This window comes from Streptomyces sp. NPDC003379 (genome assembly GCF_053589195.1).
This window is the reverse complement of the sequence record NZ_JBSFRK010000008.1, coordinates 189,265-239,980: the sequence shown is the minus strand read 5'-3', so window position 1 is coordinate 239,980 and position 50,716 is coordinate 189,265. Positions and strand designations below refer to the sequence as shown.

The following is a 50,716-nucleotide window of genomic DNA, read 5'->3' as shown; positions in this document are numbered from 1 at the left end:
GCCGGTTTGGTAACCGGCGATCGTCGCGACCATTGCAGCTCACCCCGCGCCCAAGCTTGCCGCGGAAGACATGGGAAGCGCAGCCTTCTTGCGGCCCCGAAGCCAGGGCGAGCTACCGGCAGTGACTACCGCTCCGAGCCTGGCGGGCGATCCTGCTCATGATCAAACCAACACGCGCGCTGCTCACCAGACACGGATTCCGGTGTTTCGCAGGAGCCAATGCTCATGAGTGCGCGCTCCCTACAGCCAGGTGCTAGAGGGTGCCGGAGGCGGAGATGGCGATCTCGGCCTTGGTGGCGCCCGACTGCGAGCCGAAGCTCTCGATCTTCCTGACGAGGGCCATGCTTTCGTCGTCCGCGACCTCACCGAAGACGACGTGCTTGCCGTCGAGCCAGCCCGTGACGATCGTGGTGATGAAGAACTGCGAGCCGTTCGAGTCGGGGCCGGCGTTGGCCATCGAGAGCAGGCCCGGCTTGGTGTGCTTGAGCTGGAAGTTCTCGTCGGGGAACTTCGTGCCGTAGATGCTCTTGCCGCCGGTGCCGTTGCCGGCGGTGAAGTCGCCGCCCTGGAGCATGAAGTCCGGGATGACGCGGTGGAACTTCGAACCGGCGTAACCGAAGCCCTTCTCGCCGGTGGCGAGCGCGCGGAAGTTCTCCACGGTCTTCGGCACGACGTCGTCGAAGAGGTTGAACGTGATGCGGCCTTCGGGCTTGCCGCCGATGGTGATGTCGAAATAAGCCTGGATTGTCATGGCCCTCATCCTGTCATGCCTCCCACCCGCAGACCGAACACCCCGCAGAGCCTGCCGTGACCCCATCTGACCAGGAAAGATGCCCAATGCACTCAACTCACGGAATCACCTGCTTCCACGGCTGCTGCTCCGTCGGCGACTAGATGTGGGGGGTCGACCGGCGCCGCAAAGGCATCGACCACACCTGGGCCGCCTTGAAGACGATCCGGGCAGCCCGCCCGGACGGCGCTCCGACCTACGCGTCCTGGGCCAACCCCATCGAGGCGCACTTCGGACCGCTACGGCAGTTCACGGGCCGACTCGAACCACCCCGACCACCCCGACCACACCGTCCAGACACGGGCCCTGCATGCCTACCTGCGCCGGCGGAACCAGAACGCCCGATCACCCCGACGTCCTCGCGGCCCGACGACGCGAATGCGCCCGCATCCGCAGCGAAAGAGGCGTCCGCTGGGGCGGCAGGCTAACGTGACGGAGCCCGGGAGCATGTCCAGCTCCCGGGCTCCAGCTTGCCACCCATTTGCGCACACCGGCGGCGTTTAAGAACCGCGGGTCATGTTGAGATCGACGTGTTCTGCCTTTGAACTACAGCGCCACGAGAGAGGCGCCGAGGGGACTTGAACCCCCATCCGTCGATGTTCGCCCACGCTCGGTCGATCCGGTGTTCGGCGGCGAATACTGAGACTGGAGCGAGAATCTGAGTTTCACGGGGCCGCCTCTGCCAGGCTTGGGCCACCCCCGCACGTGGTGCGGGGAGAGGGATTCGAACCCCCAACTGACACCCCTTCATCAGCTTCAACATCAGTTTCAGCTTGCGCTCATCGCGCACCCTCCGCTCGCGACGGAGGGCGTATATGGAGGCTACCGGAACAGGTAGCCGAATACCGCGTCGCCGACCCGCTGGTCGGTGACCTCGGTGTTGTTCGCCTCCTCGCGGGCGAACTTGACGGACTGCTGGAGCTTCTCGACGCGGTCGAGGAGCTCGTTGACCCGCCGGGCGGGCAGCGCGCCGGAGAACTTCACCGTGGTCCAGTAACCGACCGGGACGTCCTCGTAGTACACCTCTACCTGCGCCGGGTGCTTCTCCGTGGCCTCGGCCTTCACGTGGTTGCGCGGAACCTTCTTCGTGCGGATGGTCCGCACCGGGTCCGTCTTCCACGAGTCCGTCGAGGGGTCCAGGTTCCAGGACTCGGAGGCGTCGAGCACTGGCAACTTGCGCACGAAGGTGTGCAGGTCGGTGAGTTGCTTCTCCAGGAACAACAGGTACGGGACGGGCACCTGGGGCAACAGCACCGTACCGTCGACCACCACGTCCGCGACCGCGGACCGGTTCGCCCAGTCCTTCGTCGCGGTCACGTCGAAGAGCCGCGTCAGCGTCCCGGCGGTCGCCCGCAGCGCATCTTCGGCCTTGATCTGCACCCGCGTGGACTCGGGCGGCAGCTGCTCGCCCTCCTCGTCCTTGGGCTGGTAGGTCCGGGAGATGCCGGCCAGCAGGGCGGGCTTCTGCACGTCCTGGTGAGCCTGGGAGAGCTCCTGGAGGGCCTTGGACTTGACGCCCTTTTCGACTGCGATGATCTGATTCAGCTTCGCCACACGGCGAACCTAACAACCCCGCGCCGCACGCACACCCGATTAAACGCCTGCCCCGTCCCTTCCGCCCGAGAGGGCGGGGCGGCGGGTGTGAGACCGGACCGGGGCGCGAAGGTCACCAACCGTAAGGAGGCCGCCCGGTCGGCGGCCGTGAACATTCCCGGTCACAGCACTAGAGAGGGTGCAGGAGGCTCTGTCGCGGTCGGCGACCACGCGGGAGACCGTCGCGCAGGTGCTGGCGGAGCTGTCGGCCGCGGAGGTGGAGCGGAACGAATTGGCGCGAGCTGACCTGAACCCTGACCGCGGGCGCCGACTGCCCCACCGGCTCCCCGGGCAACCGTCCGTCACGGCGGTACCATTGGTGCCCGTAGCGCCAAAGCAGTTGAGACCGTAACGCCGCTGGGACTTGTCGGCCTTCAGGAGGCGTCGTCTGCGCCAGGCACCCTCGGCCCGCCCGACACGGACGACCGATACGCCTGTTGCCGCCACAGCCACGTACTCGTGGCTGATGACCAACAGCCCCTCGTCCGGGGCCGTCAGCGGCTCGAAGTGCAGACCGCTGTGGTGCGTCCCACCTGACGTGCGTGCCTGGCCGACGGCGTCGTCCTGCCGCGTCGCGGGGTCGGCGGACGCACTCTGTCGTGGCACGAACTGGTCGAAGCGCTGTTCTCGTTCGAGGGCTTCCGGTTCCGGCTGATCGACGACTGCCCCTTCACCGCCGAGCGTTCAGAGGCCGCCAAGACGGCGCTGGGCGTGCACGACACTTCGAGCTGAACGTGGACGCCCAGCCGTGTTGAATGGAACCCGGAGCGTATGCACAGGCGGAGGCCGCGATGTCCGAGTACCAGCACTATCAGTTCCTCGCCGTCGACCGGCCCTTGACCGACGAGCAGGTGGCTGAGGTCCGCAAGTTGACCTCCCGCGCCGCTCTCACCCGCACCACGTTTGTGAACAGCTATCAGTGGGGTGACTTCAAGGGCAGCTGTGACCGGCTCATGGAGAAGTACTACGACGCTCACCTCTATTTCGCGAACTGGGGCTACCGCAAGGTCATTTTGCGATGGCCCGCCGAGCAGCTCCCCTTGCATATCGCCGAGCGGTACTGCACCGGCGCATCAGCTGACGCCCGCCGGCACGGCGAACACGTTCTCATCACGCTGGTCTCCGATGACGAGGACGGGGAGTTCGACGACTTCAACGACCTCTTTGACTTCAACGACCTCTTCGACTTCGACGACTACGGAGACACCGGCCGCGAAGAGCAATGGCTTCCCCTGATCGCAGAAGCGCGCCTCGACGTCGCGGGCGGGGACATGCGTCTGCTCTACCTGGTCTGGCTGCTCTGCCTCAACAACAACGACCTGGACGACGACGATGTCGAGCCCGCGCTTCCCACCGGCCTCGCCGCCCTTCCCGACTCCCTCACCGGCCTGGCCGGCTTCCTGCGCATCGACCCCGACCTGATCACCGCGGCGTCCTCACCCCTCCCGCACGCCGACCCCGGCCCCACCCGCACCATGTACGAGTCTTGGGTCAGCACGCTGCCGCGGACGGAAAGGGACGCCGCTCTGGTGCGCCTCCTCCACGACGACGATCCCCATTCCATGGCTGACCTGCGCCGACGGTTCCGCCTGGCCCACCCGGGCACGACGCCTCCCGAGCCCGGCCGTACCGTTGCCCAACTACGGGCCGCCGTGCCCGCGGCTGCCGCTGAGCGCCTCACCCGCGAAGCGCGGGAGGAAGCCGAACGCGAGAAAGCCGAACGTCGACAGGCGCGTGCTGCCCAGCAATGCCGGCTGGCCGCCATCCAGGACGATCCCGAGGCCGCGTGGAGCCGCGTCAACGAGATGATCTCGTACCAGAAGGGCCGCAACTACCCTGCTGCTGTGAAGCTACTGGGGGACCTGTCCGTGTTCGCGGACCGCGACGGTACCAGCGAGGCCTTCGCCGAGCGTCTCCGTGCGCTGCGCGGTCGGCACCACACCAAGAAGGCCCTGCAGCGCCTGCTGGACGCCGCCGGCTTGTGAGCCACCCACCGCGGTCCTCTTTGTGGGCGCTGTCGGGCAACGCACGTGCGGCAGTTCTGTGCAGTACCTGGTCAGCTGCATGCCACGCACGCGATGTTTACAGCGCCGATTGGAACAGCCTCACCAGAGCTCTCGAACTGCAACGCTGCACGCCGGCGACCCCGGACGCCGAGGTAGCTGACCGGCCCATCACCTGAGGCCGCCGCGTATCCACGGCTGCCCGTAACGAGCCGGAGACCGGGAAGAACGTGGTGACCGATCCGGGCGTCTGCCGGATCCGGTGGGGCCATGTCGAACTCATGCTCCGCCGAGGTACCGATGCAGTTGGCTGGGGGCCACGCCGATTGTCCTCCGGAGGCGAACAGGCCGACGACGCTGGCGCCACTCAGGACACGAACGGCGCGGCCGAACGCCGCAAGCAGGAAGACCAGTGAACGATAGCCGCGCGGCAACGAAGTCCACGTATGGGGCCCGGCACCACCGGGGCGACCGGCATTGTGGCGGCCCTACCCGAAGCGCAGACACCCTGCGCGCCCCTAGCTTCCACACAACCGTGTGATGGGCGTCATCACAGAGTCAAACATGGAGGTCCCCCCATGCTCCCTCCCTTGCCCGCCGCCTGCCGCCGACCAACCGCAACGTTCGCTGCGGCACTGGCTGTCCTCCTGCTCGCCGCACTGTCCGTTGTGTCCTTGTCCAGCCCGGCTCGCGCGGTGGCCACCCCACACGAAGTGACGGGTTTCGGGTCCAACCCGGGGAACCTGCGCATGTTCCGTTACGTGCCCCCGGGGCTGTCCGACGGACGCCCCGTCGTAGTCGCCCTTCACGGCTGCACCCAGAACGCCTCGGCCTATGCGGCCAACACCGGTTGGATGGAGCTGGCCGACACGTACAAGTTCGCCGTGGTCTTGCCGCAGCAGCGGACGGCGAACAACGCGAACTCGTGCTTCAACTGGTTCGAGCCCGGTGACACCCGACGGAACTCCGGAGAGGCACTGTCGATCAAGCAGATGGTCGACCGTACGAAACGGGACAACGGCTCGACGAGCGCCTACGTCAGCGGCCTCTCGGCGGGCGGAGGGATGACCTCCGTCATGCTGGCCGCCTACCCCGACATCTTCTCGGGCGGGGGAATAATCGCCGGGCTGCCCTACGGCTGCGCCAACTCGGTGTCCTCCGCCTTCACCTGCATGAGTCCCGGCATCGGCAAGAGCCCCAAGGAGTGGGGCGACAAGGCCAGGGCGGCCTACTCACACTCCGGTCCGCGCCCCAAGGTCTCGATCTGGCAAGGCACCAGGGACTGGACTGTGAAACCCATGAACGCCACCGAGCTCATGGAGCAGTTCACCAACGTCAACGGCACAGACCAGACGCCGGACACCACGGACACGGTCGCTGGCTATCCGCACCGGGTGTACGGCGGCACAGTGGAGACCTATGAGATCACCGGGATGGGGCACGGGCAGCCCGTCGACCCGGGGGCCGGGCCGGCCCAATGCGGCACCTCCGGCGCCTACATCCTGGACGTGAACATCTGCTCCGCCTACCACCTCGTCCGCTTCTGGGGCATCGACGACAGCACCTCGCCCACACTGCTCACCCATCCGACCCGCGCGGGCGGAAGGTGGTGACAGGTCGTGTTGGCCGGGAGGGAAGCTTCGCGGGTGGCCTGTGAAGCTGCTGTATGGGGAACCGATAGCGGCGCTTCTGGAAGGCGAGCCCGGCAGTTTCGTAGTCCTGGAGAGTGCGGCCAGCTGACCAGCCTTGAGACTCGGCCCTGGAGACGTCGAGGACGACGGAGTGGGCGAGTTGGTCGACGGCGTAGCGGGTGAGCGGCGGCTCGGCATGCGGGCGCAGCCGCGCCAGTCCCTGGGCAGCGTCCGCCACGGCCCGGGCCACTGGCAGCGGGATGTGACCGATGCGTGCCCGTACGCCGTGGGCGCGCAGGACCGTGCGGATCGCCTCGTCCCGGTCGTAGGGCACCGGGTCGGCGATGTTGTACGCGCCCGGCGGCCAGCCGGCCGCCACCAGGCAGGCATGGGTGAGGTTCTCGACGGCGGTCAGGCTGAGGCGGACGCTGGGCCCCGGGAGCATGAGCCGACCACGGCGGACGCGGGACAGCAGCCGGGGCACCAGATGGGGGTCCGTGGCGCCGTAGACCGCCCGGGGCCGCAGCACCACGGCGCCCGCGGCGAGCGCCAGCGCCTCGCCGGCGGCTTTCGTGCGGCCGTAGGCGTTCAGGTGCCCGCGCACCGGGTGGTCCTCGGTGATGCGGGCACGCCCGGGGCCGGGCGCGTACACGCTGGCACTGCTCACCCACACCACCGGCCGGCCGGCGGCCGCCTGAAGCAGCCGCGCCGTGCCGTCGACGTTGACGGCGTGCAGGACGGCCTCGGCCGGGGAGCCGGGAACCGGGTCGCCGACGGCCGCCGCGCAGTGCACGACGAGGTCGGCGCCGGACAGGTCCGGCACCTCGCGCGCGGCATCCCAGGGGGTGTGCCGGCCGACCGGGCCGGGGCGTCGTCCGACACACAGGACATCGGCGCCGCGGGCGGCGGCCGCGGCGGCGACATGTGAGCCGCAGAAGCCGCTCGCGCCGGTCACAGCGATCGTGGTCATCGATGGAGCTCCGGGGATCGGCGGATGTCGGCTGCCCGGACGGTGAGGGAGCGCCAGCTGGGCAGGGCCGCGCCCCGGTCCACGCGGGCGCGCAGCACGGTGGGGCGGTGGGAGGCGAGCGCGGCGAGTGTGTCGTCGAGCTGCGCGCGGGCCAGGCGCGCGCCGGGACAGGCGTGGGCGCCGGTGCCGAAGACGAGCCGGGCCACGGCGGGCGGAGCCGGATGACGGGCGTCCGGCGGCTGTTCGTGGGCCCGCGCGGCGTGCCGTGCGACCAGGATCAGCCGGTCCCCGGACCGTACCGGGCAGCCGTCCAGGTCGGCGTCGGCCGCCGCCACGCGGGGCAGCAGCGGGGAGGGGGCGGTCACCCGCAGCAGTTCGCCCACCAAGGCCGGGCGCAGCCGCTCGTCGGCGGCCTGCGCCCAGAGCCCCGCGTCGGCGCACCATGCGGCGGCGCGGGGCAGGGCCGCGACGGTGGTGTTGACGGCGGCGACCGCGAGCATGGCCCTCAGGGCCGCGTCCCCTGCCTCGCCGCGCCCGTCGGCCGTCGCGAGCAGCGCCTCCAGTCGAGCCGTCGCCGCAGCGGCCGCGCGTGCGGTGCCCGGTCGGCGGAGGCCGGGCAGATGGTCGCGCACGGCGGCGGCAGCTGCCTCGGCCGCCGCCGCGGCGATGCCTTCCGGGTCGCCGCTCGTGCCCAGCAGCGCGCGGACGGTGGCGCCGGCCAGTTCACGGGCCATCGGTACGAGGTCGACGTCGCGGCCCGCGCCGAGCGGGGCGAGGCGGCGGTGCAGCACCTCCTGCCACACCGGGCGCAGCCGCTCCACTCCGGCCGCGCCGAGGTCCTCGGCGATCGCGCGACGGGTGGCGCGGTGCCCGGCGCCCTCCTCGTCGAAGAGGGCGTTGCCCGCGGACAGTTCGCGGGCGACGCCGCCCGTGGTTCCGTCGGCGGTGCGGTCCAGCGGGATCCTGGTGAGGGCCTGCCGGTAGGGCGCGGTGCCGTGCACCAGCACCGCGCCGCCGATGCGGGTCACCGGCCGGCGGCGGGCGGCGGCGAGGATGGCGAACAGCACAGGGTGGGAGCGGGTGTACACGCGCCGGTCGCGGCGCCGGGCGGCGCGGAGCGCGGACGCGGCGCGGGCCGCGGGAGTCGTGGTCATCGGACGTGCACCTGCTTCGGGTCGGCGGGGCGGTATCGGCGGTCCCAGCACCACAGCAGGGTGCGGCGCGCTCCCCAGGCCCGCAGGCGGCGCAGGCTGGTGTGCACCACCATCCGCTCGGCCCGCGTGACCCGGTCGCTGTGCTCGCGCGCCCGGTTCAGAAGGACGACGTCCTCGGGCGGCCCCTCCAGCGGAGTGCGGGGCGTGCCGCCGCAGCTGAGGTACAGCGCGGCCGTGATGGCGACGTTGTGCCCGTGGCACAGCACATACGGCGCGCGGTAGCGCGGATGCCGGTGCTCCGTGCGATAGCGCCCGTACAGCGCGGTCGCCCTGACAAGCGCCGGGAGCAGGTACCGCTCGGCCAGGGAGGGCGACTCGTCGCGGCGCGGAAGGCTGCGGCCACAGGCCATCTCCGTCCCGCGCGCGAACTGCGCGCGCCGCGGCGATCCAGTCGGGAGCGGGCAGACAGTCGGCGTCCGTGCGCACCAGCAGTTCGGCGCCGTGCGCGATGGCGTACCGGAAGCCGGTGTCGGCGGCGGCACCGGTGCCCCGCTCCTCCTCCCGTACGAGGTGTACGGGGAACGGCGCGCCGGCGGCGAAGCGGCGGATGATGGCGGCGGTCGCGTCGGTGGAGGCGTTGTCGACGACGGTGAGGGTGAAGCCGGTGTCGCTCTGGGCGGCGAGCGCGGCGAGGGTCGCCGCGATCCCGGCCTGTTCGTTGTGGGCGGGCACCACGGCCCACAGCGGCAGCGCGCTGCCGGACGCGGTCATATGTGGCTCCGTGCGCCCGAATGCCGGGCGGCGAGGCGCGCGGTGGCGGCGCGGTCGGGCTTCAGGGAACGGCCGGACAGCGGGATGTCGGCGAGGAGTACGGCGTCCGCCCGGGCGGCACCCATGCGCTCCAGCGGTCCCTCCAGGGCCGACCGCAACGCGTCGCGGCCCACCCCGGGCCCCGGCTGGACGACGGCGACCAAACGCTCGTCGTCGCCGGACGGTACGCCCACGAGCAGCGCGAGTTCGACGCCGGGTATGTGCAACGCCGGTTCGTACAGCCCCGGGTAGATGTTCTCCGCGTGCCGCAGGATCATGTCTTTGCGCCGCCCCTCCAGCACGATCCGGCCGCCGTCCAGGCGTGCCCGGTCGCCGGTGGCGACCCACGGGTCCGGGTCCTCGCCGAGGTAGCGGTGGCGGGCGGCGGGGCCGGACAGCAGCAGCTCGCCGGAGGCGTCGGTCTTGGCCGACACCCCGGGCAGGGGCGCGCCGGCCAGGTCCCCGTCACCGGTGAAGGCGGCCTTGTCGGCCTGCTCGACCGCCGCGGCGGGGAACATCTCGGTCAGCGCGTAGACGCCCCACGCCTCCTCGGCGCCCGCGCGTTTGACGCGAGTGAGCAACTCGGCGCTCGCGGGAGCCGATCCGGCCCACACGCGGCCGCAGAAGCGGGCGTCCTCCGCCAGCAGCCGCCGGAGCTGAGGCGGCGTCAGGTACGTGGCCTGTGGGGCCAGACGGCGCAGTTGGCGGCGCAGCACAGGCGTGGAGCGGGCGGGCAGCGCGACCGGCGCCCCGCTCGCCAGCGACGGCAGAAGGACGAAGAACGTGCCACCGAGGACGGGCCGCCCGGCCTGGGGCCGTACCAGCTCGGCCACCGTGGCCATGCCGGCGGCGAGCGAAGAGCGGCTGTGCACCACCGCGCGGGGCCGCGAGGTGGTGCCGGAGGTGAACAGGATGACCGCGTCGCCGTCCCCGTCCACCGGACGCGGCAGTGGCACGGCCCGGACATCGGCGTCCAGGGCGGGGGCGCAGCCGGGCAGCCGTGGCCCGAGCGTGGCCACCGGTCCCAGCTCCGCGAGGTCGGGCAGAGCCAGTCGGGCCCGGCGGGCGAGCGGCCGGGCCCACCCGGCGACCGCCTGGGCGGTGGCGTCGGCGAGCACGATGTCGGGCCGGGCCAGGGCGAGCCGGGCGCGCAGCACGTCCGGCCCGGCGCCCGGATCGAGCACCGCGGCCCGGACACCGAGCCGGTGCGCGGCGAGCATCACGGCCAGGGCCCGGGGCCCTGGCCGTACGGCCACGCCGACGGTGCCGCCGCGTGCGACGCCTCGCGCGTGGAGGGCGGTGGTGTAGCGGTCGGTGAGGGCGGCGAGGTCCCCGTAGGTTGCTTTGACGCGGACGGCCCCGGTGCGGGTGGTGCCGAGGACGGCGGGCCGGTCGGGGTGGCGGCGCAGGGCGTGGGTGAGGGTGTCGAGCATCAGCGTGGGTCCTCCCCGTGACGGCCCGGGCCCCTGTCGAGGTACCAGCGGGCGGTGCCGACGATTCCGTAGGCGGACAGCCGCCGGGTGGAGTTGTCCACGACCATGTCGCGGGCGTGGACGATGGCGGTGGTGCGGCGGCGTACCCGGTTCAAGAAGAGCCGGTCGGTGGGGGAGGGGCGGCGCGGCATCCCGCCGACGGCTTCGTAGAGCGCCGCGGTGATGGCCATGTTGTTGCCGGCGTGCATCCGGTAAGGGGTGAGGTAGCCGTGGCGGCGGTGGTGGGCGGGGCGTAACCGGCCGAAGAACGCGGCGATGCGGACCAGCGCGCGGAAGGCGGCCCTCCCGAGCGGCCCGTGCTCGTCACGGCGTGCGTCGACGCGCCCGCACACCAGGCCCGCGCCACGCCGCAGGGCGCCGCGGGCACCGGCGGTCCAGCCGGGGCGCGGCAGGCAGTCGGCGTCGGTGCGGGCCAGCAGCGTCGCGCCGTGCTCGATCGCGTACCGGAAGCCGGTGTCCACCGCGCAGCCCACGCCCTTCTCCGGCTCGTCGAGTACGTGGACCGGGAAGGGCGCCCACCGGGCGAAACCGCGCGCGATGGCCGCGGTGCCGTCGGTGGAGGCGTTGTCCACGACGACGAGGGTGAAGCCACGGTCGCGCTGGGCCGCGAGCGCGTCCAGTGTGGCGCCGATGCGCGCGGCCTCCTGGTGCGCGGGCACCACCACCCACAGGCACGTCATGCCTTCTCCCAGACCATTGTCATGATGCTCACACCGCCACCCAGGCCCACGAACAGGACCCGGTCCCCGGGGCGCAGCCGCTCGTGGACGCGGTCGAGCTGCACGCCCAGGGTGGCGCTGGCCATGTTTCCGAGCTCGGGGACCGTGACGACGAGCCGGTCTTGGGGGACGCCGGTAAGCTCCACGAACCGCTCCAGGTACGGCACGGTGACCTGGTGCACCAGGACGTACCGGAAGTCCTCCCACGTCAGTCCGGTGCGCTGCCGCATCCGGTCGAGCACCGACGTACCGACCTTCTCGAACACCTCACGCAATTCGCTGCCGTCACCGTGGAAGTAGGTGTGCTCGTCCCCGCGAGGATGGCGCGAACCGCCGCCGAAGATGCCTCCGACCGACCAGTGCTCGGAGTGCGTCTCGGTGTCCACGTCGACGATGCCGCCCCGGTCCACGGGTTCCAGGACGACCGCGGCTCCCGCGTCGCCGAAGGTGTAGCCCGCGAAGCCGTCCCGGAGTTGGCCGGGGCCGGCCGGGGCGTGCCGCACCGCGCGGCTGGGGGTCTCCCCGGTGACGACCAGGGCCCGGCGGGCACGGCCGGTGAAGATCATCGCCCGTGCCGTGTCGATGCCGTTGACGAAGCTGTTGCACGCGTTGGTCACGTCCAGCGCGTGCGCCCGGGAGCCGAGTTCGGCCTGGACGATGTGCGCGGTCGCCGGTTCGACGACGTCCCGCGAAGCGGAGGCGAACACCAGCAGGTCCACGTCGTACGGGGTGAGCCCGGCCCTGTCCAGCGCGGTGCGGGCCGCCCGCACCGCGAGCGTCGAGGCGTACTCGCCCTCCACCACTGCCCGTCGCGAGGCGATGCCAGTGGCTCGTTCCAGCATCCGCGGCGGCAAGGACAGCCCGGAGGCCGCGGCGATCCGCTCCTCCAACTGCCGGGACGTCACTTCACGCTCCGGCAGGCAGGAGGCCACTGCGGTGATGCCCACCCGGCACACCGGGGCGGAAGCAACGTGGTCTATGTGCATGGGCTGAACGCTACGAGCGAATCAGAACAGCCCGCCTGAGCCCTGGTACTCAAACGGCAATAGGTGATTGGCCGCACGCCTGCCGTTCGGGCCCAGCACTGATGACGCAGACGGCGTGGTTCAGTTTCAGGCCGACGTCGAAGACGACGAGCACGGAGTAATCGGCGACCCAGCATCGGGCGCGCGGTATCGCTTCGCGAAATGCCTACGAATCTCTCGTCCCGGTGCTGGTGGCGGTCTGGAACACCCCGTGTTGTCCGGGATCGGCGCTGGCGGGCTTCTCGGGTATCGGGTCCGGTGCGCCGCCGGTGGCCCTGGAACCGCGAGGGCGGGTGTGCTGACGTGCAGGCGCACGCCAATTGGCCGGATCTGTGCGTTGAGAGAGAGGGGGGTGGTGTTCCGTCCGGTCCTGGAGTGGGCGAGCGATGCGGCGGTGGCGTGTAACCGACCGGAACGCGTCGTCCGTGGGCCGGATACGCGCACGGCGTGTTGAGCCACCGTCCCGTCGGCGGGGCCCGGGATTGTCCGCTGGCCAAATCATCACCCCAGATCGGGGGAGATCTCGGCCGATATGCCGACGGCGTGGTGGAGCGTCCATCCGGTCCGGTCGGCAGCGTTCGGCGTGCCCGTACGCGTACTGGCCGCGTTCTTTTGCGCACAGTCCGGTTTGCGGATGAGTTGCCGGGGCACACGCGGCGGTGCGGCATTTGGCGGTCGGCCGTGACGCGCGGTCGGCCGGACGAATGGCCGAGCGGTGACGCAAAAGCACCGGTGGAGCACTCTCCGTTCAACCTCTGGGGGTTGCTTGCACGTGACTCGCCATGAAGACTGTGGCCGAGTTCTATCGAAACGAAGGTGTTCCGAGGGGGGCGCATCATGCCAATCGTGGCACGGCACACGCTGCGATTGCGTGCTCTCACACACTCGTTTCGAACGGCCGGGACTGGAGGTTCGCTGTCCGTCCAGGAGCCGGGAGGGGCCCGCGCGTATCCGGTGCGCGGGAGGTATCGCCGAGGGGGATGGTTATGTCGGGTTGGCGCGCCGCACGACTGGGCCGACTGCGGGATCGTGGTCGGCCGTGCAGCCGCGGCGGCATCCTGCACCGCATGTGCTGAGGCCCGGGAGTCCGTTCTGGTGTCGGACTGACGCCGATTGAGCGTCCCGCGGTACGAGGACCCCGCAGGGCACGTGCCGTTCTTGTTCATGTCCAGGCGACAGTGACACAGCTGTGCCCAGGGCTGTGCCGCCCTGGCCGACCCTGTCCATCACATCCCTGTGCGCGTGACCCCACCGTGCCCGCACGCGCCAGCCGCTAGCAAGGGAGACAAGGTGATCAGCAAGCAACCGACGGGCGAGCGACCCCTCTTGGAGGAGTTACCCGACCGCTGGCAGGGCTTACGCGACACCGGGCCGGTGCGGTACGACGAGACGCAGCGCGTCTGGCAGGTGCTCGACCACGAGACCGTCTCCGCCGTGCTCGCCGACCCGGCGACGTACTCCTCGGAGCTCTCCACTCTCGCACCCACCCAGTCCGACTTCGAGACCTTCACCCAGGGCAACTTCGTCGGCATGGACCCACCGGAGCACCGGAAGCTCCGCACCCTGGTGAGCCAGGCGTTCACGCCGCGTGTCATACAGGGCCTCGAACCTCGCATCGAGGCCGTCTGCGCCCGTCTCCTCGACGCCGTGGCCGACCACGACCGGTTCGACCTGGTCGACGCGCTGGCCTATCCGCTGCCGATCATCGTCATCGCCGAACTCCTTGGCATCCCGGCGGAGGAACACCGGCTCTTCCAGGAGTGGGCGAGTGTCCTGTTCGGCGGTGACCAGCTCGGCGAGGCGCCCGACATGGCCGACCTGGAGCGGGCGCTGGAAGCCATCGCCCCCACTGTGCGCGAGATGAACGGCTACATGCTGGAGCACATCCGCGCTCGCCGCGCCGACCCCGGTGACGACCTCACCAGCAGCCTCATAGCCGCCGAGGTGGACGGTGTGCGCCTCGCCGACCAGGAGATGGTCGGCTTCGTTGCCCTGCTGCTGGTGGCCGGGCACATCACCACGACCGCGCTGTTGGGCAACGCGGTCGTCACCTTCGAACGGCGCCCCGACACGGATGCCGCGCTGCGCGCCGACCCCACGCGCGTCCCGGCCGCCGTCGAGGAGGTCCTGCGCTGGCTGCCGCCCTTCCCCGAGCTGGGCCGCAGGGTCACCCGGCCCGTGGTCCTCGGCGGTCACGAGATCCCGGCCGACACGATGCTGATGGCCCATCTCGGCGCCGCCAACCGGGATCCCGCCCGGTTCACCGCCCCCGACGTCTTCGACGTGACCCGAAGCCCCAACCCCCACTTGACCTTCGGGCACGGCATCCACTTCTGTTTCGGCGCGCCGCTGGCCCGGCTGGAAGCGCGGATCGCTCTTCACATGTTGCATGAACGATTCCGCAAACTGGTGATCCCCTCCTACGAGGACATCGTCTACCAGAACCCGGCCGTCCTCATCGGCGTACGACATCTGCCTGTAGAGGTCGGCAGACCGTAGTCCCCGGCGCACCCAGCGTCCCCTCCGGCCGGCCCGCACCGCTCGTTCCCGGGCCGGATCGGCACACCCGCACATGAGACCCACCCAACGGGAGTCCCCTTCTCATGCCGTACACCATCCCCCCCGCCCCGGTCGCCTTACGGGCGCCGTCCCTATTACGCCGTGAACTGCAAGAGCGTCTCGATGACCTGGCCCGGACCCACCGGGTGCCCGGCGCCCAACTGGCCCTGGACACCGGCAGTGACGTCGTCGCCGTGCACACCGGCACCGCCGCCGTCACCACCGGCAGCCCCTTCACCGCGGACACCGCGGTTCCGCTGGGATCGCTGACCAAGCCCTTCACCGCCGCGCTCGTCATGCTCCTGGCCGACGACGGCGACCTCGACCTGGACGAGCCGGCCGCCGAACACCTGGTCGAACTGGCCGGCACCCCCGAAGTGACGGTCCGCCAACTCCTTTCGCACACCGGCGGCTTGCCCACAGGGCCCGACTCCGACACCGCCGCCGCGACCACCCCCGCGCGCTATTTGACGGCCGTCTGCACCGCCCGCGATCTGCTGTTCACGCCCGGGACCGACTTCTCCTACTCCAACGCCGGCTACGTCGCCGCCGGACGGCTGGTGGAGACGGTCACCGGCATGCCGTGGCCCGAGGCCGTGCGGGCGTTGCTTCTCGAACCCCTCGGTATCCTGCCCGCGTTCGTCGGCGACGCAGCGCCCGTACGTCCGCTGGCCGCGGGGCACGCCGTCAACACCGTCACCGGGCAGGCCGTCGCCGCCCGGCAGAACCTGGCATCGCTGGAGGCACCGGCCGGCGCGCTGCTCGCGAGCGCCCTGGACCTGGCCGCGTTCGGCAACGCGCTGACCGGCCGCTCGGATCTGCTGCCGCCCGCCGTCGCCAAGGAGATGCGCCGGGCCGAGACCGCCGCCGATCCGGGGACGCTCGCCGACGGCTGGGGTGCCGGACTCGCCCTGTACCAGCGGGACGGCCGGATGTGGTGCGGCCACGACGGCAACGCCCAGGGCACGTCCTGCCACCTGCGGGCCGACCCGGAGAGCGGAGTCGTGGTGGCCTTCACGGGCAACGCCGGGGGCGCCACCGCTCTCTGGCACGACCTCGCCGAGTATCTGGCCCAGCTCACCGGCATCCGGGTGCCCGCTGAGGCGCTCACCACGGACCGCGGCCGTCCCGTCGGCCTGCCCGACTGTGCGGGCACCTACCGCAACGGCACCATGACCTACCGCGTCGCGCCCGGACCGGACGGTACGCCGGCCCTGTCCGTCGACGGGGACCTGCCCCTTCCGCTGATCTGCTACGCCGACCTGTCCTGCGATCTGCGAGATCCGGCCACCGGGCGTGTCGAACCCGGTGGCCGGTTCCACCGCGATCCGGCCACCGGCACGATCGACCGGGTGCAGATATCCGGGCGCACCGCGCGCCGCGCCGACGACGGCTGAGCACGACCGGCGCCGCCATGGGCTCCGACGGGCACGGCTTCCGGTCGGGGGACGGGTTGCCGACCGACGTCGGCGCCAGTCCGGTTCGGTTCGGGCCGGTTCGGTTCGGACCGGTTCGGTCGAGGGCTGACGGCGCGTCGGTTCCGGTTTCCTCGGGGGTCGGTCGCGGGCCCAGCACCCGTCGCCTGGGGGCTGGTGCGGGTGCGCGTTGCCGCCTTGCCGTGTGGCACCGGTTCCGGTGGCGGTTCGACGTGGCCAGTCCGGACCGGCGGGTCACCGTCGCTGGACCACTGCGGCGGCGTCCGGTGGGGCCACTGCCGGGCCACGGTGGCGGCACACCGGTCCGCCGGGCACCGGTCGGCTCCGGCGATACCGGTCACCGGACCGCTGACCGGGCCCGCAGGCGGGCCCGGTGGTGGGCCGGGGGGTCGGATCGACGGGAGCCGGTGGTCGGTCGCTCGGTCGCTCGGGCGCTCGGGCGGCGGGTCGGTCGGTGAGCCGAGTGTTTCTGGCCCTCGGGCCGTGCCGTTCCGGTCACCGCGGTCGGGTGGATCGGCTGCCAATGCCGGTGGTTCGGCCCCAGGGTTCGGGGGTTCGGTCTCCGGGTCGGGGGGGCTCGGTCTCCGGGTTCCGGGGTTCGGCCACCGGGCTCGGGGGTCCGGTGGCCGAACCCCGGTGGGCTCGGGCGCCGCCGGTGGCCGCGGTCGCCGGATGCCTTGGCTCTCCCGGCGGTCCCGGCGGTCCCGGTGGTGGGCCGCTCGCCAGGGTGGCCGAACACCGGGACCGGTGAGTCGTTCGTCGGAGCCACGGCTCAGTCACCTGCGCACGCTCGTCGGTCACCGCACCACCCCGCCGTATCCCGTCCGCTCCCCACCAGGTCACCATCCCGTTCCACCGCACCGCCGCGCACACCCGGTGTGTCACGTCCGATCCAGCGCACCGCCCACGAGGCGAGGCCGGGATCGTCCGCGTGGCCCGCGCCGCATCGCCCCGCTCTCCAGAAGGACTTCACCCATGACGGACCTGCACGACAAGCCCGCACCGGCGTCCTCCCTGCCGCAGGGCGGCCCCACCGCCGACGCGTCGGAGAACGCGGCGGCTCCGGCGTATCCGACGCTCGGCGAGTTGTTCACCGTCTGGGTGATCCGAACCCCGGACGCACCGGCCCTCACCGACGGCCGACGGACCTGGACCTACCGTGAACTGGCCGACCGTACCGACCGGTTGGCCGCGCACCTGATAGGCCGGGGAGCGGGGCCGGACCGGGTGGTGGCCCTGGTCCTGCCGCGCTCCATGGAGCTGATCGCGGCGGAGCTGGCCGTCGCTCGGGCGGGCGCCGCCTTCCTGCCCGTGGACCCCGCCTACCCCGCCGAGCGCCGTGCGCTGATGCTCGCCGACGCCGCGCCCGCGCTCACCCTGGACGATCCGCGCCAGGTGCGCGAACTGCTGGAGACCGAAGAGGGAGCGGGACACACGGACGGCCCAGGCGTCGACGCGGACCACGCGGCCTACGTCATCTACACCTCCGGTTCCACCGGCACCCCCAAGGGCGTGACGGTGACCCACCGCGGCATCGGCGGCTTCACCGCGGCCGCCGCCGAACGGTACGCGGTGGGTCCCGGGGGCCGGGTGCTCCAGTTCTCGTCGCCGAGCTTCGACGCCTCCGTCCTGGAGCTGTTCATCTCCGTCCTGTCCGGTGCCACGCTCGTCGTACCGCCGCACGGGCCCTGGCTGGGCGACGAACTCGCCGCGGTCCTGGAGGAGCACCGCATCACCCACGCCCTCATCCCGCCCGCCGCGCTGGCCTCTCTGCCCGACCCCGCGTTGGGCACCGCCCGCCACCTGCGCACGCTGATCGTGGGCGCCGAGGCCTGCCCGGCCGGGCTCGTGGACCGCTGGGCACCCGGCCGCCGGATGATCAACTCCTATGGCCCGACCGAAACCACCATCGTCGCCACGTGGACCGGGCCGCTCACCGCGGGCAGCGGTACGCCGACGATCGGCGGCGCTCTTCCGCACACCCGGGTGTACGTCCTGGACGCCGCGATGCGGCCCGTGCCGCCCGGCGCCGACGGCGAGTTGTTCGTGGGCGGTGACGCGGTGGCCCGCGGCTACCTGGGCCGCCCCGGCCTGACGGCGGCGCGGTTCGTCGCCGATCCCTTCGGCACGCCCGGAGCGCGTCTGTACCGCACCGGTGACCGGGTGCGGTGGAACGCCGAGGGGGAGCTGGAGTTCCTGGGCCGCCTTGACCGGCAGGTGAAGATCCGCGGCTTCCGGATCGAGCCGGGCGAGATCGAGGCGGCGTTGCGCCGGGCCGGCGACGGTGCTGTCGGCGAGGCCGTGGTCGTGGTCCGCGAGGACGTGCCTGGCCATCAGCGCCTCGTCGCCTACGTCACCGCCGCCCCCCAGACTGCGCCCGCCAGCCCCGCCAGCCCCGCCAGCCCCGCCAGCCCCGCCAGCCCCGCCAGCCCCGACGGCGCCAACAGTCCCGACGGCGCCACCGGCGTCCATGGCACCACCGTAGGCTCGACCGACCACGGGGGCCCCACCGGCGCCCACGGCCCGACCGCCCCCACCGACCCCAACGGCGCCACCGTCGCCCCGACCGCCCCGACCGCCCCGACCGCCCCGACCGCCCCGACCGGCCCCACCGGCCCGACCGCCCCGGACGACACGGTGGTCTCCAACAGCCTTCCCGCCCCCGCCCCCGCCCCGCACCCCCTAGACCCGGCCGCCCTGCGCGCCGCCATCGGGGCCATGCTGCCCGGGCACATGGTGCCGTCCGCCATCGTGGTCCTTGACCGGATGCCCCTCACCCCGCAGCACAAGATCGACCGGCGGGCCCTGCCCGCGCCGGAGCGGTCGGTATCGGTCGGCCATGTGCCGCCGCGGTCGGCCGAGGAGTGGGCCCTCGCCGGGATCTGGGCGGATGTCCTGGGCGTCGACGCGGTCGGGGTCACCGACGACTTCTTCGACCTGGGCGGTGAGTCGATCCTCGCCGCCCGTCTGCTCGCCCGCGTCCGGGACGACCTGGGCGTCCGGCTGACCGTGCGGGACGTGTTCACCGCGCGGACGATCGCCGCGCTCGCGCCCCTGCTCGCCGACCCGTCGGCGGCCGCGCCGCTGGAGCCGATCCCGCCGGCCCCCCGCGAGGGCAGGCTGCCACTTTCCAGCGCGCAGCGGCGGTTGTGGTACCTGGACGATCTCACCGACGGCGGAACCGAGTACAACACCGGCGTCTCTCTCAGGCTGCGCGGCGCCCTGGACCCGGACGCGCTGCGCCGCTCCCTGCTCCGTCTCGCGGCCCGGCACGACTCCCTGCGCACCACGTTCCCCACGATCGACGGCCAGGGCGTCCAGCGGGTCGCGCCGGAGCCGGACGTACCCCTGCGCACGGCCGATCTCACCGGCGTACCCGACGCACGCCGCGCCGAGGCCGCCGAGGGGCTGCTCACCAAGGAACTGGGCCGCCCGTTCGACCTGGCGGCCGGACCGCTCACCCGGGCGCTGCTCGTCCGGCTCGCCGCCGATGAGCACCTGCTGCTCCTGGCCCAGCACCACATCGTCACCGACGGCTGGTCGGTCGGCATCCTCACCCGTGAACTCGCCGCCCTCTACCACGCGGAGGCCACCGGTGAGCCGGACGGACTGACGCCACCCGTCGTTCAGTACCCGGACTTCGCGGTCTGGGAGCGCCGACAGCGGGCCGGTGACGTGGACACCGCCGACCTGGCCTACTGGAAGCGACACCTGGCGGGCCTCCAGCACCTGGAGCTGCCCACGGACCGGCCGCGCCCCGCCGAGCGCACCACCGTCGGCGCGACCCACCGGCACGTGCTGCCCGAGGAGTTGACGTCCCGGCTGCGGCAACTGGCCGCGGGCCGCGGTACCACGGCGTTCACCCTGTTCGCGGGCGCCGCCGCGCTGCTGTTCTCCCGCTACTCGGGACAGCGGGACATCGCGCTCGGCACCGTCACCAACGGGCGCGGCCGCCGGGACCTGGAGGACGTGCCGGGCTTCTTCGCCAACACCGTGGTGCTCCGTGGCGAAGTGGACGAACGGACGACCGTGGACCGGTTCGTGGAGACGATGCGGACGACGGTGCTTGACGCCTTCGCCCACGACGGGGTTCCGTTCGACCGGGTGGTCGAGGAGCTGGCCCCGCCCCGCGACCCGAGCCGCACCCCGCTGGTGCAGGTGCTCGTCGTGCAGCAGACCGCCTCTCCCGCACCTCCGCTCGCCGGTGGTCTGCGCGTCACCGGACACCCGCTGCCCCGCCCGGCCGCCCGCTTCGACCTGGTCCTGGAGTTCACGCCGGACGCGGACGGCGGCTGTGTGCTGACCGTGGAGTACAACAAGGACCTGTTCGACGCGGCGACCGTGATCCGGATGACCGCCCACCTGCACCGGCTGCTCGAGGGCATGGCGGACGGCCCGGGCCGCACGCTGGCCGAACTGCCCATGCTGGCGGCCGAGGAGCAGCGCGCGCTGGTGGAGAGCTGGAATCCGCCCGCCCGCGCGGCGCGGGAGAACGAGTACGGCACGCTGCCCGCACTGCTGCACGCCCAAGCGGCCCGGACCCCGGACCGTACCGCCGTCGTCTGCGGCGGGGTCCGGTTCGACTACGCCGAAGTCGCCCGGCGCGCGTCCCGCCTTGCCCGGCTGCTCGTCGCGCGCGGCGCCGGACCCGAGAACCTGGTCGCGCTCTGCCTGCCGCGCTCCGCCGACCTCGTGCCCGTGCTGTGGGCGGTGCTCGCCTCGGGCGCCGGATACCTGCCGGTCGACCCGGCCTATCCCGCCGAGCGGGTCCGCCTCATGCTCGACGACGCCCGGCCCGCCCTCGTCCTCGCCACCCGGGAGACCGCCTCCGCGCTGCCCCCCGAGTGCGTACCGCTGCTCCTTGAGGACTGCGCCGCGCCGGACGCGCCCGACGCCGCGGTGACCGACGCCGCGGTGACCGACACCGCTCTGACCGAGACCGCGCTGACCGACGCCGACCGGCTCCGGCCGCTGCTGCCGGACCATCCCGCGTACGTCATCTACACCTCGGGTTCCACGGGCCGCCCCAAGGGCGTGGTGGTCAGCCACCGCAGTGCCGCCGCGCTGGCCGCGTGGGCGGGGGAGCGGTTCGGGCCCGAGGGCCTGGCCCATGTGATCGCCTCCACCTCCCTCAACTTCGACGTCTCGGTGTTCGAACTGATCTGCCCTCTGGTGGCCGGTGGCACCGTCGAGGTGGTCGCCGACCTGACCGCCCTCGCCGACGGCACCGGGCCCCGGCGCGCCACTCTGCTCAGCGGCGTGCCGTCCGTCGTCTCCCGGCTCGTCGCGGACGGCACGGCACCCCTGACCGCCGACACCGTCGTCCTCGCCGGGGAGGCCCTGCCCGCGCAGACCGCGCAGGACGTACGGGCCGCCATGCCCGGCTGCCGGATCGCCAACGTCTACGGCCCCACCGAGGCCACCGTGTACGCCACCGCCTGGTTCGGCGGTGACCGGCTGCCGGAGCAGGCCCCGCCCATCGGCGACCCGGTGGCGCTCACTCGCACCTACGTACTGGACACCGCCCTGCGGCCGCAGCCCGTCGGCGTCCCCGGCGAGCTGTACCTCGGGGGCGGCGGCCTGGCCCGCGGCTATCTGAACCGGCCCGGACTGACCGCCGCCCGGTTCGTCGCCGACCCGTTCGGCGCGCCGGGGGAGCGCATGTACCGCACCGGCGACCTGGTGCGCCGACGCTCCGACGGCGTACTCGAATACGTGGGCCGGACGGACCAGCAGGTCAAGGTGCGCGGCTTCCGCATCGAACTGGGCGAGGTGGAGGAGGCGCTGCGCGGCTGCGCGGGCGTGGCCGAGGCGGCCGCCCTCGCCGCCACCGACGGCGACGGCAACCGCCGCCTGATCGGTTACGTCGTCCCGGCCACCGGGCAGCACACCGAACCCGCGGCGGTGCGCCGCGACCTGGGACGTACGCTGCCCGACTACATGGTCCCGACGACCGTCGTCGTACTGGACGCCCTGCCGCTCAACCCCAACGGCAAGCTCGACCGCGGCCGGCTCCCCAGCCCCGGCCCCGCCGTGCGCGCGGTACGCCACGTCGCGCCCCGCACACCCACCGAGGGCACCCTCGCCGGGATCTGGGCGGAGGTGCTGCGGGAGGAACGCGTCGGCGTCGACGACAACTTCTTCGAACTCGGCGGCGACTCGATCCTCAGCATCCAGGTAGTGGCCCGCGCCCGGCAGGAGGGCCTGCCGCTCACCTCACGGGACCTCTACCAGCACCAGACCGTGGCCGCCCTCGCGCACCGCGCGGACGCGGCGGCGGGCCCGCGCGAAGCCGCGCCCGCGCCGGAGGCGGCCACCGGCACGGCCCCCCTGACGCCCATCCAGCACTGGCTGTTCGACGCCGTCGGCGAACACGCCGGCCACTTCTCCCAGGCGCTGTCCCTGCGGATGCCCGCCGACCTGGACCCGGCGGCGCTGGAGGACGCGCTGAACGACCTGGTCACCCACCACGACGCCCTGCGCTCCCGCTTCAGCGCCGGTGAGCCGGTGGGCTGGCGCATCGACGAGCAGACCACCCGCCTCCAACTGGCACGCCACACCGGCCCGGAGACGGACACCCCGCACCTCGGCCCGTTCGACCTCGCCCGGGGACCGCTGCTGCGGGCCGTACTGCACGACCCAGGCGCCGACACCGGCGCCGACGTGCCCCGCGTGCTGCACCTCGCCGTGCACCACCTGGTGGTCGACGGAGTCTCCTGGCGGCTGCTCCTCGAAGACCTGGACCGCGCCTACCGGGCCCGCCGCGCGGGCCAGGACGGCGCCGCGGCACTGCCCGCGAAGTCCTCGCCGCTGCGGCAGTGGGCCCGCAGGCTGAGCGCCCACGCGGCGGACGGCGGCTTCGACGACGAGCGCGCGTACTGGGCCGAGGCGCTCCCCGCCGCCGGGCCCACCCCGCCCGCCCAACTGACGGGCGACCGCGGTACATACGCAGAGCAGAGGTCGCTCACCGTGCGCCTCGGCACCGAGGAGACCGCGGCCCTGCTGCGCACCCTGCCCGACACCTACCGCACCCAGGCCAACGACGTCCTGCTCGGCGCGCTCGGCCGGGCCCTGTGCGGCTGGGGCGGCCGGGAGCGGGTGGTGGTCGACGTCGAGGGGCACGGCCGCGAGGAGCTCTTCGGCGAGCTGGACATCAGCCGCACGGTCGGCTGGTTCACGACCCGGTACCCCGTCACGCTCGCCGTCCCCGAGGACGCCGGCTGGGACACCGTACTGAAACAGGTCAAGGAGCAGTTGCGCGCCGTACCACGCAACGGCCTCGGCCACGACGCGCTGCTCCGGCTGGCCGGTCCCGGGGCGGCGCCGCGCACCGCGGACGCGCGGATCAGCTTCAACTACCTGGGCCGCATGGACACGCCGGAAGACCCCGACAGCCTCTACCGGGGCACCGTACGCCCCCTGGAACTGGACGCCGACCCGGCGGCCGAGCGCCCGCACGTCCTTGAGGTCGTCGGCCAACTCGTGGGCGACGCGCTGGAGTTCACCTGGCTCTACGCCGACCTGCCGGGCCGCAAGGACACGGTCGCGGACCTCGCCGGGCGCTTCAGCGACGCGCTCAGCGATCTGGCCCGGCACGCCGCCCGGCCGGGCGCCGCGGGGCGTACGCCGTCCGACTTCCCGCTGGCCCTGCTCGACCAGGCCGCCGTGGACCGGATCACCGGCGCGGACCCGGCCGCGGTGGCCGATGTCCTGCCGCTCACGCCCACCCAGGCGGGCATGCTCTTCCACGGCCTGTCCCAGGACGACAGCGGCGTCTACGTCCAGCAGCTGACGTTCGTCCTCGACGGCGTGCCCGACCCGGCGGCCCTCGCCGCGGCCTGGCAGCACGTCACCGACCGTACCGACGTGCTGCGCGGCCGGGTCGTCTGGCAGGACGTACCCGAACCGCTCCTGGTGGTGGAGCGCCACGCGGCCGTGCCCGTCACCCACGTGGACTGGCGCGACCTGACGGAGGACGAGCGCCGCGCCCGCCTCGACGACCTGCTGGCCCGGGACCGCGCCGACGGCATCGACCTCGGGCGGGCCCCGCTCCAGCGCCTCCTGCTCGCCCGCGTCTCCGCCACCGCCGTGCGCGTGGTGTGGTCCTTCCACCATCTGCTCCTTGACGGCTGGAGCATGTTCCAGGTGCTCTCGGACGTCTTCGCCCACCACGCCGGACCCGACACCGCCACCCTCCCGCACCGCCCGCCCTACCGGGAGTACGTGTCCTGGCTGCGGCGGCGCGACATGGAAGCGGCCGAACGGCACTGGCGGCGCCGCCTGTCCGGCCTGACCGAGGCCACGCCGCTGCCCTACGACCGTGAGCCGCGCGAGGCCCACCGCGCCGAGTCCACACACGCGGTCCACGGCACACTGCCCGCGGCCACCACCCGGGCGCTGGAAGAACTGGCCCGCACCTCCGGCCTCACCCTCAACACCCTGGTACAGGGCGCCTGGGCACTGCTCCTCGCCCGGCAGGCGGGCCGCGACGACGTGGTGTTCGGCACCACCGTCTCCGGCCGACCGCCCGAACTGCCCGGCGCCGAGGCCATGACCGGCCTGTTCATCACCACCCTGCCCACCCGGGTCACCGTCCCCGGCCACGGCACCCTGCTCGACTGGCTGCGCGCGCTCCAGCACGACCAGAGCGAGGACCGGCGCTTCGACCACCTGCCGCTCACCCGGATGAAGACGTACACCCAACTCCCCGAGCGCGTCGCGCTGTTCGACAGCATCGTCGTCTTCGAGAACTACCCGGTGGACGACGACCTCGCCGCCACCCACGGACTGCGCCTGAGCGGCCTGGAAGGTGTCGAGACCACCAACTACCCACTCAGCCTCACCGCTTACCCGGGTACGGAGCTGGTCCTGCGCCTCGGTTACGACCCCGAGCTGTTCGACGCCGACACGGCCGGGCGCATGGCCGAGTACCTGACCGTCCTGCTCACCGGCATGACCACTGGCTCGGGGCGCCCGCCCGCCCGGCTGCCGCTGCTCGGCCCGGACCGCCGCGAACAGGTCCTGCGCACCTGGAACGACACCGCCACCGACCTGCCCGACAGCACCGTCGCCGACCTCTTCACCGCCCAGGTGCGCCGCACTCCCGACGCCGTGGCCCTGGAAGCCGGGGACGAGCACCTCACCTACCGCGAACTCGACGCCCGCGCCGCCCGATTGGCGGCACAGCTGGCTGAGGCAGGAGTACGTCCGGAACACCCGGTCGGCGTCCTCATGGACCGCTCCGTCGACCTGATCGTCACCCAGCTGGCGCTCGTGCGCACCGGCGGCGTGTACGTGCCGCTGGACGGCAGGGCACCGGCCGAGCGGCTGCGCCGGACCCTGGCGGAGGCCGGGGCCGGCCTGCTGCTCACCGATGCCGCCTGGGAGACGACGGCCCGCGAGGTGCTGCCGGGCGACGGCGTCCTGCGCGCCGACGCCGCCTTCGAGGCCACTGGCCCCAGCGGTCCCGCTGGTCACACCAGCCCCGCCAGCCCCACCGGTCCTACCGGCCCCGCGTCCGACCGGGCCCTGCACCCCGACAACGTCCAGTACCTGATGTTCACCTCGGGCTCCACCGGCACGCCCAAGGGCGTCGCGGTACGCCAGCGGGACGTCGCCGCGCTCGCCCTCGACCGGGCCTTCGCCGGGCACGACCGCGTCCTCGTCCACTCACCGCACGCCTTCGACGCCTCAACCTACGAGGTGTGGGTGCCGCTGCTGCGCGGCGGCACGGCCGTCCTCGCCCCGCCCGCCGACCTGGACGCCGCCCAGGTCCGGCACGCCATCACCAGGCAGCGGGTGAGCTGCCTGTGGCTGACCGCGGGCCTGTTCCGCCTCCTCGCCCAGGAGGACCCCGGCTGCCTGCGCGGCGCCCGAGAGGTGTGGACGGGCGGTGAAGCGGTGCCGGGCGCGGTGGTGCGCCGGGTCCTCGACGCCTGCCCCGGACTGACCGTCGTCGACGGATACGGCCCCACCGAGACCACCACCTTCGCCACCCGCCGCGTCTTCCGCTCCGGCGACCCGCTGCCCGCGGTGCTGCCCATCGGACGCCCGCTCGACAACACCCGCGTGTACGTCCTTGACGGCACCCTCCAGCCGCAGCCGCCGGGCATCCCCGGCGAGCTGTACATCGCCGGCGCCGGCCTGGCCCGCGGCTACGCGGGGCGGCCCGGCGCGACCGCCGCCCGCTACCTCGCCGACCCCTACGGCCCGCCCGGCACCCGCATGTACCGCACCGGCGACATCGTGCGCTGGAGCGCCGACGGCGAACTGCACTTCGTCGGCCGCGCGGACGACCAGATCAAGATCCGCGGCTTCCGTGTCGAACCCGCCGAGATCGAGGCGCGGCTCACCGCCCACCCGGCCGTCGCCGAGGCCGTCGTATCCCTGTACGAGGACGGCGGACGCAAGCGGCTTGCCGCCCACGTCGTGCCGACCGGCGCCGCCGAACCGCCCTCCGCCGCCGGGTTGCGCACCCACCTGGCGGCCGGACTGCCCGACTACATGCTGCCCGCCGCGTTCGTCACCGTGCCCGAGCTGCCCCTGACAGACAACGGCAAGGTCGACCGGCGGCGGCTGCCCGCACCCGACTGGGCGGCGGGCGGCGAACAGGCCCACCGCGCCCCGCGCACCGAGGCGGAGCGCGTCCTCGCCGGGATCTGGGCCGAGCTGCTCGGCGTGGCACAAGTCGGTGTGGACGACAACTTCTTCATGCTGGGCGGCGACTCCATCCTCAGCATCCAGGTGGTGTCCCGGGCCCGCGCCGCAGGACTCGCGCTCAGCCCCCGTGACCTCTTCCGGCACCCCAGCGTGGCCGAACTGGCCGCCGCCACCGGCGGCGCCGCACCCGCCGTCGCCGGTACCGAACCCGTCACCGGAGCGGCGGACCTCCTCCCGATCCAGCACTGGTTCCTCGACCCGCGCCCGGCGCACCCCGACTTCTTCAACCAGTCCGTCGTCATCGAGACGGGCGACGCCGTCGACCAGAACGCCCTGCGCACCGCCCTCACCGCCCTGTGGACGCACCACGACGCCCTGCGCGCCCGGTTCCTCCTCGACGACGAGGGCGCCCGGGAGGGACCCTGGCGGCAGGACATCGCCGCCGCCGACGGCCCGATACCCGACCTGCTCAAGGTCCACGATCCGGCGGACGAGGAGTGCGCCACCACGGCGGCGCACACCGGACTGCGCCTCGACACCGGCCCGTTGCTCACCGCCCGGCTCTTCACCGCCGACGGCGCCCGGCCCGCCCGGCTGCTGCTCGTCGCCCACCACCTGGTGATCGACGGCGTCTCCTGGCGCATCCTCCTGGAGGACCTGGAGACCGCCTACCGGCAGGCCGCCTCCGGCGAACCCGTACGGCTGCCCGCCCGCACCACCTCCGTACAGGAGTGGGCCGCCCGACTGCGCGACGACGACCGCTTCGCCGCGCAGCTCGGCCACTGGGAGCGCACCGCCCGGGCCTGCGCCGACCCGCTGCCCGTGGACCTCGACGGCGGCAACACCACGGCCGACGTCCGCGAGGTCACCGTCCGCCTCGACCGCGAACACACCGACGGCCTCCTGCGCCGCGTCCCCGGCGTCTACCGCACCCGCGTCGACGACGTCCTGCTCACCGCGCTGGGCCGGGCCCTCGGCGACTGGACCGGACGCGACACCGTCGCCGTCGGCCTGGAAGGGCACGGCCGCGAGGACCAGCTGTTCGAGGACGTCGACCTGTCCCGCACCGTCGGCTGGTTCACCTCCCTCTTTCCCCTCGCGCTGTCCGTCCCGGCCGGGTCCTGGGGCACCGCGTTGAAATCGGTGAAGGAGCAGCTGCACGCCGTACCCGACCGCGGAATCGGCTACGGCGTACTGCGCCACCTCGCCCGCGAGGACCGGCTCACCGACGCGCCCGAACCCGGCATCAGCTTCAACTACCTGGGCCGCTTCGACTGGTCCGCCGACGAAGGCACCCTCGTCGCGGCAGTGCCTGGCGGCCTGGGCGGAGCCGAGGCCCCGGACACCGAACGGCCGCATCTTATGGATGTCGTGGCCCGGGTCGAGGACGACCAGCTGGAGATCACCTGGTACTACAGCGCCGGACGGCACCACGAGGAGACCGTCACCGCGCTGGCCGATGCCATGCTGCGGGCGCTCGGCGACATCGTCGCGCACTGCGCGCTGCCGGACGCGGGCGGCCGTACCCCGTCGGACTTCCCGCTGGCCCGCCTCGACCAGGCCGCCGTGGACCGGATCGCCGGGGACGGCCGGGACGTCGCGGACGTCTACCCGCTGACGCCGATGCAGGCAGGCATGCTCTTCCACAGCCTGCTCGACGCCGACAACCGTACGTACGTCAACCAGGTGCAGCTCGTACTGTCCGGCGTCACCGACCCGCACGCGCTCGCACAGGCTTGGCAGCACACCGCCGACGCCAACCCGGTGCTGCGCACCCACCTGACGTGGCTGGAGACCGCGGAGCCCCTCCAAGTCGTCCGGCACCGGGCCACCGTGCCCGTCACCCACCACGACTGGTCCGGATGGTCCGTCGAGCGCGGCACACGGGAGCTGGACCGTCTGCTCGCCGAGGACCGGGAGGCCGGCATCAATCTGGGCGCCGCGCCCCTGATGCGGCTGATGCTGATCCGGCTCACGGCGGACCGGGTCCGGCTGGTGTGGACCTTCCACCACGTCCTGCTCGACGGCTGGAGCGCCGCCCAGGTCTTCGAAGAAGTATGCGAGCGGTACGCCGCCCTGACCGCGGGACACCGCCCGCAGCTGCCCGACCGGCGGCCCTTCGCCGACTACCTGCGCTGGCTGGCCGGGCAGGACACCGACCGCGCCGAACGGTACTGGCGCACCACCCTCGCGGGCTTCCAGGCGCCCACCGAACTGCCCCGCGACCGGCGGCCCACCGAGGCCCACCGCGCCTCCTCCTCCGAGTCCGTGCGGATGGCCCTCGGCGTGGACGTCTCGGCACGGCTGCGGGAGACCGCCCAACGGGCCGGACTGACCCTCAACACGGTCGTCCAGGGCGCGTGGGCGCTACTACTGTCCCGTTACGGCGGCGGCGAGGACGTGGTGTTCGGTACGACCGTCTCCGGCAGGCCCGCCGACCTGCCCGGTGTCACCTCGATGGTCGGCCTGTTCATCAACACCCTGCCCGTCCGGGCACGCGTCGACGGGCGGCGCGCGCTGCTTGACTGGCTGCGCGAACTCCAGGACGCCCAGGTGGAGGCCCGGCGCCACGACTTCGTGTCGCTGGCGCAGGTGCAGTCGTGGAGCGACGTGCCCGGCGGCACCAGCCTGTTCGACTCCCTCGTGGTCTTCGAGAACTACCCCTTCGACGAAGGCGCCATGGCCCGGCACGGTCTGGCGATGGAGGGGGAGCGGGACCTGGAACCGACGAACTACCCGCTCAGCGTGGTCGTCGCGCCCGGCGAGACGCTGGCCGTGAACCTGGACTACGACCCGGCCGCCTTCGACGCCGACACGGTGGAGGCGCTCGGAGAGAGCCTGCGCACCCTGCTGACCGGTATGGCCGACGCGCCGGACCGCCGCCTGGCCGACCTGGCCCTCCTCGACCCGGCCGAGGGACGCGACCTGGTGACCCGGTTCGGCGGACGGGTGGCCGAGGCACCGTACGACACCCTGCCGGAGGCGTTCCGGCGGCAGGTGGAGCGCACTCCCGACGCCCCGGCCGTCCGCCACGCCGACACCTGCCTCAGCTACCGCGAACTCGACGCCCGCTCCAGCAGGCTGGCCCGGCTGCTCATCGCCTCCGGCGCCGGACCCGAGCGCTTCGTCGCACTCTGCCTGCCCCGCACCGCCGACCTGGTCGTGGCGCTCCTCGCGGTGCTCAAGAGCGGCGCCGGGTACCTGCCGGTCGACCCGCAGTACCCCGCCGAGCGCGTCGCGTTCCTCTTCGACGACGTACGGCCGGACGCCGTGATCACGGCCGCCGAGACCGCGGGCCGACTGCCTGAAGGGCCACACGCCCGGATCATGCTTGATCTTGACCAGGAGCCCGGCACCGACCTGCCGGACACCCCTGTCGGCGACGCCGAACGCCACACCACCCTGCTGCCCGCGCACCCGGCCTACGTCATCCACACCTCCGGCTCGACCGGCCACCCCAAGGGAGTGGTCGTCAGCCACGCGTCCGTGCGTGCCCTGACCGACTGGGCGGCGGCCGAGTTCACCGGGCGCGGCCTTGAGCACGTGGTGGCCTCCACCTCGCTCAACTTCGACGTGTCGGTCTTCGAGATCTTCTCGCCGCTGCTTTCCGGCGGCTGCGTGGAGATCGTCCGCGACCTCCTTGCCCTCGCCGAACGCACCGGACCCTGGCGGGCCGGACTGCTCAGCGCGGTGCCCTCGGCCCTGGACCGGCTGCTCGCCGAGGACGCCGTCCACCTCACCGCGGACACCGTCGTCCTCGCTGGGGAGGGGCTGCCCGCCCGGACCGTCGGCCGGGTCCGCGCGGCCGTGGCCGACAGCCAGGTGCACAACATCTACGGCCCCACCGAGGCCACCGTCTACGCCACCGCCTTCACCTGCGACCCCGCCGACCCCGACCGCGACCCGCCGATCGGCCGACCGCTCGGCGGCGCCCGCGCCTACGCCCTGGACGAGCGAATGCGCCCGGTGCCCGCCGGCGCGCCCGGCGAACTGTTCCTCGCCGGAACCGGTGTCGCCCGCGGCTACCTGCGCCGCCCCGGCCTGACCGCCGCCCGGTTCCTGCCCGACCCGTTCGGCCCGCCCGGCAGCCGCATGTACCGCACCGGCGACCTGGTCCGCTGGACGGCCGACGGCGACCTCGTCTACCTCGGCCGCGGCGACGATCAGGTCAAGGTGCGGGGCTTCCGTATCGAACTCGGCGAGGTGGAGGCGGCGCTGGCCTGCCACCCGGCGGTGGCGGCGGCAGCGGCCCGCGTCGTCGAACACGGCGGGCACCGGCGCCTGATCGGGTACGTGGTGCCTCACGGGGCGGTCCTGCCCGTGTCCGCCGAGCATGCCGGCGTGGCCGGCGGCGTGACGGTCCTGCCCGTGTCCACTGAGGATGCGGGGGCCGCCGGCCCGGCCGACGATCCGCAGACCCGGTCGGCTGCTGGTGATGACGTGGGGGACCGCCTGACGGGCCGTCCGGTCCCTGGTGGTGATGTGGGGGACCGCCTGACGGGCAGTCCGGCTTCGGCCGGTGATGTGGGGGACCGCCCGACGGGCAGTCCGGCTCCCGCTGGTGACGTGGAGGATCACTCGACGGGCCGTCCGGCCTCCGCCGGTCCTGCGGAGCACCGCCTGACGAGCCAGCGGAGGCCCGGTCATGTGGAGGACGGCCCGACGAGCCGACCGGCCTCCGCCGGTCATGCGGAGGACGGCCCGACGAACCAACTGGCCTCCGCTGGGCATGTGGAGGGCCACCCGACGAGCCGACCGGCCCCCGCCGGTCACGCACAGCACCGCCCCGCCCCCCTGCCCGACACCGGTGAACTCCGCGCCTTCCTCGCCCGGAGTCTCCCGGACCACCTGCTGCCCGCCCTCGTCGTCCCGCTGGAGCGGCTGCCGCTCGGGGCCACCGGCAAGCTCGACCGCCGGGCGCTGCCCGTGCCCGAGTGGGGGGCGCCGACCGTCGGCACGGGGGGCCGGGCGCCGCGTACCGAGGCCGAGCAGACCCTCGCGGGCATCTGGTGCGAGGTGCTCGGCGTACCCGAAGTCGGAGCGGAGGACAACTACTTCACGCTCGGCGGCGACTCCGTTCTCGGTATTCAGATCGTCTCCGCCGCCCGCCGGGCCGGGCTCAGCCTCACGCCCCGGCACCTGTTCACCCACCAGACGCTCGCCGAACTCGCCGCCGTGGCCGAGCGGGTGCCCGACACCGGCGGAGCCGCCGCCGAGCAGGGCCCGGTAACCGGTGACGCCCCGCTCACCCCCGTACAGCACTGGCTTCTGGACACCCTCACGGGCGACCCCGCCCACTTCAGCCAGACGGTCTCCTTCGAGCTGGCCGCCGATCCCGACGAGGCACTGCTGCGCGCCGCCCTCTCCGCCGTACTGGAGCACCACGACGCACTGCGGATGCGCTTCGAGCCGCTCGGCGACGGACGCTGGCGGCAGTACGGCACCCCGCCCGGCGACCGTGACGTCCACCTGGAGGTGCACGACCGGACGGCCCCGGAGGAGGTGGCCGACGCCTTGGGCGCGGACTTCGACCTGGCCCGTGGACCGCTGCTGCGGGCCGCGCTGTGCCGGACGGGCGACGGTGGGCGGCCGGTGCTGCTGCTCGCCGCCCACCACCTGGTCGTGGACGCGGTGTCCTGGCGCCTGGTCCTGGAGGACCTGGACGCCGCTTACGACGCGCTGCGCGACGGCGCACGGCCCGCCCTCGCCCCGAAGAGCACGTCGTTCCGGACGTGGGCGCGGCGGCTCGCCGAGCACACCGAGGTGGGCGGTTTTGACGGTGAACTCGCCCACTGGCGCGGGGTCGACGATGACGCCGCCGCGCTGCCCGTCGACCGCCCCGGCGGCGCGAACACCGTCGCCGACGAGGAGAGCGTGACCGTAGGCCTCGACGCCGAGGAGACCCGTCGGCTGCTCCAGGACGTGCCGGACGTGTACCGCACCCGCGTCAACGACGTCCTGCTGAGCGCCCTTGGCCGGGTCCTGGCCCGCTGGACCGGGCAGGACCGGGTGGCGGTGACCCTGGAGGGACACGGCCGCGAGGAACTGTTCGAGGACACCGACCTCGCCCGGACCACCGGCTGGTTCACCGCCATGTACCCCGTCGCCCTGGACGTGCCCCGCGACGCGGACACCGGCACCGTGCTGAAGGCCGTCAAGGAGAACTTGCGGGCCGTGCCGCACGGCGGACTCGGCTACGGCGCGCTGCGCTTCCTGCACCCCACGGCCGGGCGCGAACTGCCCGCCCTGCCGCCGGTCTGCTTCAACTACCTGGGCCGACAGGACCGCACCGGCACCCCGGGCGGCCTGCTGCACACGCCCTACGGGGGTCTCGCTGGCGGCATGGACCGGTCGGCGCAGCGGCCGTACCTCCTCGACGTACTCGGCACAGTGAGCGCGGAGCGGCTGGAGTTCACCTGGTCGTACTCCCGCGAGGTGCACGACCGGGAGACCGTCATCCGGCTGGCGGACGAGCTGACCGACGAACTGCGCGTCATCGTCCGGCACTGCGCCGAGCCCGGCGCCGGCGGCCGCACCCCCGCCGACTTCCCGCTCGCCCCGCTGGACCAGGCGGGCGTCGACCGGCTCGTCGGCGACGGAGCGGACGTGGCGGACGTCTATCCGCTCACGCCCACCCAGACCGGCATGGTGATGCACGGTCTGGACGAGGCGGAACACGGCCTGTACGTCGAGCAGATCACATTCGTGGCGGACGGCGCCCACGACCCGCGGACCCTGGCCGCCGCCTGGCAGCACGTCGTCGACCGCACCCCCGTGCTGCGCACCTCCGTCGCGCTGCGCGGCGTACCCGTGCCCCTCCAGGTGGTCCACCGGGACGTGACGCTGCCGGTCACCCAGCACGACTGGAGCGCGGTCCCGGCGGACCGGCACGACGCGGAGCTGGAACGGCTGCTCGCCGACGAGCGGGCCCGGGGCATCGCCCTGGACCGCGCCCCGCTGCTGCGGCTCGCCCTGGTCAGGATCGGGCCGGACGCGGTCCGCGTGGTGTGGACCTTCCACCACGTCCTGCTGGACGGCTGGAGCGTCTTCCACGTCCTGTCCGACGTCACGGCAGCGCATGCCGCCCTCACCCGCGGCGAGCAGCCCCACCTGCCCGAACGCAGGCCGTTCGCGGACTACGCCGGCTGGCTCGCCGCCCGAGAGACCCACGAGGCGCAGGAGCACTGGCGCGCCGCCCTGTCCGGTCTGCGCGGCCCGACCCCGCTGCCGTACGACCGGCGGCCCGCCCCGGACGCCACGGCCCGCTCCGGCACCTGGCTGTCCCAGTGGCTCGACACCGAACGGACCAGCCGCATCCAGGAGTTCGCCCGTCGGCAGCGCCTCACCCTCAACACCCTGGTGCAGGGCGCCTGGGCACTGCTCCTCGCACGGTGGAGCGGGGAACGGGAGGTCTGCTTCGGCACCACCGTCTCCGGACGGCCCGCCGATCTGCCCGGCGCCGACACCATCACCGGCCTGTTCATCACCACCCTGCCCGCCCGCACCGAGGTCGACGGCGGCGCCGACTGCGGCGCCTGGCTGCGCGCCTTCCAGGAGGCCCGCGCCGAGGACCGCCGCCACGACCACCTGCCCCTCACCACGCTGAACGCCCTCGGCGAACTGCCGCCCGGCACCGACCTGTTCGACAGCCTGGTGGTCTTCGAGAACTACCCCGTCGGCGACGCGACCGCGGGCGCCCACGGACTCGTCCTGCGGGACCTGGACGCCCGGGAGGCCACCAACTACCCGCTCACCGTGGTCGTCTCGCCCGGCGACCGGCTGACCGTCGAACTCGGCTACGACCCGCGGTACTTCGAAGAGTCCAACGCCGAATCGCTGGCCGGGCAGCTGCTGCACACCCTGGACGTCCTGGCCGCCTCGGACGGCACCGCCCGCCTGGACGACCTCGACGTCCTGCCACCGGCGCAGCGCGACCGGCTGCTGCGCGGCCCGATCCGCCCCGCGACCGGCCCGGTGCCCGCCGCCACCCTGCCCGCCCTCGTCGAGGCCGCCGTCGACCGATGGCCGACCGCAACCGCGCTCGAAGCGCTCGATGCCCTTGACGCGGGCGGCTCGGGCGGCACGGGCGGCGCGCCGCTGAGCTTCGCGGAGGCGGAGGACCGGGCCAACCGCCTTGCGCACCGGCTCATCGCCCGGGGCACCGGACCCGGCGACCTCGTCGCACTCCTGCTGCCCCGCTCGACGGACATGGTCCTTGCCCAACTGGCGGTGACGAAGGCGGGCGCCGCGTTCCTGCCCGTCGACCCGGCCTACCCGAAGGAGCGGATCGCCCTGATGCTGAGCGACGCCGCCCCCACCCTCACCCTCGACGCCCTGGAGATCGCCGACCTGCTCGCCGCCGCGCCGGACGGCGTCCCCGGACACCGGCCCACCGACGCCGACCGGACCCGCCCGCTCGACCTGGACGACCCGGCGTACGTCATCTACACCTCCGGCTCCACCGGTACGCCCAAGGGTGTCGTCGTCACCCACCGCGGGCTCGCCGCGTTCAGCGCCGCCGAGGCCGCCCACTACCAAGTCACCCCGGGAGACCGGGTGCTTGCCTTCGCCACGCCCAGCTTCGACGCCTGCGTCCTTGAGCTGTGCGCGTCACTGCCGCACGGTGCCCGTCTCGTCGTACCCCGGCCGGGACCGCTGCTCGGCGCCGAACTCGCCGACGTCCTGCGGGCCGGACGCGTCACGCACACCCTGCTTCCGCCCGCCGCGCTCGCCACGCTGCCGCCCGACACCCCCGGCACGCTGCCGGACCTGAAGACCCTGATCGTCGGCGCCGACGCGTGCGGCCCCGAACTCGTCGCACGCTGGGCGCCTCACCACCGTATGGTCAACTCCTACGGCCCCACCGAGGCCACCGTCGTCGCCACCTGGTCCGCACCGCTGGCCGCGGACGGCAGCGCACCGCCCATCGGCCGCCCGCTGCCCGCCACCGGCGCCTATGTCCTCGACGCCCGCCTGCGGCCGGTCCCCGACGGCGTCACCGGCGAACTCTGGCTGAGCGGACCGGCACTGGCCCGCGGCTACCTCGGCCGACCCGGTCTGACCGCGTCCCGCTTCACCGCCGACCCGTTCGGGCCGCCCGGGACCCGCATGTACCGCACCGGCGACCTGGTGCGCCGCGACAGCGCCGGCGAACTGCACTACCTGGGCCGTACGGACCACCAGCTCAAGCTGCGCGGCCACCGCATCGAGGCGGGCGAGGTCGAGGCGACCCTGGTCCGCCATCCGGGTGTGCTGGACGCCGTGGTGACGGTACGCGAGGACGAACCGGGCCTGCCGCGCCTGGTCGCCCACCTGCTCACGGCCTCTGACGCGGAATCGCCGGTCCCGGCGGAACTGCGGGAACTGGCCGCCCGCTCGCTGCCCGGGTACATGGTGCCGTCCGCGTTCGTGGTGCTCGACCGCTTCCCGCTCACCGAGAACGGCAAGACCGACCGGGCCGCCCTGCCCGCCCCGGCACCGGCCGAGGAGGAGCGGGAACGGCCCGAGTACGTGGCACCCCGCACCCCCACCGAGGAAGCGGTGGCGGCCATCTGGGAGGAGACCCTCCAGAGGGCCGTGGGCGCCGAGGACGACTACTTCCTGCTCGGCGGCGACTCGCTGCGCGCCCTGCTCATCGCCTCCCGCGCCAACGACGCGTTCGCCGTCACGCTCACCCCCCGCGACGTCCTGGTCTCCCGCACCGTCGCCGCCCTGGCGGAGCTGGTGGAGGACCAGGTGCTGAGCGAACTCGAGGAGACCGCGTACGACGAGGACGCCGCGTACGGCGGCCCCGACTCCGAAGACGCCGCGTACGGCGGCCCCGACCACGACAACGAACGGTGAGGATCCGACGACCATGACGTCTTCGACCCCTTCTGACTCCTCGTCCAACTCCTCGTCCAACCCCTCTTCGGACCCCGCCGACTCCGCACGGCCCTCTCAGCCCTCTCAGCCCTCTCAGCCCTCCCGTCCCTCCCGTCCCTCCCGGCGGGACCGTGCCGAGGCCCTGCCTCAGGAAATGCGGGAGGCGCTGCGGCGGCGGCTCGCGGGCCGGGCGGCCGGAGGTGTCGCCCCGGCCGCCCGGCAGGGCATCCCGCGGGCCGACCGGGAGCGCCCGCTGCCGCTGTCCTTCGCGCAGCAGCGGCTGTGGTTCCTGGACCAGCTGCGGCCCGGCGACGCCCGCTACAACAGCGCGGTCGCCCTCCGCCTCACCGGCGCGCCGGACCAGGAGGCCCTTGCCGCGGCCCTGACCGCCGTCGTGGCCCGGCACGAGGCGCTGCGCACCACCTTCGAGGAGACCGACGGCCGCCCGGTGCAGCGCGTCCACCCGGCGGGCCCGGTACCACTGCCGGTCCGGGACACCGGCGACCTGGACAAGGACCTCCTGTCCGAGTACTCCCGGCCCTTCGACCTGTGCGACGGCCCGCTGCTGCGCGCCCTGCTGCTGCGCGAGTCCGCGACCTCCCACGTCCTGGTGCTGACGGCCCATCACATCGTCACGGACGGCTGGTCGATGGGCATCCTCCTGGACGAGCTGTGCACCGCCTACGACGCCCTCGCGCAGGGCGCCGCGCCCACCCTGCCGCCGGTGGCCACGCAGTACCCGGACTTCGCGGTGTGGCAGCGCGGCCGGCTCTCGGGCACCCGCCTCGAAGGCGAACTCGCCCACTGGCGGGAGCGGCTGGCCGGGGCGGTGGCGCCCGAGCTGCCCCTGGACCGGCCGCGGCGCGGCGAGGAGGCGGGCGAGGGTGCCGTGAGCGCCTTCGCCGTTCCGGCCTCCCTGACCGCGCGCCTGCGCGACCTCGCACGAGAGCAGCACACCACCCTGCACACCGCCCTGGTCGCCGCCGCCCAGGCACTCCTTGCCCGCTGGTCCGGCCAGGACGACATCACCGTCGGCTCCCTCACGCCCGGCCGCTCCCGCACCGACCTGGAACGGACCGTCGGGTTCTTCGTGAACACCGTCGTGCTGCGCACCCCGGTGGACGCGTCCGGGTCCTTCCGCGAACTCCTCGCACGGGCGGCCGAGACGGTGGGTGACGCCTTCGCCCACGGCGACACCCCGTTCGAGCGGATCGTGGAGGCGGTGGGCGCGCCCCGCGAGGCCGGGCGCAACCCGCTGTTCGACGTGCTGGTCCTGCTGCACCCCGACCCGCCCGCCGCGACCGCCCCGCGCGGCCTGGCCGCCACCCCGGTCACCGTGCCCCGGCAGGCGGCCACCTTCGACCTGAGCATCGAGTTCGTACCGGACGGGGACGGCCTGACCGGCGTCCTTGAGTACCGCACCGACCTGTTCGACGCGGCCACGGCCGAGCGGATGACCGGACAGCTCATACGCCTCCTTGAGGGCGCCTGTGCCGCGCCGGACCGGGCGCTGGGCAGCCTGCCCCTGCTGTCCGATGAGCAGACCCGGCGCCTCGTCCACGACTGGAACCCCGCCCCGCTCCCCGTCACGGACACCACCCACCCCGAGCTGTTCGAACGCCGGGCGGCCCAGGCCCCCGACGCCCTCGCGCTCGTCGCGGGCGGCGAACGGCTGGACTACGCCACGCTCAACGCCCGCGCCAACCGGCTCGCCCACCACCTCATCGCCCGCGGCGCCGGACCCGAACGCCTGGTCGCACTGCGGCTGCCGCGCACCGCCGACATGATCGTCGCGATCCTCGCCGTCTGGAAGTCCGGCGCGGGCTATCTCCCGCTGGACCCGGCCCTGCCCGAGGAGCGGGTCCGGTTCCTGCTGGACGACGCCCGCCCGGCCCTGGTCCTTGACGAACCGGCCCTGCGCGCCGTGCCCACGACCGCCCCCGACACCGACCCCACCGACGCCGACCGGCGCACCCCACTGGTCGCGGACAACACCGCGTACGTCATCTACACCTCCGGTTCCACCGGCCGCCCCAAGGGCGTGACCGTCACCCACCGCGCGGCGGCGCACCTCCTGGCCGCCCACCGGGACGGCTTCGTCGCCGAGGCGGGCGGCGGCCCGCTGCGGGCCGCGCTCACCGCCTCCTTCTCCTTCGACACCTCCCTCGAAGGCGTGCTCCTGATGGCCGACGGCCACCCGCTGCACCTGGTCGACGAGAGCACCCGGATGGACCCGGCCGCGCTGGTCGAGTACGTCGTCGAGCACCGCATCGACTTCCTCGACGTCACCCCGTCCTACCTGCGGCAACTGCTGCCCGCCGGACTGCTCACCGACCCCCGGCACCGCCCCCGCGTCCTCATGCTCGGCGGCGAGGCGGTCGGCCCCGCGCTCTGGCGCGAGCTGGCCGCCCACCCGGACGTGGCCGCCCACAACTTCTACGGCCCCACCGAGTGCACGGTCGACGCGCTGTCCTGCCGTATCGACGGCGGTGACCGCCCACTGGTGGGCCGCCCCCTGCCCGGAGTACGGGCCTACGTCCTGGACGACCGACTCCGGCCGGTGCCGCCCGGTGTCGGCGGCGAGCTGTACCTCGCGGGCGGACAGCTCGCCCGCGGCTACGCCGGGCGGCCGGGCCTGACCGCGGCCCGCTTCCTGCCCGATCCGTTCGGCGGACCGGGGGAGCGGATGTACCGCACCGGCGACCTGGCCCGCTGGACCGCCGACGGCCGCCTGGACTACCTCGGGCGCGCGGACGACCAGGTCAAGGTGCGCGGCCACCGCGTCGAGCCCGGCGAGATCGAGGCCGCGCTGCTCGCGCTGCCCGCCGTCGCCGCCGCCGCGGTCGTCGCCGTGCCCGACCCGCACGGCCACAACCGTCTCGCCGCCTACGTCGTCCCCGCACCCGGCGCGCCCCGGCCCGCCCCCGCCGACCTGCGCACAGCCCTGCGCGAAGTGCTGCCCGACGCGCTGGTGCCGTCCTCCTTCACCTCGCTGGACGCACTGCCGCTGACCACCAGCGGCAAGCTGGACCGCCGCGCCCTGCCGACGCCGGAGAACACCTCGGAGGAACGGGAGTTCGTAGCCCCACGCACCCCCGGCGAGGAAACCCTCGCCGGAATCTGGGCCGAGGTGCTCGGGGTGGCCAGGGTGGGTGTCACGGACAACTTCTTCGAGCTGGGCGGCGACTCGATCCTGAGCATCCAGGCCGTCTCCCGCGCCCGCGCCGCGGGCCTGCACATCGGCTCGCAGGACGTCTTCCGCCACCAGACGGTCGCCGACCTCGCCGCCGCCGCGTCCAGCCGCACCACCGCCGTGCCCGCGCCCCGCCGCCCGCACGAGGACGGGCCCGCCCCGCTTACCCCCGTCCAGGAGTGGTTCTTCGCCACGCACGGGCCGCTGCGGCACTTCGCCATGTCGATGCTGCTCGACCTCCCGTACGACCTCGACGAACGGGCCCTGGACCGGGCGCTGCACGCCGTGGTGGCCCGCCACCCGGCCCTGCGCACCCGCTTCACCCGCACTGACGGCACCGACGGCACCGACGGCACCGACGGCACCGACGGCACCGACGGTGCCTGGCGGCAGCACCCCGGCACCGGTCCGGCGACCGGACTGCTCGCCCGCCACGCGCCCACGACCCCGCCCGCCGAGGCCGCGGAAGCGGCCCGCGCGGCCCTGGACCCGGCGACCGGCGCCCTGCTGCGCGCGGCCCTGCTGCCCGGCGGCGAACGGCCCCAACTCTTCCTCACCGCCCACCACCTGGCGGTCGACAGCGTCTCCTGGCGCGTCCTGCTCGCCGACCTGGAGCAGGCCTACCGGCAGGCCGCGGCCGGTGAGGAACCCCGGCCGGAGCCCGAGCACACCCCGTTCGCCGACTGGGCACGGACCCTCACCGAACGGGTCCGGGCAGGCGACCTCGACGACGACCTGCCCCACTGGACGCAGGAGGTGGCGGGGCCGCGCACCCCGCTCCCCGTCGACCTGCCCGGCACTCCGCTCGCCGGGTCCGTGCGCACCGTCAGCACGCGAGTGGACCGGGACACCACCGAGGCATTGCTGCGGCGGGTGCCGGGCGCGTACCGCACCCAGGTCAACGACGTGCTGCTGAGCGCGCTTGGCCGGGTGCTCGCCGACTGGACCGGCGCCGACCGGGTGACTGTCGCCCTGGAGGGCCACGGCCGGGAGGAGGAACTGGACGAGGGCGCCGACCTGTCCCGCACGGTCGGCTGGTTCACCACCCAGTACCCGGTCACCCTGACCCCGGCAGGCCCGGACGACTGGGACCACTGGGGAACCACCCTCAAGTCCGTCAAGGAACGGCTGCGCGCCGTCTCCCGCCGCGGCCTGGGCTACCAGGCGCTCGGCCACCTCGGCTCGCCCCGGCCCGAGGCCCGCGCACTCGGTCAACTGCCGCTGCCCGACGTGTGCTTCACCTACCACGGGCAGTGGGAGGCGTCCGCCGGAGGCGACTTCGCGCCCGTCGCCGACGTACCCGGCCGGGACATGGACCCCGACGCGCCGCTGGACCACCTCCTCGACGTGTCCGCCCTGGTGACCGACGGCCAACTGGAGATCACCTGGCACTACAGCGACCAGGTCCACCGCGAGGACACCGTCCAGGACCTGGCCGCGGGCATGGTGGGGGCGCTCACCGCCATCGCCGAGCACTGCGCCCGTCCCGGCGCGGGCGGACGTACGCCCTCCGACTTCCCGCTGGCCCGCCTCGACCAGGCCGGTGTGGACCGGCTCGCCGGTGACGGCGGGGACATCGAGGACCTGCTGCCGCTCACCCCGCTCCAGGAAGGCATGCTCTTCCACCGGCTGGTCGGCGGAGAAGACGACGTGTACGTGGACCAGGCCGCGCTGCTCCTTGAGGGCGTGAGCGACCCCGACGCCCTCGCCCTGGCCTGGCAGCGGGTCACCGACCGCACTCCCGCCCTGCGCACCTCGGTGGTGTGGGAGGGCGTCCCCGTGCCGCTCCAGGTCGTGCACCGACGGGTCGAGGTCCCCGTCGTCCAGTTGGACTGGCGCGAGCTGGACGCGGCGGAGCGGGCCGAGCGCCTTGACCGGCTGCGCGCCGATGACCTCGCCCGCGGCCTCGACCTCGGCACGGCACCCCTGATGCGGCTCACCCTAGTCCGGCTCCCCGACGCCCGGCTGCACCTGCTGTGGACCTCCCACCACCTGATCCTGGACGGCTGGAGCCTCGCCCAGGTACTCACCGACGTGTCCGAGGAGTACGCGGCGCTCACCACCGGTGCCGAGCCCCGGCCACCGGCACGTCGGCCGTTCGGCGACTACGTACGCTGGCTGGCCGACCGGGACACCGAGACCACCGACGCCCACTGGCGGACCGTCCTCGACGGGTTCGCCACCCCCACCCCCCTGCCCGTTGACCGCGTCCGGCGCCCCGGCCACGAGACCCGGTCCGCCGACGTGCACACGTGCGCGCTGTCCGACGAGGTCTCCACCCGCCTCGCCCACACCGCCCGGACGGCCGGGCTCACCCTCGGCACGGTGGTGCAGGGCGCCTGGGCGCTGCTGCTGTCCCGCTACAGCGCCGAACCGGACGTGCTGTTCGGGACCACCGTCTCCGGACGGCCCGACGACCTGCCCGGCGCCGAGTCGATGGTGGGCATGTTCATCAACACCCTGCCCACCCGCGTCCGCGTGGACGGCGGCCGCACGGCCGCCGCCTGGCTCAGGGACCTCCAGGAGGAACAGGCGCAGGCACGGCGGTTCGCGGCGGTCTCCCTCGCCGAACTGACCTCGCTGAGCGACGTACCGGCGGGCAGCCCCCTCTTCGACAGCATGGTGGCCTTTGAGAACTACCCCTTCGACGAGGCGCGTTCGGCCACGACCGGGATACGCCTGACCGACGTCTCCTCCCGGGACGCCACCAACTTCCCGCTGGTGCTGCGCGCCTACCAGGGAGAGCGGTTCGGCTTCGACCTCGCCTACGACCCGGAGCTGTTCGACGCCACGACCGTACGCGCCCTCGGTGACCGGCTCTGCCTGCTGCTCGCGGAGCTGGCCGACGACCCGGACCGGCCCGTGCGCTCCCTCGCCTGGACCACCGCCGAGGAACGGCGGCGGATGCTCGTCGACTGGAACGGCACCGAGGAGGGCAGGCCCGCCGACACGCTGGACGCCCTGTTCGCCGCCCAGGCCGCCCGCACTCCCGACGCCGAGGCGCTCACCTGCGGTGACGAGCGGCTCGACTACGCCACCCTGGACGCACGGGCGAACCGTCTCGCCCACCGCCTCGCCGAACTCGGCGCCGGACCCGAGGCGTTCGTCGCCCTCGCGCTGCCCCGCTCCGCCGACCTCGTCGTGGCCGTCCTCGCCGTCCTCAAGACGGGCGCCGCCTACCTGCCCATCGACCCCCGGCTGCCCGCGGAGCGCGTCCGGCAGCTGCTCGCCGACGCCGGGCCGGTCGCTCTGGTCACCACCCGGCAGATCGCCGCGGCCGGCCCGGACGTATCCCGTCTGCTCCTCGACGACCCGGAGGTGTGCGCCGACCTGGCCCGCCGCCCGGCCGACGGCCCGGCCGGGCGCGCGCTGCCCGAGAGCCCCGCCTACGCCATCTACACCTCCGGCTCCACCGGCCGCCCCAAGGGCGTGGTCGTCCCGCACGCCAACGTGGTCCGGCTGTTCACCCGCACCCGGCACTGGTTCGGCTTCGGAGCCGACGACGTGTGGACGCTGTTCCACTCGTACGCCTTCGACTTCTCGGTATGGGAGCTGTGGGGTCCGCTGCTGTACGGCGGCAGGCTCGTGATCGTCCCCGAGGACACCGCCCGCTCCCCGGAGGACTTCCTGCGCCTGCTCGCCGACGAGCAGGTCACCGTCCTCAACCAGACGCCGTCCGCGTTCTACCCGCTGATCCGGGCGGACGCCGAACTCCCCGCCGTCGGCGACCGCCTGGCACTGCGCACGGTCATCTTCGGCGGCGAGGCACTGGACGTGGGCAGGCTCGCCGACTGGTACGCCCGCCACCCGGACACCGCGCCCCGTCTGGTGAACATGTACGGCATCACCGAGACCACCGTGCACGTCACCTACGCGGGCCTCGACAGCGGCCTGGCCGCCCGCCCCGGCGCCGCCGCGAGCCCCATCGGCACCGGCATCCCCGACCTGCGGCTCTACGTCCTCGACGGCACGCTCCAGCCGGTACCGCCGGGCGCCGTGGGTGAACTGTTCGTGGCCGGTGAGGGCCTGGCGCGCGGCTACCTGAACCGGCCCGGACTGACCGCGACCCGCTTCCTCGCCGACCCCTTCGGCCGACCGGGCACCCGCATGTACCGCACCGGGGACCGGGCCCGTCGGCGGGCCGACGGCACCCTGGAGTACCTGGGCCGCGCCGACCAGCAGGTCAAGATCCGCGGCTACCGCATCGAACCCGGCGAGATCGAGGCCGCCCTGCACGGCCACCCCGGCGTCGGCGAGGCCGCCGTCGGCGTGTACGAGGACACCGCCGGGACGCGACGGCTTGTCGCCCACGTCGTCGGCACAGGCAGCGGAACAGGAAGCGGCAGCGGCACAGGCGCAGGCGCAGGCAGCGGCACCGGAACAGGCACCGGCACCGGAACAGGCACACGCACCGGCACCGGAACAGGCAGCGGAACAGGCACGGACACACACACCGGCAGCGGCACACGCACCGGAACCGGCACCGGGGAGCGCGCCGCGCCGCCGCCCGCCGCCGAGCTCCGCGCGTACCTCGAAGGGCTGCTGCCCGCGCACATGGTGCCGGCGGCCTACGTGCCGATGGCCGCGCTGCCGCTCACCGCCAACGGCAAGCTCGACCGCCGTGCCCTGCCCGCGCCAGGACCCGACGGCTTCGCCGCCGACGGCCCGCGGACCCCGCCGCGCACCCCGGCCGAACGGCTCGTCGCCGCCGCCTGGACGGACGTACTGGACACCGGCGAGGTCGGCGCGGACGACGACTTCTTCGCCCTCGGCGGCGACTCCATCCTCGCCGTCCGCGTCACCTCCCGGCTGCGCGCCGCCTTCGGCACGGATGTCTCGCCCCGCATGCTGTTCACCCACTCCACGCTCCGCGACCTCGCCGCCGCCCTGGGCGAACCGGGCGGCGCGGACACCGCCGACGTCATCCCGGCCACCGCCCCGGACACCCCGGCACCCCTGTCGTACTCCCAGCAACGCCTGTGGTTCCTCGACCGGTTCGAGCCGGGCAGCACGGAGTTCACGACCTTGTCCGTGCTGCGGCTGCGCGGTCCGCTGGACCATGCCGTCCTGCGCGCCGCCCTGGACGGCCTGGTCGCCCGGCACGAAGCGCTGCGCACCACGTTCGCCGAGCACGACGGCCAGGCCCGGCAGATCGTCCACCCGCCCCGGCCCGTGGACCTGCCGGTCCTTGACCTCCCGGACGACGCCGCCTTGGACGGTCTCGTGGAGCAGGTCGCCGCCACCCCCTTCGACCTGGCCGTCGGCCCCCTGCTGCGGGCACACCTGGCCCGGTCCGCCCCCGACGAGCACGTCCTCGTCCTGGCCGTACACCACATCGTCACCGACGGCTGGTCCATCGGCGTACTGGGCCGGGACCTGGGCGAGCTGTACGCGGCCGCCCTTGAGGACCGCCGACCGGAGCTGCCCGCGCTGCCCGTCCGCTACAGCGACTACGCGGCCTGGCAGCGTTCCCGCGCCGACCGTGCCGAGGACGAACTCGACTACTGGCGCCGGGCTTTGGACGGTGTGAGCCCGCTGGAGCTGCCCACCGACCGGCCGCGCCCGGCCGTCCGCACCCGCGACGGCGCCCTGGTGACCTTCACCCTGCCCGCCGCGCTCACCGAGCGGCTGCGCGCACGGGCACGGGAGGCCGACGCCACTCTCTACATGACCTTGGTGACGGCCTGTCAGACGCTGCTCGCCCGGTGGGCGGGCCAGGACGACGTCACCGTCGGCACCGTCACCGCGGGCCGCGAGCGGTCCGAACTGCATGATCTGGTCGGCATGTTCGTCAACACGCTGGTGCTGCGCGCCCGGATCCGCCCCGGGGTGCCCTTCCGGGAGCTGCTCGCCGAGGTGCGCGACACCGCTCTGGAGGCGTTCGCCCACCAGGAGGTGCCCTTCGAGCGCGTGGTGGACGCCCTCCAGCCCGAACGGGACACCAGCCGCACCCCGCTGTTCCAGGTCATGGTCGCCCTGCACAACCTCGGCGCCGAACCGCTCCGACTGCCCGGCCTGACGGCGGAGCCGGTGACTCCGCCGGTGCGTGTCGCCACGTACGACCTCGCCTTCGACTTCGTGGAAGGCGACGACGGGCTCACCGGCCACCTGGAGTACAACACCGGTCTTTTCGACACCGACACCGCCGAACGCCTCGCCACCCGGCTGCGCATCCTGCTGGAGGCCATCGCCGCGGACCCCGGGCAGAGCGCCGACCGGCTGCCGCTGATGACCGACGACGAGCGGCACCACGTACTGCGCCACGGGAAGGGCATCCGCCTGCCCGAGCCGGACACCACCTTCCCCGCCCTGTTCGAGGCGCAGGCCGCCCGCACACCGGAGCACACCGCCCTGGTCGCCCGCGACACCACGCTGGACCTCGCCGCGCTGAACCAGCGCGCCAACCGGCTCGCCCACCACCTCATCGCCCAGGGCGCGGGACCCGAGGACGTGGTCGCCGTCCGGCTGCCGCGCACCTCCGACCTGATGGTGGCGGTGCTCGCCGTCCTCAAGGCGGGCGCCACCCTGCTCTGCCTGGACTCCGCACTCCCCACCGAACGGCAGGACTTCCTCCTCGCCGACGCCCGCCCGCACACCCTGCTGACCGGCCTCGACGCGGTGCCCTGGGACCGGCTCCCCGCCCACGACCCGACCGACACCGACCGCGTCCGGCCCCTGCTGCCCGAGAACACCGCCTACATCATCTACACCTCGGGCTCCACCGGCCGCCCCAAGGGCGTCACCGTCGAACACCGCAACCTGGTCAACCTCTGCCACGACCACCGCGCGAACCTGCTCGCCCCGCACGCCACCGACGGACGGCGGCTGCGGGCCGCGCTCAGCGCCTCCTTCTCCTTCGACACCTCCTGGGAGGGACCGCTGCTCCTCGCCCTCGGCCACGAGGTCCACCTGATCGACGAGGACGTACGCCTGGACCCGCAGGCGTTCTGCGCCCAGGTCGCCGAACACCGCCTCGACCTGGTCAACGTCACCCCGTCCTACCTGCGCGAACTCACCGCCGCCGGACTGCTCGCCGCCGACCGCCACCACCCGCGCCTGCTGCTCGTCGGCGGCGAGGCCGTCACCGCGGGCGACTGGCGCGACCTCGTGCGCGCCGAACAGGACCTGGGCGTGGCGGTGTACAACATGTACGGGCCCACCGAGACCACCGTCGACGCCGTCTACGGCCGCTGCGCCGACCAGCCGCACCGCCCGGTCATCGGCCGCCCCGGCGGCAACCTGCGCGCCTACGTCCTCGACGCCGCCCTGTGCCCGGTGCCGCCCGGCACGCCCGGCGAGCTGTACCTGGCCGGGGCGCAGGTGGCCCGCGGCTATCTGAACCGGCCCGGCCTCACCGCCGCCCACTTCCTCGCCGACCCGTTCGGGGCGCCCGGCGAGCGGATGTACCGCACCGGCGACCGGGCCCGCTGGGACCGGGACGGACTCCTGGACTTCCTCGGCCGGGCGGACGAGCAGGTCAAGATCCGCGGGTTCCGCATCGAACCCGGCGAGGTGGAGGCCGCCCTCCTGGACCACCCGGACATCGCCGACGCCGCCGTCACCGCCCGCGAGAACGCGGGCCGCCTCATGCTCGTCGGCTACGTCGTGCCCGCCGCCGACCGCGTCCCGTCCGCGGACGCCCTGCGCCTCGCGCTGCGCCGCACCCTGCCCGACCACATGGTGCCCGCGGCGTTCGTCCCGCTGGCCCGCATCCCGCGCACCACCAGCGGCAAGACCGACCGGCGCGCCCTGCCCGCCCCGCCCGCACAGCCCGACAGCGACACGCCCTACGTCGCTCCCCGCGCCGGTACGGAAGAACGTCTGGCCGCGATCTGGGCGCAGGTGCTCGGCGTCCAACGTGTCGGCGCCCGCGACAACTTCTTCGCGCTCGGTGGCGACTCCATCCTGAGCATCCAGATCGTCTCCCGCGCCCGGCAGGCCGGACTCGCCCTCACCACCAAGGACGTCTTCCGCCACCAGACGGTCGCCGAACTCGCCCTGTGCGTACGGGAGTCCGCCCCGAAGCAGGGTGCCGCCGAGGAACCGGCTGAGGCGCCGCTCACCCCGATCCAGCACTGGTACCTGGACGGCCGCGAATCCGGGCAGCCGCTCCGGTTCACCATGACCCAGCGCCTCGAACTCGCCCCGGACGCCACAGGACCCACGCTCCAGGCTGCCACCGACGCCCTCGTACGCCACCACGCCGCCCTGCGCACGCGGTTCCGCCGCACCGCCGACGGCTGGCGCCAGGACGTCCTGTGCGAGGCGCCGGACGGCGTCTTCACCCGGCACGACGCGGCAGGCCTGGACGACACGGCACTGGAGGGCGAGGTGCAGAGGCTGACGGACGAGGCGCAGACCGCCCTCGACCCCGCCCACGGGCGGGTCGTCCGCGTGCTGTTCTTCGACCGCGGTCCGGGACGGCGTGGACAACTGGTCATCACCGCCCACCACTTGGTCATCGACGGCGTCTCCTGGCGCATCCTGCTCGCGGACCTGGAGACCGCCCAGCGGGCGGTGGCGCTCGGCCGACCCGTGGAACTGCCCCCGACCGGCACGTCCTACGGCCGCTGGGCCACCCGCCTCGACCGGCACACCCGCTCCGGCGCACTCGACGCCGACCTGCCGTACTGGACCCGCACCGGCACGGCACCGGCCGCCCTGCCCGCGGGCCGCCCCGGCCCGAACACCCACGGCAGCGCCGCCACCCTCACCGTCACCCTGGACGCGCGGACCACCGAAGCCCTGCTGCGCGAGGTGCCGCAGGCCTACCGCACCCAGGTCAACGACGTCCTGCTCAGCGCCCTCGGCCGCACCCTGGCCCGCTGGTGCGGACGCGACACCGTTCTGCTCGGCGTAGAGGGTCACGGCCGGGAGGACCTGTTCGCGGACGTGGACCTGTCGCGGACCGTCGGCTGGTTCACCGCCGAGTTCCCGCTCGCCCTGCGCGTCGCCCCGGACGACGGCTGGCACGACACCCTCCGCTCGGTGAAGGAGCAACTGCGCGCGGTGCCGCTGCACGGCCTGAGCCACGGCGCCCTGCGTCACCTCGTGCCCGACAGTCCGCTCGCCGCGGCCCCCGCCCCGCAGGTCGGCTTCAACTACCACGGCCAATGGGACGCGGGCACCGCCGGTGGCCTGCTGCGCGGCGCCCTGCCCCCGGCCGGACGGGACACCGACCCGGACACACCCCGGCCCTACCTCCTGGACATCACCGGCGTGGTCCAGGACGGGCAGCTCGAACTCGGCTGGACCTACCCCGCCGCCGTCTACGACCGGACCACCGTCCAGCAGCTCGCACAGGACACGCTCGCGGCCCTGCGGGAGATCGTGGCGCACTGCGCCCGCCCCGAGACGGGCGGCCGCACCCCCTCCGACTTCCCCCTCACCGGCCTCGGCCAGGAGCAGCTGGACCGGCTCCTGGGCGACAGCCGGCACGTCGAGGACGTCCTGCCGCTCACTCCGCTCCAGTCCGGCATGCTCTTCCACGGCCTCGTGGACACCGAGCACGCCTACTTCGACCGCACGGCCGTACGACTGTCCGGCGTGGCCGACCCCGAGGCCTTCGCCGCCGCCTGGCAGCAGGTCGCCGACCGCACCCCGGCGCTGCGCACCAGCGTCCACTGGCACGGCCTGCCGCACCCGGTCCAGGTGGTCCACCGCCACGCGGAACTGCCCGTACGCCACCTCGACTGGCGTACGCTCACACCCGCCGAGCGCACCGAGGCCACCGAGCGGCTGCTCGCCGAGGACCGTGCCGCAGGCATGGACCTCGGCACGGCGCCACTCACCCGGCTCACTCTGGCCGCCCTGCCCGGCGACGAGGTACTCCTTGTGTGGTCCACCCACCACATCGTCCTCGACGGCTGGAGCACCGGGCAGCTGCTCACCGAGGTCTGCGAACGCTACGCCGCGCTCACCGGTGGCCCGGACCAGGCACCCCCGGTACGGCGGCCCTTCGCGGACTTCCTGCACTGGCTGCGGGAGCAGGACGAGACGGCGGCGGAGCGGCACTGGGCCGACGCCCTCGCCGGGTTCACCGCCCGGACCCCGCTGCCGTACGACCGTACGCCCGCCGAGGCCCACCGCGCCCGTTCCGCCGCGGCCGTCCACCATGAGCTGGACGACGGGGTCTCACGGCGGCTGCGGGAGAGTGCCGCCCGCGCCGGACTCACCGTGAACACGGTGGTGGAGGGCGCCTGGGCGCTGCTCCTCGCCCGCTCCGGCGGACGCGACGACGTGGTCTTCGGCACCACCGTCTCCGGCCGCCCGGCCGAACTGCCCGGCGTCGAAGGCATGATCGGCATGTTCATCAACACGGTGCCGACCCGGGTCCGTATACCCACCGGGCCGGTGCTGCCGTGGCTGCGCGACCTCCAGGAACGGCAGAGCGACGCCCGCCGCTTCGACTTCCTCGCCCTGCCCCGCATCCAGGCCGTGAGCGAAGTCCCGTCCGGCGAGGCGCTGTTCGACAGCATGGTGGTGTTCGAGAACTACCCCGTGGACGAGTCGGCGACGGCCCGCACCGGGGTCCGGGTCGAGGAGGTCCGCGCCGACGACGCCACCACCTTCCCCTGGTGCCTCCGCGCCCACCTGGCCGAACGGCTCGGCTTCGACCTGGCCTACGACCCGGACCTCTTCGACACCGCCACCGCGGAGCGCGCAGCGGACCGGCTGGCCGGACTGCTCACCGCCCTCGCCGACGGGTTCGACACCGACCTGAACGACCTGGACATGCTCGCTCCGGCCGACCGCGAGCTGCTGGCCGCCTGGAACACCACCGCCCGCCGGACCGCGCCCCGCAGCCCCGTCGACCT

At 73.6% G+C, this 50,716-nt stretch carries 15 protein-coding genes and 2 pseudogenes (1 of these 17 cut by a window edge); 8 read left to right on the top strand and 9 right to left on the bottom strand.

Annotation, left to right across the window (positions count from 1 at the left end; translation table 11 throughout):
- Positions 1–253: 253 nt before the first annotated feature.
- The gene (locus ACWDVB_RS10515) at positions 254–751 is read right to left on the bottom strand and encodes a peptidylprolyl isomerase (RefSeq protein ID WP_451514296.1); all 498 of its coding nucleotides are present in this window, start codon (positions 749–751) and stop codon (positions 254–256) included.
- Positions 752–810: 59 nt separating this feature from the next.
- Here ACWDVB_RS10515 and ACWDVB_RS10510 point away from each other — a divergent pair.
- Positions 811–1,223: pseudogene (locus ACWDVB_RS10510) on the top strand (IS630 family transposase); the annotation flags it as partial.
- A gap of 389 nt (positions 1,224–1,612) precedes the next feature.
- Here the strand turns inward: ACWDVB_RS10510 and ACWDVB_RS10505 are convergent.
- Complete coding sequence (locus tag ACWDVB_RS10505) at positions 1,613–2,344, bottom strand: DUF7873 family protein (RefSeq protein ID WP_451514297.1); 732 nt, start codon at positions 2,342–2,344, stop codon at positions 1,613–1,615.
- 585 nt (positions 2,345–2,929) lie between these two features.
- Between ACWDVB_RS10505 and ACWDVB_RS10500 the strand changes: the two genes are divergently transcribed.
- From ACWDVB_RS10500 to ACWDVB_RS10490, 3 genes are all read left to right on the top strand, one after another.
- Positions 2,930–3,115 (top strand): DUF7713 domain-containing protein, encoded by a 186-nt coding sequence (locus tag ACWDVB_RS10500; RefSeq protein ID WP_451611958.1) that lies wholly within the window; start codon positions 2,930–2,932, stop codon positions 3,113–3,115.
- Positions 3,116–3,174: 59 nt separating this feature from the next.
- The gene (locus tag ACWDVB_RS10495) at positions 3,175–4,368 is read left to right on the top strand and encodes a hypothetical protein (protein WP_451514298.1); all 1,194 of its coding nucleotides are present in this window, start codon (positions 3,175–3,177) and stop codon (positions 4,366–4,368) included.
- 596 nt (positions 4,369–4,964) lie between these two features.
- Positions 4,965–5,999, top strand: coding sequence for an extracellular catalytic domain type 1 short-chain-length polyhydroxyalkanoate depolymerase (locus tag ACWDVB_RS10490; RefSeq protein ID WP_451514299.1), 1,035 nt, complete (start codon positions 4,965–4,967; stop codon positions 5,997–5,999).
- Here ACWDVB_RS10490 and ACWDVB_RS10485 read toward each other — a convergent pair.
- The 7 genes and pseudogenes from ACWDVB_RS10485 to ACWDVB_RS10455 all read right to left on the bottom strand — a co-directional run bounded on the left by ACWDVB_RS10485 (position 5,965) and on the right by ACWDVB_RS10455 (position 12,149).
- Positions 5,965–6,987, bottom strand: a complete 1,023-nt coding sequence (locus ACWDVB_RS10485; RefSeq protein ID WP_451514300.1) for an NAD-dependent epimerase/dehydratase family protein — start codon at positions 6,985–6,987, stop codon at positions 5,965–5,967. The genes ACWDVB_RS10490 and ACWDVB_RS10485 overlap by 35 nt on opposite strands.
- Positions 6,984–8,141, bottom strand: coding sequence for a cytochrome P450 (locus tag ACWDVB_RS10480; RefSeq protein ID WP_451514436.1), 1,158 nt, complete (start codon positions 8,139–8,141; stop codon positions 6,984–6,986). Before ACWDVB_RS10480 ends, ACWDVB_RS10485 begins: the two co-directional genes overlap by 4 nt.
- The gene (locus ACWDVB_RS10475; RefSeq protein ID WP_451514448.1) at positions 8,138–8,551 is read right to left on the bottom strand and encodes a hypothetical protein; all 414 of its coding nucleotides are present in this window, start codon (positions 8,549–8,551) and stop codon (positions 8,138–8,140) included. Before ACWDVB_RS10475 ends, ACWDVB_RS10480 begins: the two co-directional genes overlap by 4 nt.
- Before the next feature lie 91 nt (positions 8,552–8,642).
- A pseudogene (locus ACWDVB_RS10470) lies at positions 8,643–8,912 on the bottom strand (glycosyltransferase family 2 protein); the annotation flags it as partial.
- Entirely contained in the window at positions 8,909–10,384 is a 1,476-nt protein-coding gene (locus tag ACWDVB_RS10465) for a class I adenylate-forming enzyme family protein (protein ID WP_451514301.1), read from the bottom strand. The gene ACWDVB_RS10465 and the pseudogene ACWDVB_RS10470, both read right to left, overlap by 4 nt.
- Positions 10,384–11,124 (bottom strand): glycosyltransferase family A protein, encoded by a 741-nt coding sequence (locus tag ACWDVB_RS10460; RefSeq protein WP_451514302.1) that lies wholly within the window; start codon positions 11,122–11,124, stop codon positions 10,384–10,386. Before ACWDVB_RS10460 ends, ACWDVB_RS10465 begins: the two co-directional genes overlap by 1 nt.
- Complete coding sequence (locus ACWDVB_RS10455; protein ID WP_451514303.1) at positions 11,121–12,149, bottom strand: 3-oxoacyl-ACP synthase III family protein; 1,029 nt, start codon at positions 12,147–12,149, stop codon at positions 11,121–11,123. The genes ACWDVB_RS10460 and ACWDVB_RS10455 overlap by 4 nt, the downstream gene beginning before the upstream one ends.
- Before the next feature lie 1,329 nt (positions 12,150–13,478).
- Here ACWDVB_RS10455 and ACWDVB_RS10450 point away from each other — a divergent pair.
- The 4 genes from ACWDVB_RS10450 to ACWDVB_RS10435 all read left to right on the top strand — a co-directional run.
- Positions 13,479–14,687: a cytochrome P450 gene (locus ACWDVB_RS10450; RefSeq protein WP_451514304.1), complete on the top strand. Its 1,209-nt coding sequence runs from the start codon at positions 13,479–13,481 to the stop codon at positions 14,685–14,687.
- 104 nt (positions 14,688–14,791) lie between these two features.
- Positions 14,792–16,144 (top strand): serine hydrolase domain-containing protein, encoded by a 1,353-nt coding sequence (locus ACWDVB_RS10445; RefSeq protein WP_451514305.1) that lies wholly within the window; start codon positions 14,792–14,794, stop codon positions 16,142–16,144.
- A gap of 1,014 nt (positions 16,145–17,158) precedes the next feature.
- On the top strand, positions 17,159–36,685 hold the full coding sequence (locus ACWDVB_RS10440; protein WP_451514306.1) for a non-ribosomal peptide synthase/polyketide synthase: 19,527 nt from the start codon (positions 17,159–17,161) through the stop codon (positions 36,683–36,685).
- Positions 36,686–36,860: 175 nt separating this feature from the next.
- On the top strand, positions 36,861–50,716 hold the 5' portion of the coding sequence (locus ACWDVB_RS10435) for a non-ribosomal peptide synthase/polyketide synthase (protein WP_451514307.1). It continues 6,430 nt past the right edge of the window; the window shows 13,856 of its 20,286 coding nt (coding positions 1–13,856); the start codon lies at positions 36,861–36,863; its stop codon lies off the right edge, out of view.

What these genes read in the sequence shown, in the direction of transcription:
- ACWDVB_RS10490 (WP_451514299.1), top strand. Translation starts at nt 4,965, where the DNA reads ATGCTCCCTCCCTTGCCCGCCGCCTGCCGCCGACCAACCGCAACGTTC.
- ACWDVB_RS10480 (WP_451514436.1), bottom strand. Translation starts at nt 8,141, where the DNA reads ATGACCACGACTCCCGCGGCCCGCGCCGCGTCCGCGCTCCGCGCCGCC.
- ACWDVB_RS10460 (WP_451514302.1), bottom strand. Translation starts at nt 11,124, where the DNA reads ATGACGTGCCTGTGGGTGGTGGTGCCCGCGCACCAGGAGGCCGCGCGC.
- ACWDVB_RS10495 (WP_451514298.1), top strand. Translation starts at nt 3,175, where the DNA reads ATGTCCGAGTACCAGCACTATCAGTTCCTCGCCGTCGACCGGCCCTTG.
- ACWDVB_RS10485 (WP_451514300.1), bottom strand. Translation starts at nt 6,987, where the DNA reads ATGACCACGATCGCTGTGACCGGCGCGAGCGGCTTCTGCGGCTCACAT.
- ACWDVB_RS10440 (WP_451514306.1), top strand. Translation starts at nt 17,159, where the DNA reads ATGACGGACCTGCACGACAAGCCCGCACCGGCGTCCTCCCTGCCGCAG.
- ACWDVB_RS10515 (WP_451514296.1), bottom strand. Translation starts at nt 751, where the DNA reads ATGACAATCCAGGCTTATTTCGACATCACCATCGGCGGCAAGCCCGAA.
- ACWDVB_RS10465 (WP_451514301.1), bottom strand. Translation starts at nt 10,384, where the DNA reads ATGCTCGACACCCTCACCCACGCCCTGCGCCGCCACCCCGACCGGCCC.
- ACWDVB_RS10475 (WP_451514448.1), bottom strand. Translation starts at nt 8,551, where the DNA reads ATGGCCTGTGGCCGCAGCCTTCCGCGCCGCGACGAGTCGCCCTCCCTG.
- ACWDVB_RS10445 (WP_451514305.1), top strand. Translation starts at nt 14,792, where the DNA reads ATGCCGTACACCATCCCCCCCGCCCCGGTCGCCTTACGGGCGCCGTCC.
- ACWDVB_RS10455 (WP_451514303.1), bottom strand. Translation starts at nt 12,149, where the DNA reads ATGCACATAGACCACGTTGCTTCCGCCCCGGTGTGCCGGGTGGGCATC.